This is a genomic window from Deinococcus sp. (genome assembly GCF_025362455.1).
In the GTDB taxonomy this organism is placed as follows: domain Bacteria; phylum Deinococcota; class Deinococci; order Deinococcales; family Deinococcaceae; genus Deinococcus.
The window spans coordinates 1-54,128 of sequence record NZ_JANYGJ010000091.1 but is presented as its reverse complement, the minus strand read 5'-3'; the positions used below and the strand labels follow the sequence as shown (position 1 = coordinate 54,128).

General features: G+C 65.1%; 55 protein-coding genes and 2 tRNA genes. 35 read left to right on the top strand and 22 right to left on the bottom strand.

All coding sequences use genetic code 11. The features are described 5' to 3' along the window. The first annotated feature begins 225 nt into the window (after positions 1–225). The 3 genes from Q0R23_RS06745 (at position 226) to Q0R23_RS06735 (ending at position 2,294) form a co-directional block, all read left to right on the top strand. Positions 226–447, top strand: a complete 222-nt coding sequence (locus tag Q0R23_RS06745) for a hypothetical protein (protein ID WP_293911648.1) — start codon at positions 226–228, stop codon at positions 445–447. A 317-nt stretch (positions 448–764) separates the two neighbouring features. Then, positions 765–1,898, top strand: a complete 1,134-nt coding sequence (locus Q0R23_RS06740; RefSeq protein WP_293911647.1) for a Gfo/Idh/MocA family oxidoreductase — start codon at positions 765–767, stop codon at positions 1,896–1,898. A 180-nt stretch (positions 1,899–2,078) separates the two neighbouring features. After that, positions 2,079–2,294 (top strand): hypothetical protein, encoded by a 216-nt coding sequence (locus Q0R23_RS06735; protein WP_293911646.1) that lies wholly within the window; start codon positions 2,079–2,081, stop codon positions 2,292–2,294. Positions 2,295–2,500: 206 nt separating this feature from the next. On the opposite strand, the gene Q0R23_RS06730 is transcribed toward Q0R23_RS06735, so the two are convergent. From Q0R23_RS06730 to Q0R23_RS06720, 3 genes are read right to left on the bottom strand one after another with little or no spacing between them, the layout of a single operon-like run. After that, positions 2,501–2,857: a DUF2089 family protein gene (locus tag Q0R23_RS06730; RefSeq protein ID WP_293911645.1), complete on the bottom strand. Its 357-nt coding sequence runs from the start codon at positions 2,855–2,857 to the stop codon at positions 2,501–2,503. 36 nt (positions 2,858–2,893) lie between these two features. After that, entirely contained in the window at positions 2,894–3,526 is a 633-nt protein-coding gene (locus tag Q0R23_RS06725; RefSeq protein WP_293911644.1) for a hypothetical protein, read from the bottom strand. Then, on the bottom strand, positions 3,519–4,610 hold the full coding sequence (locus tag Q0R23_RS06720) for a hypothetical protein (RefSeq protein WP_293911643.1): 1,092 nt from the start codon (positions 4,608–4,610) through the stop codon (positions 3,519–3,521). The genes Q0R23_RS06725 and Q0R23_RS06720 overlap by 8 nt, the downstream gene beginning before the upstream one ends. Before the next feature lie 251 nt (positions 4,611–4,861). Here Q0R23_RS06720 and Q0R23_RS06715 point away from each other — a divergent pair, with 251 nt between their 5' ends. After that, a complete protein-coding gene (locus Q0R23_RS06715; RefSeq protein WP_293911642.1) occupies positions 4,862–6,364 on the top strand; it encodes an RNB domain-containing ribonuclease in 1,503 nt (500 codons plus the stop codon). A 67-nt stretch (positions 6,365–6,431) separates the two neighbouring features. Here Q0R23_RS06715 and Q0R23_RS06710 read toward each other — a convergent pair whose 3' ends face one another. The 4 genes from Q0R23_RS06710 to Q0R23_RS06695 all read right to left on the bottom strand — a co-directional run bounded on the left by Q0R23_RS06710 (position 6,432) and on the right by Q0R23_RS06695 (position 8,516). Continuing rightward, positions 6,432–7,412 carry a fasciclin domain-containing protein gene (locus Q0R23_RS06710; RefSeq protein WP_293911640.1) on the bottom strand — a complete coding sequence of 327 codons (981 nt, stop codon included), beginning with the start codon at positions 7,410–7,412 and terminating at the stop codon, positions 6,432–6,434. A 165-nt stretch (positions 7,413–7,577) separates the two neighbouring features. After that, the gene (locus Q0R23_RS06705; RefSeq protein WP_293911638.1) at positions 7,578–8,159 is read right to left on the bottom strand and encodes a fasciclin domain-containing protein; all 582 of its coding nucleotides are present in this window, start codon (positions 8,157–8,159) and stop codon (positions 7,578–7,580) included. 202 nt (positions 8,160–8,361) lie between these two features. Then, positions 8,362–8,437 (bottom strand) — tRNA-Phe (locus Q0R23_RS06700). 3 nt (positions 8,438–8,440) lie between these two features. Then, positions 8,441–8,516, bottom strand: a tRNA-Asp gene (locus Q0R23_RS06695). 601 nt (positions 8,517–9,117) lie between these two features. Here Q0R23_RS06695 and rplS point away from each other — a divergent pair. The 3 genes from rplS to Q0R23_RS06680 all read left to right on the top strand — a co-directional run bounded on the left by rplS (position 9,118) and on the right by Q0R23_RS06680 (position 12,267). Beyond that, complete coding sequence (rplS, locus tag Q0R23_RS06690) at positions 9,118–9,684, top strand: 50S ribosomal protein L19 (RefSeq protein ID WP_293911637.1); 567 nt, start codon at positions 9,118–9,120, stop codon at positions 9,682–9,684. 117 nt (positions 9,685–9,801) lie between these two features. Continuing rightward, on the top strand, positions 9,802–11,061 hold the full coding sequence (locus Q0R23_RS06685; protein WP_293911636.1) for an esterase-like activity of phytase family protein: 1,260 nt from the start codon (positions 9,802–9,804) through the stop codon (positions 11,059–11,061). A 219-nt stretch (positions 11,062–11,280) separates the two neighbouring features. After that, positions 11,281–12,267: a malate dehydrogenase gene (locus Q0R23_RS06680; RefSeq protein WP_366520396.1), complete on the top strand. Its 987-nt coding sequence runs from the start codon at positions 11,281–11,283 to the stop codon at positions 12,265–12,267. Between the two features lie 72 nt (positions 12,268–12,339). Here Q0R23_RS06680 and Q0R23_RS06675 read toward each other — a convergent pair whose 3' ends face one another. Then, on the bottom strand, positions 12,340–12,852 hold the full coding sequence (locus tag Q0R23_RS06675) for a hypothetical protein (protein WP_293911635.1): 513 nt from the start codon (positions 12,850–12,852) through the stop codon (positions 12,340–12,342). 123 nt (positions 12,853–12,975) lie between these two features. On the opposite strand from Q0R23_RS06675, the gene Q0R23_RS06670 reads away from it, so the two are divergent. Then, a complete protein-coding gene (locus Q0R23_RS06670) occupies positions 12,976–14,544 on the top strand; it encodes a serine hydrolase (RefSeq protein ID WP_293911634.1) in 1,569 nt (522 codons plus the stop codon). A gap of 443 nt (positions 14,545–14,987) precedes the next feature. Here Q0R23_RS06670 and Q0R23_RS06665 read toward each other — a convergent pair whose 3' ends face one another. Continuing rightward, complete coding sequence (locus tag Q0R23_RS06665) at positions 14,988–16,154, bottom strand: A24 family peptidase (RefSeq protein ID WP_293911633.1); 1,167 nt, start codon at positions 16,152–16,154, stop codon at positions 14,988–14,990. A 59-nt stretch (positions 16,155–16,213) separates the two neighbouring features. Here Q0R23_RS06665 and Q0R23_RS06660 point away from each other — a divergent pair, with 59 nt between their 5' ends. From Q0R23_RS06660 to Q0R23_RS06645, 4 genes are all read left to right on the top strand, one after another. Then, complete coding sequence (locus tag Q0R23_RS06660) at positions 16,214–16,873, top strand: PIG-L deacetylase family protein (protein ID WP_293911632.1); 660 nt, start codon at positions 16,214–16,216, stop codon at positions 16,871–16,873. A gap of 582 nt (positions 16,874–17,455) precedes the next feature. Then, positions 17,456–18,415, top strand: a complete 960-nt coding sequence (locus Q0R23_RS06655; protein ID WP_293911631.1) for an ABC transporter ATP-binding protein — start codon at positions 17,456–17,458, stop codon at positions 18,413–18,415. Positions 18,416–18,551: 136 nt separating this feature from the next. Beyond that, positions 18,552–19,325, top strand: coding sequence for an ABC transporter permease (locus tag Q0R23_RS06650; protein WP_293911630.1), 774 nt, complete (start codon positions 18,552–18,554; stop codon positions 19,323–19,325). Between the two features lie 65 nt (positions 19,326–19,390). Then, a complete protein-coding gene (locus Q0R23_RS06645) occupies positions 19,391–19,876 on the top strand; it encodes a hypothetical protein (protein ID WP_293911629.1) in 486 nt (161 codons plus the stop codon). Here the strand turns inward: Q0R23_RS06645 and era are convergent. Beyond that, positions 19,867–20,784, bottom strand: a complete 918-nt coding sequence (gene era, locus Q0R23_RS06640; RefSeq protein ID WP_293911628.1) for a GTPase Era — start codon at positions 20,782–20,784, stop codon at positions 19,867–19,869. The genes Q0R23_RS06645 and era overlap by 10 nt on opposite strands. A 141-nt stretch (positions 20,785–20,925) precedes the next feature. Then, positions 20,926–22,224: a DUF2330 domain-containing protein gene (locus tag Q0R23_RS06635; protein ID WP_293911627.1), complete on the bottom strand. Its 1,299-nt coding sequence runs from the start codon at positions 22,222–22,224 to the stop codon at positions 20,926–20,928. Between the two features lie 130 nt (positions 22,225–22,354). Between Q0R23_RS06635 and Q0R23_RS06630 the strand changes: the two genes are divergently transcribed. The 5 genes from Q0R23_RS06630 to Q0R23_RS06610 all read left to right on the top strand — a co-directional run bounded on the left by Q0R23_RS06630 (position 22,355) and on the right by Q0R23_RS06610 (position 26,930). Next, positions 22,355–22,891, top strand: coding sequence for a hypothetical protein (locus Q0R23_RS06630; protein WP_293911625.1), 537 nt, complete (start codon positions 22,355–22,357; stop codon positions 22,889–22,891). 53 nt (positions 22,892–22,944) lie between these two features. Beyond that, positions 22,945–23,679 carry a YebC/PmpR family DNA-binding transcriptional regulator gene (locus Q0R23_RS06625; protein ID WP_293911624.1) on the top strand — a complete coding sequence of 245 codons (735 nt, stop codon included), beginning with the start codon at positions 22,945–22,947 and terminating at the stop codon, positions 23,677–23,679. 266 nt (positions 23,680–23,945) lie between these two features. Next, positions 23,946–24,731, top strand: coding sequence for a stage 0 sporulation family protein (locus tag Q0R23_RS06620; protein WP_293911622.1), 786 nt, complete (start codon positions 23,946–23,948; stop codon positions 24,729–24,731). Between the two features lie 241 nt (positions 24,732–24,972). Further along, on the top strand, positions 24,973–25,425 hold the full coding sequence (locus tag Q0R23_RS06615) for a hypothetical protein (RefSeq protein ID WP_293911621.1): 453 nt from the start codon (positions 24,973–24,975) through the stop codon (positions 25,423–25,425). Positions 25,426–25,784: 359 nt separating this feature from the next. Next, entirely contained in the window at positions 25,785–26,930 is a 1,146-nt protein-coding gene (locus Q0R23_RS06610) for a CAP domain-containing protein (protein ID WP_293911619.1), read from the top strand. A gap of 91 nt (positions 26,931–27,021) precedes the next feature. On the opposite strand, the gene Q0R23_RS06605 is transcribed toward Q0R23_RS06610, so the two are convergent. Both Q0R23_RS06605 and Q0R23_RS06600 read right to left on the bottom strand, forming a co-directional pair. Further along, the gene (locus Q0R23_RS06605; protein WP_293911618.1) at positions 27,022–28,155 is read right to left on the bottom strand and encodes a citrate/2-methylcitrate synthase; all 1,134 of its coding nucleotides are present in this window, start codon (positions 28,153–28,155) and stop codon (positions 27,022–27,024) included. Between the two features lie 115 nt (positions 28,156–28,270). Continuing rightward, positions 28,271–29,737 carry an aminotransferase class III-fold pyridoxal phosphate-dependent enzyme gene (locus Q0R23_RS06600; RefSeq protein WP_293911617.1) on the bottom strand — a complete coding sequence of 489 codons (1,467 nt, stop codon included), beginning with the start codon at positions 29,735–29,737 and terminating at the stop codon, positions 28,271–28,273. Positions 29,738–30,132: 395 nt separating this feature from the next. On the opposite strand from Q0R23_RS06600, the gene Q0R23_RS06595 reads away from it, so the two are divergent. From Q0R23_RS06595 to Q0R23_RS06565, 7 genes are all read left to right on the top strand, one after another. Then, positions 30,133–30,894 (top strand): fumarylacetoacetate hydrolase family protein, encoded by a 762-nt coding sequence (locus Q0R23_RS06595; RefSeq protein ID WP_293911616.1) that lies wholly within the window; start codon positions 30,133–30,135, stop codon positions 30,892–30,894. After that, positions 30,891–32,159, top strand: a complete 1,269-nt coding sequence (locus tag Q0R23_RS06590) for a 23S rRNA (cytosine(2499)-C(5))-methyltransferase (RefSeq protein WP_293911615.1) — start codon at positions 30,891–30,893, stop codon at positions 32,157–32,159. Before Q0R23_RS06595 ends, Q0R23_RS06590 begins: the two co-directional genes overlap by 4 nt. Before the next feature lie 306 nt (positions 32,160–32,465). Further along, positions 32,466–33,263, top strand: coding sequence for a hypothetical protein (locus Q0R23_RS06585; protein WP_293911614.1), 798 nt, complete (start codon positions 32,466–32,468; stop codon positions 33,261–33,263). A gap of 17 nt (positions 33,264–33,280) precedes the next feature. Next, entirely contained in the window at positions 33,281–34,105 is an 825-nt protein-coding gene (locus Q0R23_RS06580) for a bacteriorhodopsin (protein ID WP_293911613.1), read from the top strand. Between the two features lie 138 nt (positions 34,106–34,243). Then, positions 34,244–35,548, top strand: a complete 1,305-nt coding sequence (locus tag Q0R23_RS06575) for a S41 family peptidase (RefSeq protein WP_293911611.1) — start codon at positions 34,244–34,246, stop codon at positions 35,546–35,548. 115 nt (positions 35,549–35,663) lie between these two features. After that, the gene (locus Q0R23_RS06570; RefSeq protein WP_293911609.1) at positions 35,664–36,413 is read left to right on the top strand and encodes a sulfite exporter TauE/SafE family protein; all 750 of its coding nucleotides are present in this window, start codon (positions 35,664–35,666) and stop codon (positions 36,411–36,413) included. Beyond that, positions 36,410–36,682, top strand: coding sequence for a hypothetical protein (locus tag Q0R23_RS06565; RefSeq protein WP_293911608.1), 273 nt, complete (start codon positions 36,410–36,412; stop codon positions 36,680–36,682). Before Q0R23_RS06570 ends, Q0R23_RS06565 begins: the two co-directional genes overlap by 4 nt. Before the next feature lie 3 nt (positions 36,683–36,685). Here the strand turns inward: Q0R23_RS06565 and Q0R23_RS06560 are convergent, their stop codons facing one another. The 3 genes from Q0R23_RS06560 to Q0R23_RS06550 all read right to left on the bottom strand — a co-directional run bounded on the left by Q0R23_RS06560 (position 36,686) and on the right by Q0R23_RS06550 (position 38,207). After that, positions 36,686–36,979, bottom strand: coding sequence for a helix-turn-helix domain-containing protein (locus Q0R23_RS06560; RefSeq protein ID WP_293911607.1), 294 nt, complete (start codon positions 36,977–36,979; stop codon positions 36,686–36,688). A 64-nt stretch (positions 36,980–37,043) separates the two neighbouring features. Next, on the bottom strand, positions 37,044–37,325 hold the full coding sequence (locus tag Q0R23_RS06555) for a hypothetical protein (RefSeq protein ID WP_293911605.1): 282 nt from the start codon (positions 37,323–37,325) through the stop codon (positions 37,044–37,046). 12 nt (positions 37,326–37,337) lie between these two features. Beyond that, a complete protein-coding gene (locus tag Q0R23_RS06550; protein WP_293911603.1) occupies positions 37,338–38,207 on the bottom strand; it encodes an acyltransferase in 870 nt (289 codons plus the stop codon). Between the two features lie 283 nt (positions 38,208–38,490). On the opposite strand from Q0R23_RS06550, the gene Q0R23_RS06545 reads away from it, so the two are divergent. The 7 genes from Q0R23_RS06545 to Q0R23_RS06515 all read left to right on the top strand — a co-directional run bounded on the left by Q0R23_RS06545 (position 38,491) and on the right by Q0R23_RS06515 (position 44,466). Beyond that, entirely contained in the window at positions 38,491–38,694 is a 204-nt protein-coding gene (locus tag Q0R23_RS06545) for a hypothetical protein (RefSeq protein WP_293911602.1), read from the top strand. Positions 38,695–38,721: 27 nt separating this feature from the next. Continuing rightward, positions 38,722–39,213 carry a GNAT family N-acetyltransferase gene (locus Q0R23_RS06540; RefSeq protein WP_293911601.1) on the top strand — a complete coding sequence of 164 codons (492 nt, stop codon included), beginning with the start codon at positions 38,722–38,724 and terminating at the stop codon, positions 39,211–39,213. A gap of 150 nt (positions 39,214–39,363) precedes the next feature. Then, the gene (locus Q0R23_RS06535) at positions 39,364–41,055 is read left to right on the top strand and encodes a DNA polymerase/3'-5' exonuclease PolX (RefSeq protein WP_293911600.1); all 1,692 of its coding nucleotides are present in this window, start codon (positions 39,364–39,366) and stop codon (positions 41,053–41,055) included. A 199-nt stretch (positions 41,056–41,254) separates the two neighbouring features. Beyond that, a complete protein-coding gene (locus Q0R23_RS06530) occupies positions 41,255–41,854 on the top strand; it encodes a hypothetical protein (protein ID WP_293911599.1) in 600 nt (199 codons plus the stop codon). 74 nt (positions 41,855–41,928) lie between these two features. After that, the gene (locus tag Q0R23_RS06525) at positions 41,929–42,816 is read left to right on the top strand and encodes an LptA/OstA family protein (RefSeq protein ID WP_293911598.1); all 888 of its coding nucleotides are present in this window, start codon (positions 41,929–41,931) and stop codon (positions 42,814–42,816) included. Positions 42,817–42,834: 18 nt separating this feature from the next. Beyond that, positions 42,835–43,896, top strand: coding sequence for an LptA/OstA family protein (locus Q0R23_RS06520; protein WP_293911597.1), 1,062 nt, complete (start codon positions 42,835–42,837; stop codon positions 43,894–43,896). Between the two features lie 108 nt (positions 43,897–44,004). Further along, positions 44,005–44,466, top strand: coding sequence for a single-stranded DNA-binding protein (locus Q0R23_RS06515; protein ID WP_293911595.1), 462 nt, complete (start codon positions 44,005–44,007; stop codon positions 44,464–44,466). Between the two features lie 550 nt (positions 44,467–45,016). Here the strand turns inward: Q0R23_RS06515 and fumC are convergent. The 3 genes from fumC to Q0R23_RS06500 all read right to left on the bottom strand — a co-directional run bounded on the left by fumC (position 45,017) and on the right by Q0R23_RS06500 (position 48,429). Further along, positions 45,017–46,411 (bottom strand): class II fumarate hydratase, encoded by a 1,395-nt coding sequence (gene fumC / locus Q0R23_RS06510; RefSeq protein ID WP_293911593.1) that lies wholly within the window; start codon positions 46,409–46,411, stop codon positions 45,017–45,019. 146 nt (positions 46,412–46,557) lie between these two features. Further along, positions 46,558–47,007, bottom strand: coding sequence for a CHRD domain-containing protein (locus tag Q0R23_RS06505; RefSeq protein WP_293911591.1), 450 nt, complete (start codon positions 47,005–47,007; stop codon positions 46,558–46,560). A 150-nt stretch (positions 47,008–47,157) separates the two neighbouring features. Next, the gene (locus tag Q0R23_RS06500; protein ID WP_293911589.1) at positions 47,158–48,429 is read right to left on the bottom strand and encodes an MFS transporter; all 1,272 of its coding nucleotides are present in this window, start codon (positions 48,427–48,429) and stop codon (positions 47,158–47,160) included. Positions 48,430–48,502: 73 nt separating this feature from the next. On the opposite strand from Q0R23_RS06500, the gene Q0R23_RS06495 reads away from it, so the two are divergent. Further along, positions 48,503–49,132, top strand: coding sequence for a winged helix-turn-helix domain-containing protein (locus Q0R23_RS06495; protein ID WP_293911588.1), 630 nt, complete (start codon positions 48,503–48,505; stop codon positions 49,130–49,132). 17 nt (positions 49,133–49,149) lie between these two features. Continuing rightward, on the top strand, positions 49,150–49,722 hold the full coding sequence (locus tag Q0R23_RS06490) for a hypothetical protein (RefSeq protein ID WP_293911587.1): 573 nt from the start codon (positions 49,150–49,152) through the stop codon (positions 49,720–49,722). Positions 49,723–49,728: 6 nt separating this feature from the next. Here the strand turns inward: Q0R23_RS06490 and Q0R23_RS06485 are convergent, their stop codons facing one another. Then, a complete protein-coding gene (locus Q0R23_RS06485; protein WP_293911585.1) occupies positions 49,729–50,379 on the bottom strand; it encodes a hypothetical protein in 651 nt (216 codons plus the stop codon). Next, entirely contained in the window at positions 50,376–50,996 is a 621-nt protein-coding gene (locus Q0R23_RS06480) for a TetR/AcrR family transcriptional regulator (protein ID WP_293911584.1), read from the bottom strand. Before Q0R23_RS06480 ends, Q0R23_RS06485 begins: the two co-directional genes overlap by 4 nt. Before the next feature lie 171 nt (positions 50,997–51,167). Between Q0R23_RS06480 and Q0R23_RS06475 the strand changes: the two genes are divergently transcribed. Then, on the top strand, positions 51,168–52,163 hold the full coding sequence (locus Q0R23_RS06475; RefSeq protein WP_293911583.1) for a 2-dehydropantoate 2-reductase N-terminal domain-containing protein: 996 nt from the start codon (positions 51,168–51,170) through the stop codon (positions 52,161–52,163). A gap of 94 nt (positions 52,164–52,257) precedes the next feature. Further along, on the top strand, positions 52,258–53,451 hold the full coding sequence (locus Q0R23_RS06470; RefSeq protein ID WP_293911581.1) for a CofH family radical SAM protein: 1,194 nt from the start codon (positions 52,258–52,260) through the stop codon (positions 53,449–53,451). A gap of 275 nt (positions 53,452–53,726) precedes the next feature. Here the strand turns inward: Q0R23_RS06470 and Q0R23_RS06465 are convergent. Beyond that, on the bottom strand, positions 53,727–54,128 hold a 402-nt coding region (locus Q0R23_RS06465), incomplete at its 5' end, for a TRIC cation channel family protein (protein ID WP_293911579.1).

Sequence of the window (54,128 nt, the reverse complement as noted above, 5' to 3'; positions counted from 1 at the left end):
TATTATGTCTTCACCGGAACGGGAGCGCCGTGAGTGTGCTCAGAGTCAACTTTCGGATGGGTCGTGATGGACCCGGCATCAACCATAAAAGCGCCCTCCCGATACCGGAGGGCGTTTGTTTTGGGCGGTGTTCACCTCAAATGCTGGCTCATCCAACGCTTTCTTAAAGCTGAGCTTAAGGCCGACTGCGGGAACGTTCGGGGGCAGACTGCGGTATTCCTGGGCATGAGTGTCGCTTCGGTCATCGTCGGCTGCCTGGCCGCCCTGGGTCTGCTGCTGGGCCTGATTCCCTTCTTCGGCTGGACCAACTGGTTCATCACGCTGCCGCTGGGCATCGTGGGCCTAGTTGTCGCCGCCATCGGCAACAGTCGCCCCGGCCTGATCCTGTGCGGCGTGGTGCTGCTGCTGGCCGGGCTGCGGCTGATGTTGGGCGGCGGCATTATCTGAAGTCGTAAATCTGAAATCGTGTGCGCGAAGGGCGCAGGCTGTACGTGTGGGATGTCGTGACCTTGATCCGGCCAGCCGCCCCTCGACATTTGCAACTCGAACAGTGTTCAGCCTGAGCGCCGCAGAGGGCTGCGCCGTCAGAGACCTTTCACTGCACTCAGGACGACAGCGTATTGTCGCGCCTCAACTTTACGCGCCTCCTTGAAGAACTGCGCCTCTCTAAAGGACTTCCCAGGGGCGGCGTATCCAGCTCAGGGCGGCGCAACCTAACCTTGTGGCGTCGTCCGGCCTCTACCTGGCGGCGCTCAAGGAGAACCATGCCCAACCCTCCACTTTCCAGCGCCCCGCCCTCCGTTCCCAACCCCGAACCCCAGCGGGAGCGCGTCGGTTACGCCGTCGTCGGCCTGGGTGAACTGACCTCCGAGGCGCTGATTCCGGCGCTGCGAACCAGCCAACACGCCTACCTGGCCGCCGTGGTCACCAGCGATATCGACAAGGGCCGGGCCGTCGCCGGGGCCGCCGGGCTCACCGACGCCGACGCCTACGTCTACGACGACTTCGAACAGCTCTCGACGCGAAGCGACGTGCAGGCGGTGTATATCGTGCTGCCCAACAATCTGCACCGCGATTTCGTCGAGCGGGCCGCCAGAATGGGCAAGCACGTCCTGTGCGAAAAGCCGCTGGCCTCCAAGACCCAGGACGCTGAGGCGATGGTGGCCGCCTGCAAAGCCGCCGGGGTCAGGCTGATGGCGGCGTACCGCATCCAGTACACGCCGGAACACTGGGCCGCCAAGAGGGCGATTGCCGAGGGCAAATTGGGCGCGGTCAAGCTGCTGAGCAGCGCCCATACCCAGGTCGAACCCACCGCCGACACCTGGCGCCTGAAACTGAAGCACTCAGGCGGCGGCCCGCTGATGGACGTGGGCATCTACTGCCTGAACACCCTGCGCTTTCTGACGGGTCGGGAGCCCGAATGGGTGTTCGCCGCACAGCACCAGCCCACGGACGACCCGCGCTTCACGGAGGTCGAGGAATCGCTGAGCTTCATGCTGGGTTTTCCCGGCGGCGTCATCGCGAGTGCCCTGTGCAGCTACGGCGCCGACAAAACCACCAGCCTGCGCGTGCTGGGCGACGGCGGCGCGGCGCTGCTGGACCCGGCGTTCGTGTACAGCGGCCTGAAACTCACGCTCTCAGGCGAGGGCGGCGACACGCTGGTGCGCTTCCCCAATTACGACCAGTTCCAGCTTGAGGTCGATCACTTCGCGCAGTGCATCCGATTGGGCCACGAGCCGTACACCCCCGGCGAGGAAGGCGTGCAGGACCACCGCCTGATGGACGCCATCTACGAAAGTGTGCGCAGCGGCCTGCGCGTCGTGTTGCCGAAGCTGAGCGGCACTGACCTGTTCAGGACGGTGAGCAACCAGCCAGCCCAGATTCAGCCGGGCCGCTGACGGCAGGTGTGTCTACAAGTGCATCAAGATGAGACGAACCGCCAGATGAGATGAACGTCATCCGGCCTACACTTGGTCGGTAAAGCTGCAAAGTCATCCGCTTGCTCCATTCAGACTAAAATACGAGGGCCAGGCAGGCAACGGGCACCGCGCCCAACGCCACGCCGCAAGGAGATCACTATGGATAACCGCACCACTTCCAATGTCCTGACCGTCGCCGGATTCGTGTCCATTCTCGCGTCGATCATCATCTGGTTTACCAACGGCGGCAGGGACGGCACCGTCGAGGAGCGTGCCCACGGCGAGCGCTTCGGCATTTTCGTCGGTCTGTGGGCACCAACCTTCTTCGTGCTGTCGAACAAGTACAACGAACAGGCCGTCGCCGAAGAAGAGTAAGCCCTGAGCTGGAGACAAAGAAGCAGGCCGAGCGACATAACGTCTGCCCGGCCTTCCGCTTTGGCCTTTGAGTGTGATGGACGCATCCGTCCGGTAAGAGTTGTCGTCCTGAACGCCGTGAAGGATCTCGTCGTTAAACAGCGAGATCCTTCACGGCGTTCAGGATGACAGCAACAAGACGGTGGGCATCGTCATTCCGTTCACTCTCAGCGCCGCAGCTTCTTGGCGGCCTCCTCCGGCGTGATCGCGCCGCGCTCCAACTGGCTGAGCACCTCGTCGCGGGGGTCGGCGGGCTCAGGCTCGTAGCCGATGGAGCGCAGCAGGTTGTCGAAACGGGCGCGGACGGTCGGGTAACTCAGGCCCAGGATGCGCTCGACTTCCTTGAGGTTGCCGCGCACCTTGATGTACAGCCGCAGAAAATCGAGGCTGTCGGGGGCCAGGGTGGCGAATTCGTTGAGTTCGAACTCGCCCTGCACGCTGATGCCCGCATTGGGAAATCTCAGGCCGGTCACCAGCGGGGCCTCGGTCACGTCGGGGAAAGGCAGGGGCAGCGCTCTGGGCATGGCGCAGTCTACTTGACGCCGACTACTTGACGCCGACTACTTGACGCTGAGCTGCACCGAGTTGCCGTTCTGGTCCTCGGCGCTCAGCAGCGGCCCCACCGGGGGGTTATTTTCCAGAATGAGTTGCAGCGACTCGGCGCTCATTCCGGCGTGCTCCAGGCTTTTGAGGGCGTGGGCAGGCAGCATCTTGGGGATATGGGCGGCCAGGCTCAGCGGCAGATTGGCGTTGTAGTTGCCGCCGTTTTCGTCCTCGATCTCGATGCGCAGGACGGTTCCGGCACGCGGCGCCCCCCGGTCATCAGTAGAGCGGCTGGCGGCGGGCGAGCCGTCGAAGGCCCGTTCCACCGTGTCGGTGATGCGCTCGACCATACCGTCAAAGTTGCCGAGGTTGCCGAGGTTGCCCAGCCAGCCGCCTTTCATGCCGGGTGGTGGGCTGGTCGGGCCACCGCGAGCCGCCGCCGCCTTGGGCGGATCGGTGCGGGCGAACAGAATATCGCTGACGCGCTCCGGGCCAAACCCCTCGGCGACGAGCAAGGCGAACAGCGGCGCCAGGGCGTCTTCGGACAGGTTCAGCTTGGGGTGCAGGGCGGCCAGCAGCGGCGCGGCGTCGGTGCTGCTCAACCTCCCGGCGTGGACCAGCTCCAGAATCCGGCGAATCTGTTCACGCATGATTGACCTCCGAGGGCACATCTGCCGCGTTCAGGCGCACCTGGCCCGCCGCGACCTGGCACGACAGCCCCGCCGCCCCGCTGCCGAGCCTGCCGCTGTAGGTGGCGTTGAGCAGGCCGCCGCGCTTGTCTACCGCGAAGTTGCTGACCAGTTGCCCCACCGTCACCTCGGCGCTGAGCTGCACGCTGCTGCCCGCCTCCAGGTTGAGGGTCGCCGCCCCGCCGTTGATCTCCAGGCGGTGCTGGCCGGAGCTGAGCAGCCCGCTCCAGCTCAGCAGCCCGCCGTTGACCGAGGCGATCAGGGTGGTGCTGTGGGCGACGGTGCCGTTGCCGCCGTTGATCTCCAGGTGCAGGTTGCCCGCCACCGACCCGGCGTTGAGGTTGCCGCCCGACACCTCGGCCTTGAGGTGCCCCACGTCGCCGACGCGCAGATTGCCGCCGGACACCTCGGCCTCCAGGGCGCCGCCGATGTCGGGCAGCACCAGTTGGCCGCCGCTGACCTCGGCCTTGACGTATCTGGGCACGAACGGCACCGACAAAGTAGCCCGGTGAACGCTGCCGAGGCGGATGCTGACGCCGCCCTCGCGCTCCACCGTCCAGCCTTTGGGACCTGAGCGCAGGTGCAGCCCCTCGGTTTCGCCGCCCAGTTGCGGCACCTTCAGGCCCGGCACGGTGCTGACGATCAGCGAATAGCCGCTGACCTCCAGTCGCAGATCGTCGGGGGTGTCGCTCTCAGCGTGCGGCGCGACTTCCTTGACGAAGCGGTCCACCAGTTTGTTGATGACGCTGCCGACGCCGGGCAGGCCGGGGATGGCCGGAATGCTGGGGACGGCTGGCGCTTCGGGGGACGCTGGCGGGGTCGGTGCAGTGGCTGCTGGTGTGAACGGAGCAGCCTCTGGCGCAGCGTTGAGCGCCACCTTCTCCATATCGACAGCGCTCACACCAGCGTTGCCGCCCTCACCGAGCAGATCGGCGGCCTCTTCGGGGGTGAGTTTGCCCTGGGCCACCAGGGTTTCGACCTGCTGCCGGAACGCGCCTTGCCCTGAAAGCGCCGCGTTCTGGCGCTGCTCATTCTTCTCGTCCATAGATCCTCCGTGAGCGCGTAGGTTGAAAGCGCCTACCCACTGGTTGTAAACCTAAAACCACCAGAATGTCAAGTTTAACTTTCCATTTAGAATCTCATGGGCGATTCATGGCCGGATATTCGGACATTTTTCGGGCGGTCCGGGCTGAATGGCAAACTCAGGTTTCCATAGCGGTGATGGGCGCTGACCGGGCGTCCCGCCTACGACCACCGCAGCGTTGTTCGGACCCCGCGCCCGCTATTCTGGGCGACATGACTGCTCCACACGACCCATCCACCGAACTACCCGTTGCTGAACTGTCCGTTGCTGAACTGTCCGTTACTGAGCTGCCCGTCATTGAACTGCCCGTCATTGAGCTGAGCGCCGCCCAGCGCACCGAGGTGGAGTTGCTGGCACGCGGTAAAGGCGAGCGGGCCAGGGCCATCCGCGACGCCAAACTCAGCGAGACGCCCGAAGCCGCCCACGAATTTTTGCTCAGGCACGGCCTCTGGAACGGCTTCCGGGTGCCCTATGCCGACCGGGCGGGCATCGATTTGAGCCCGATTACCCTGGCCGTGCCCGAACTCCCCATCGAGAGTCGCCTGGACCTGACCCACCTGGACGCCTTCGCCATCGACGACGAGGGCAGCCTCGACCCCGACGACGCCATCAGCATCGAGACCGTAAATACACAGACGGGGGGCGGCTACCGGCTGTGGGTGCATGTCGCCGACGTGGCCGCGCTGATCGAACCGAACAGCCCACTCGACCTCGAAGCCCGCTCGCGGGGCGCCACCCTGTATCTGCCCGACCAGATCTACAGCATGGTGCCCGAAAGCGTGGTGCAGTCGCTGGGCCTGGGCCTGCACGAGACGTCCCCGGCGCTGAGCATCAGCATCGACTTCGACGCCGAGTGGAACGCCGACACGGTGGAGGTCCAGCTCACCCGCATCCGGGCCACCCGGCTGAGCTACAGCGCCGCGCAAGTGAAACTGGACGCGGGCGAGGAACCCTTCGTGACCCTGCAACGCCTATCGCGCGCCAGCCGCAAGCAGCGCGAGGCCGAAGGGGCGCTGAGCATCGACTTGCCGGAAGTGCGGGTCAAACTCTTGCAGCGCGAGAACGACGTGCCCGAAGTCCAAATTCGCTCGCTGCCGCGCCCGGAGACGCGCTTCATCGTGCAGGAGTGCATGACGCTGGCCGGTTGGGCCGCCGCCATCTACGCCGACGATCTGGAGATCGCGCTGCCCTACGCCACCCAGGACGCCCCCACCCGCGAGGTGCGCGGCGACGACCTTCCAGCCCACTGGGCGCGGCGCAAAACCCTGGCCCGCACGAGGTTCAGGCCCGCGCCCGGCCCGCATCACGGCATGGGCCTCGACGCCTACGCCCAGGCCACCTCGCCGATGCGCCGCTACCTCGACCTGGTGGTGCATCAGCAGCTCCGGGCCGCCCTGAAAGACCAGCCGGGCCTCACGGGCGGCGAGATCGCCACACGGGTCGCCCAGGCCGAGATGAACGCGGGCGGCACCCGCACCGCCGAACGCCTGACGCGGCGCCACTACACCCTGGTGATGCTGATGCAGCAGCCCGGCGCCGTCTGGAACGCGCAGGTGGTCGAGCGGCGCGGCCCGCAGGCGACGGTGGTGATTCCCGAACTGGCGCTCGATACGCTGATGAGCACGGCGGCGAATGTGGGCGAGCTGCTACGGGTGGAAGTGGCCGAGATCAACCTGCCAAATCTGAGTGTGCGGCTGCGTGAAGTGCGGCGCTAAGGAGCAGACCACATGAAAGCAGCGCCCGGAAGTCGTCCAGGCGCTACTTGATTGACGGGAGTTTAGATTAGTCGGCGGGCATCAACACGGTGTCGATGAGGTGAACCACGCCGTTGCTGGTCGCCACGTCGGTTTTGGTCACGTTGGACTTGCCGCCCTTGGCGTCGGTCAGGCTGACAGCGACGGGGGTAGTGGCGGTGGCGGGCGTGATATTCACGGTGATTTCGCCAGTCTGCACAGTCTTGACTTTCTGCCCGTTCAGCTTGAGCACGTCCGCCGCTTCCGCCTTGATAGGCAGCACGTGATACTTCAGAATCTTGGCCAGCTTGTCTTTGTTTTCAGGCTTGAGCAGATCGGTCAACGTCGCTGCCGGGAGCTTGGCGAAGGCCGCGTCGGTGGGCGCGAACACCGTGTATGGCCCGGTGCCCTTGAGTGTATCGACCAGGCCAGCCGCCGTCAGCGCCTTCACCAGCGTACTCAGCTCAGGAGTGCCCGCCGCCACATCCACAATCGTGCCGGGCACCGGCTTGGGCATCAGCACCGTGTCGATGACGTGAATGACGCCGTTGCTGGCGGCCACATCGGTAGAGGTGACGTTGGAGGTGCCACCTGCGGCGTCGGTCAGGCTGACCTTGGTGCCCGCGATGTTGACAGTGATGTCCTCGCCTTGCACCGTCTTGACCGTCTTACCGTTCAGGGTCAGGACCGTCGCGGCTTTGGCCTCGATAGGCAGCACATGATAGGTCAGAATCTTGACCAACTTGTCTTTGTTTTCGGGCTTGAGCAGATCGGTCAACGTCGCTGCCGGGAGCTTGGCGAACGCCGCGTTGGTGGGCGCGAAGACCGTGAACGGTCCCTTGCCGCTCAGGGTATCGACCAGACCTGCCGCCTTGAGGGCCTTCACCAGTGTGGTGAACTCCGGGTCACTGGCGATGGCCACTTCGACGATGGTGCCGGGCTTGACGGGCTCTGGCTTGGTCGTGGTCATATCGCAGGCGGCGAGTGAAAGGGCCAGGAAAACAGCACCAATGGCATGGATTCGTTTCATATTGTGCCTCCAATCGTAACTCTAAATACTTTGCATGAGGAACAGTGTCTGTCTTCACTCAGACTTTAACTGACCTGGTAGCAGGTTACAATTGCCAGTGAGAATTCGTAAAAACCGGCGCCGGAACGAAGCCCTGGCACCGGAAGTTGAGCTTGAGATGTGAACCTATTCCGGCATCAACACGGTGTCGATCACGTGAATCACGCCGTTGCTGGCCGCGATATCGGTGGCGGTCACATTGGAAACGCCGCCCTTGGCATCGGTCAGGCTGACCTTGCCGCCGCTGACGTTGATGGTGATTTCCGTGCCCTCCAGGGTCTTGACCTTCTTCCCGGCCAGGCTCACCACCGTGGCGGCCTTGGCTTCGAGGGGCAGCACGTGGTAGGTCAGAATTTTGACCAGCGTGGCCTTGTTTTCAGGCTTGAGCAGGGTCTCCACCGTGCCTGCCGGGAGCTTGGCAAAGGCCGCGTTGGTGGGCGCCAGGACGGTCAGCGGGCCTTTGCCGTTCAGGGCATCGACCAGTCCGGCAGCTTTGACGGCGGCGACCAGCGTGCTGAAATCGGGGTTGCCCGCCGCGACGGCGACGATGGTGCCGGGGGCCTTGGCCATTGCCGCGTCGGCCATAACGGCGTCTTTTTTCATGGCGCCGTCGGCCATCATGCCGTCTTTGCCCGTGGTGGCCGCTGGAACGCAGGCGGCGAGAAGAACAGTCAGGCTGACAGCACCGAATGCTTGAACTAATTTCATATTGTGCCTCCACCTACGACTTTAATAATTCCGTCTAGACAACACTGTCCGTCTTCATGCAGACTTTAACTGATATTGCACCAGATTACAATTCGGGGGTTCAGATGTGAGCTGCAACACAGAGTAGGGGCTGCGCAAGGTCGGGGTTACACAATCAGGCGCCGCACAGCAAAAAACCCCGCCCGAAGACGAGGTTTAGTGGTGGTGGCAAAAGCCGGACTTGAACCGGCGACCCAACGATTTTCAGTCGTTTGCTCTACCAACTGAGCTATTTTGCCGCTTGGCGGTCCGGACGGGATTTGAACCCGCGACCTTCTGCGTGACAGGCAGATATGCTAACCGCTACACTACCAGACCCCACCAACAGCCCACACCAACGGCCTTCTTACGGGCGGGTTAAAGGATAGCCGCGCCCCCCGGCATTGTCAACATGGCGGCGGCGAGCACCAGGAGCGGGTCACGTCGGTCTGCACTTTTCGGGCAAGCTGAACGTCAACGCCCTCTCCTGCGGCGTTTTTCAAGTCTCACGCGGCACCTGTCCGGACCCGGCACGGTTGTCCGCCGTGGGAGTGAGCGGCCTGGACGCCCTTGGACACAACAACCCTGGTCATCATGAGCCTGGACACGACAATTCTGGTGACAACAACGCGGCGGCTCACTCTGGCTTCACCGGGACGGCCTTCGCCCTTTCCCACCCCGGTTTTCCCCGTAAGTGGCAAGGCGCTGGACGCCCGACGTGCGTTGCGCCCACCTCACCCTCTTTACCCTCTACCCTCTCACCCTCTTTTCCGGGCTTTACCTGGCGGCGCCTGAGCCTGTATACTTCACAAGTTGCCCCGGCGCAGGCCGGAGGCGGAGTGGTGGCTGTGCGGCGTGATCGGCGCATGGCGTGTTCTGTGAACGCATCTGCTGGCCCCAGGTCAGGCGTGGTGCGGTCCGCCAGCACAAAGGAGAACGTATGACTCAGAGCCGTATTCCCAGAATCAACCGTGGCGCCATCTTGCGCGCCGTCGAGCAGCCGCACCTCAAGGCCGACGTGCCGGAGTTCCAGGCGGGCGACACCGTGCGCGTGGAAACCAAGGTCGTGGAGGGCACCCGCACCCGCCTCCAGGCGTTCGAGGGCGTGGTCATCGCCATCAACGGCGGCGGCACCCGCAAGAGCTTTACCGTGCGCAAGATCTCGTTTGGCGAGGGCGTGGAGCGCGTGTTCCCCTACAACACCCCGCTGATTAGCAAGATCACCATTCTGGAGCGCGGTAAAGTCAGGCGTGCCAAACTGTACTACCTGCGCGAGCTGCGTGGCAAGGCCGCCCGCATCAAGAACGACCGTGGCCGCGTGATGAAAGACGCCGCCCGCAACCAGCGCGTCAAGGAAGAAGCGGCCCAGACGGCAGCAACTGCTTTTGCTGCCCAGGCAGCGGCGGCCACCGCTGCGGCTGAAGTTGCTGCGGCTGAAGCTGCTGCGGCTGCTCCGGTAGCGGCGCCCGCGCCCGCCGAGCAGGCCCCCGAAACCCAGGGCGAGTAAGTCCCGAAGGTTCACATGCCCCGCCCTCCGGTGTGAGCGGCGGGGTTTTGCTGTGCCCCAGGGTTTGCGCCGCAGTCGCCTGACCCGCCCCTGACGGCCTGCCGGAATGCTGAGTGCATGCTGAACTCCCGTGTGTCGGTGGCCGCCCTGAGTCTGAGTTTTTCGCTGGGCCTTGCCCTGAGTGGACCCGGCCAGGCGGCGGAGCTGGTCGGCTACGCGGTACTGAGCGCCGACACCTTTGCCGAGGGTCCGGCCAGCGGGCAGTTTTCGGGTGACGGCAGCAAGGCCGCCCAGCCCCGGTTTCCCAGCCAGCCGGTGCAGGGCTTTTCCGCCGTGCAGTTCGGCGCGGCGGCGCTCAGCTACGCCGTCATGCCCGACAACGGTTACGGCAGCAAATACAACAGCCCAGACTTTCTGCTGCGCCTGTACACCGTGACGCCGAGCTTCAAGACGGCGCCGGGCAGGGCGGGCAGCGTCAAGGTGGGCGCGTTCATTCAGCTCCGCGACCCTGACAAGAAAGTGCCGTTTTTGATCGTCAACGAAAACACCACAGATCGCCTGCTGACCGGCGCCGATTTCGACATCGAGTCGTTTGTGCAGATGCCCGACGGCAGCTTCTGGATCGGTGAGGAGTTCGGGCCGTTCCTGCTGCATGTGGCAAATGACGGCAAGCTGCTGAGCGCCCCGGTGCCGACCCCCGACCTGGCGGCGGGCAAAGACCCGACCAGGGACCTGGTGCGTTCGCCGAACAACCCCAGCATCCTGGCCGCCAGCCCGGCACCTGGCGCGACCAGCCTCGCCAACCTGGGCAGCTCGAAAGGCTTCGAGGGACTGGCCAGCAACCCGGCCCGCACCAAACTTTATCCGCTGCTGGAAGGCTCGGTGCTCGGCGACGCGCCCAGCACGCTGCGCCTGTACGACTTCGACCCGGCCACCGGCACCTTCGGCAAGATCATTGGCCGCTACAAACTCGAAGACCCGGCCAACTCGATTGGCGACCTGACGGTGGTGAGTGACAACGAATACCTGGTGATCGAGCGCGACCAGGCGTCGGGCGAGGCGGCCAAGCTCAAGAAGATCTACAGCATCGACCTGACCAAACAGGGCGCCGATGGAAATTTCGTCAAAACCGAAGTGGCCGACTTGCTGAACATCAGCGACCCGCAGAACCTGGCGGGCCTGGGCACCACCTTCCGCTTTCCGTTTATCACCATCGAGGACGTGCTGGTGCTGGACGCCAATACCATTCTGGTCATCAACGACAACAACTACCCCGGCACAGGCGGGCGCGGCGCCGACGTCAAAGACCCCAGCGAGTTCCTGACCCTCAAGCTCGACACGCCGCTGAAGCTGGGCGCCGGAGTCGGGCGCAAGTAGAGCTTGCTGAGGGTCGGGGGCCGGAGTCCGGGGGCGGGATTTCGGCCCCCGACCGTTCGCCCTGCCGTCACCAGGCGAGTAACCGCCGGGCGGCTCAGGCGGGTGTGGGGTAGCATGGGCCGGAGAATCCAAAAACCGGAATTCAGAGCGCACCAGCTTCCATGCGCACCGATTCCCCCAGGAGAACCACCCATGAGTGAACCCATGAGTAAAATAGTCATGAAAGAACCTGTACGTGTCGCCGTGACCGGAGCGGCGGGCCAGATCGGCTACAGCCTGCTGTTTCGCATCGCGGCGGGCGACATGCTCGGCGCCGACCAGCCGGTCATCTTGCAACTGCTGGAAGTCACTCCGGCCCTCAAAGCGCTCAGCGGTGTGGTCATGGAACTGAGCGACGGCGCCTACCCTCTGCTGCACGGCACCGTGATGAGCGACGACCCGAACGTGGCCTTTGCAGGCGCCGACTACGCCCTGCTGGTGGGCGCCATGCCCCGCAAGGCCGGAATGGAGCGCGGCGACCTGCTGAGCGCCAACGGCGGCATCTTCAAGCCGCAGGGCGAGGCGCTGAGCAAGGTCGCCAGCAAGGGCGTGAAGGTATTGGTGGTCGGCAACCCGGCCAACACCAACGCCCTGATCGCCCAGCAAAACGCGCCGGACCTGGGCGCGCGGCAGTTCACGGCGATGGTCCGGCTCGACCACAACCGCGCCATCTCACAGCTCGCCGCCAAGACGGGCCAGCCGGTGAGCAGCATCAAGAACATCACCATCTGGGGTAACCACTCCTCGACCCAGTACCCGGATCTGTCGCAGGCCACGGTAGACGGTCAGCAGGCGCTGGACCTGGTGGATCAGGCCTGGTACGAGGGCGAGTACATCCCCACCGTCGCCAAGCGCGGCGCGGCCATCATCGAGGCGCGGGGCAGCAGCAGCGCGGCCAGTGCCGCCAGCGCGGCCATCGACCACATGCGCGACTGGGCGCACGGCACCCGTGAGGGCGAGTGGGTCAGCATGGGCATTCCCTCGGACGGCAGCTACGGCATCCCGCAGGGCCTGATCTACGGCTTTCCGGTGACGGTGACAGGCGGCGTTTACAGCATCGTGCAGGGTCTGCCCATCAGCGATTTCAGCCGGGGCCGCATGGACGCCACCGCCCAGGAGCTGACCGAGGAGCGAGACGCGGTGCGCGAACTGGGTCTGGTGAAGTAAGCCGGAAAGCACATAAGAATGGTGGCCGGGACGCGAAATCCCGGCCATTTTCATTCACCCTGCCAGGCGCCTCTACTTACCAAGCGAGCGGTAATCGGTGGTGAACTGCGCCAGGCTCTTGCCCAGGGTGTCGGTCATGCGCTTGGTGTAGGTCGCCCGGTCCCAGACGTCTTTGTCGCCGCCCCAGTAGCCGTCGCTCCAGATGGTGGCGCTGCCGATCTCGGTAGCACCCACGCGGGCCGTGAAGCTTCGCAGACTCAACTCCACGTTGTAGAGGCTGGGCGCCCCCGCCACGTCCAGGCCGAAGGTGAAGTCCAGGTTCAGGTCGCAGTTGATGGCGTCGTCGTACTGCACGGCTCCGAGCTTCAGGACGCGCAGGGTCTCCAGCATGATGGCCCTGGCCTGATCGCCCAGCGCCTCGTCGGGCTCGTCGTCGACCTCGACTTCCGCGCTGTAGCACAGCACCGCGTCCTTCAGGGTCGCCAGGGAGGCGGCGTCGCTGCTCGGCTGGGCGGCCAGCCCAGTGCTAGCCAGCGAGCCAGACAGTAGGGTGCCGAACATCACAGCCAGCTTCATCTTCTTCATGAAAGCAGCATAGGGAGGAGGCGGCTGGAAGTAAAGCCTGAGTGCCGGTAGGGGCACCGTATCCGGTGAGCGGACAACACCAGCTCTGGCAACTTGCTTCCCACTTCCGGCATAGTCAACGGCATGAACCGACCTCTTCGACTGGCCGCGCTCCTGCCTGCGCTCCTGAGCGCTTCACTGAGTTTGCCCACGCTGGCCCGAACCATTCAGGCGACCCCGGCCCCAGCAGCACTCACGCCCCAGGCGGCACTGACCCGGCTGGCCCAGGCGCCCATACTCGACCCCAGATGGTTCGTACCCGCGTTTGCCAGCAAGCTGCGGCAGGTGCAGCGCGGCTTTCAGGGCTTCGCGGGGCAGTACGGCGCCTTTCAGGGAGTGGACGTGCTGGGCCAGGACACCTACCGGCTGCGCTACGCGGGCGGCACGGTCACCGTTTCGGCCCAGCTCAATGCGGCGGGGCAGTTTACCGGGCTGTTTCTAAAGGGTCAGGAAGCGAAGACGGCGGCTCCGACTACGCCAACCAGCACCACACCAGCAACCAGCAGCCCAGCAACCAGCAGCCCAGCAACCAGTACCCCGGCCAGCGCCGCCCTGGACCGACTCTTCCGCGCCGCCGCGCCGCAGGCCGAATGGTTCACACCGGAATTTCTGAACATGGCGCCGATAGCCTCGCTGACCCGCACGCTCAATCTGCTGCGCCAGGGCCTGGGCCTGGGCGCCTTCCAGGGCGTGAGTAAGGACGGCAAAACGCTCAACTTCGCCCAGGGCACCATTCCGGTCAACCGGGTGAGCGTGGACGCCCAGGGCCGTTTTACCGGTCTGTTCGTCGGGGCGCCCAGTCTCAACTCTTCCGCGCCGCGTCCCAGCCTGCAAAGCGCCGTGGACGCCTTCAAGGTTCTGCCCGGCCAGGTCAGCGTGGCCGTGACTGAGAACGGCAAGCTGCTGGGCGGCCTGAATCCGGAAGCCAAACTGGCGGTGGCCTCGGCCTTCAAACTGGGCATCCTGGCCGAGCCACAAGACCAGATCAAAGCCGGAAAGCACGCCTGGGCCGAGGTCGTCACGCTTCAGGACGCCGACAAGTCCCTGCCCAGCGGTTTTTTGCAGACCTGGCCCGACAGCTCAATGCTGACCTTGCAGAGCCTGGCGACCCTGATGATCTCCCAGAGCGACAACACCGCCACCGATCTGCTGCTGCGGGTGGTGGGGGGCAGCGGTGTGGGCCAGAAGCTGGGCCTGGGCGCCGTGCCGAGCACCCGCGAGCTATTCGCGCTGAAAAATCCGGCCAATAAAGCGCTGCTCAGTACCTACCTGGCGGGCGACGATGCTGGAAAAAACGCCGTGCTGGCACAACTTGCCGCCGCCCCACTGCCCGCCGCCGAACTGTTCGGCAACGGCGCGGTGGTCGCGCCCGGCGTCGAGTGGTTCGTGAGTACCACGCGCCTGTGCAGCCTGATGAACGAGGTCGCCGCCCTGCCGCTGATGCAGGTCAATCCTGGCGCCGCCGACCCGGCGCAGTTTGGGGCGGTCAGCTTCAAAGGCGGCAGCGAGGGCGGCGTGCTGAACCTGACCAGCCAGATCATCACCCAGGGCGGGCGCAGCGTCTGCCTGAGCGCCACCTGGAACAACGCGGCCCCGCTCGACGAAAGGCGCTTCGGGCTGCTGTACACCGGGCTGTTGCAAACGCTGAAATAGGACGGCTGAGCTGATCGGGCTGAGCGGGCTGAGCGGAACGCCGCGAAGGGTCTGATACGGAATTGAAAAGACTCCCGAACATGAAGCGTTGGGGCTGCCCGGTGGCCCCCTCTCCCGCAGGGGGTGAGGGGTCAGTCGCGTATACACCGAAGTCAAGTTAATCCCGTATGACGTGGCTGGGAGCCTGGCCAGTCAAAAACCTGGCCAGTCAAAAAAGTCCCTGTCGTGCTCGCTGCGTCCGCTGGGGCCGGGAGATGCTTCGGCAAGCTCAGCATGACGGCCTTCCCTGGTTGGCATCCTGGGTGCTTCCAGGCGTGCCCTAGAGCAGATGTCATAAAAAGACCCTTTTATGACCGAGCGGAGCGAGTAGTGTTGACTGAGCAGGACGCAGAATGGAGGCGCGGGGAGGCTGTTTTCCCCGTGGCGTAATTCGGAGTACTGCCCTAAAACCCGGTCGCCGACTTGTAGGCCGCGATCAACGATCCGCCCCACAGCAGCGCCACCACCGCCCCAATCGCCAGAAACGGGCCGAACTTGACCCGGTTGTCGCTTCTCAGGGCCTTTTGCACGATGCCGAACACCGCGCCCGCGACCACCGCGACGGCCAGCGTCAGCACCAGCTTGTCAAAGCCCAGGAAGGCGCCGATGACGGCGGCCAGCTTCACGTCACCGAAGCCCATCGCCCGTGGGTCGGCGGGGGCGTCCTGGTCGATGGCCTTCTCGTTGACCCACCAGTAGGTGCCCGCCAGCAGACTGACCGCGCCCGCTGCGGCCAGGCCACCGTTCAGACCACCCAGGAAGGCCGGGCCGCCCAGCGTGCTCAGCAGCGGCAGGCCCACCAATGAGCCGCCCACCGTCAGCAGTTCGGGAACGCGCACGGTACGTTTGCTGGCTGCGTTGAGCAGGGTCGAGGCCGCGCCCAGCGCCAGGCCGCCGAGTGTCGCCGCCCACAGGTTGCCGGACAGGCCGCCGATGAGGAGCCCGCCAAAGAGTCCAAGTGCGATCTGCTGGTAGCCCAGCGGCTGCTCCGGGTACTGCATTTCACGGAGGCGCCGCATGATCCACGAGCCGAGCAAATCGATGGTGACCAGCAGCCCCGCGCCCATCAGGCCGCCGCGCAGGGCCTCGCTGAAGACGGGCAGGCCGACGCTGGCCGCGCCGCTGGAAGTGTGCACCAGCCCAAACAGCACGCCGATGACGGCGCCGGGAATGGTCAGCGCGTCGGGCAGGGTGTAGGTTTCGGCGTCGATGACCGACGAGGCGAGCAAGATGGTGAACAGCAGGCACAGCCCGAACACGCCCGCGCCCACCGCGCTGAAGGGAAACAGCAGTCCCAGCCCCAGGTACGCCAGCCCCGAAATCAGCTCGATGATGGGGTAGCGCGGGGTGATCGGCGCCTGGCAGTAGCGGCACTTGCCGCCCAGCGCCACCCAGGACGCCACCGGGACCAGATCGAGGACGGCCAGCGGGTGCTCGCACCTGGGGCAGTGGCTGGGCGGAAAGGCGATATTTTCGCCACGGGGCAGCCGCCAGATCAGCACGTTGGAAAACGAGCCGATCAGCAGGCCCAGCACGCCCAGCGTCACTGCGACGAACACGTCGATATTCACGCCGGGCAGTGTACCCGCCGTCCTCTTGGCCGAGTCTTACAGCGCGTATCCTGACCGGCATGACTGCTCCGAAATCGCCCATGAAACTCCTGCTGATCGTGCCCCACCCCGACGACGAGGTGTACGGCGCGGCGGGCACCCTGATGGACCATGTACACGCCGGGCACACCGTCGGTCTCCTCACCCTGACCAGGGGCGAGGCGGGGCGCACCCTGGGCCTGGCCGACAGTCCACAGGCGCTGGGAGACCTGCGCGAAACCGAGCTGCGAGCGTGCCTGGACGTGATCGGCGTGCAGGTCCACGAGCACCTGAGCTTTCCCGACAAGTACCTTCAGGACCAGCCGCTGACGGCGCTGATCGAGGTCGCCCGCAGCGCCATGCAGCGCTGGCGTCCCGAAACGGTGCTGACCTTTCCGCCCAACGGCAGCAACGGCCACCCGGACCATGTCACCACCCACCGCGCCGTGAAAGCCGCCTGGGACAGCTTGCCGCAGGCCGAGCGCCCGGCGCTGTGGTACTACGCCTCGGACGTGGCGCCCGAAAACGAGGAGTGGCGTGCCCTGTGGCTACCGCCCACCATCCGCCGCGACGTGAGCAGATTTATTACGCGCAAGCTCCAGGCCATCGCCTGCCACCGCACCCAGGCGCTGAGCACGGTGGATTTTATTCGCAAGTACCCGGAGCGCGTCACCGAGGAGACGTTCTACCAGGTGGAATAGGCAGGTGGAGTGAGGCTGGGTGCCTGCGACTACACATCCTGAGTGCAGCGGGCTTGTTGGTCAGGGCCGCGTTTCGTCGCCAGCGGACGCGCCGTGAGCCTCACTCCTGCGGGGCACGCCAGGCTGTCACGGCTCGTGGGGGCGCAAGCACAAGCTTGAGCGGGGTGTGACGGCCTAGATTTGGTTGCCCAGGTTTGGGGGCGGCGTCTTGAACAGAACGGCACCTTCCGGGCCTTCTTGGGCAGAACGGACGCGCCTGGGCACGCCTGCCCGCCTCTTGGCCTGAACAGCGCCGCTGGCGACGCTAGGCCGCTTCTTGGGCACAGCGGACTGTCGTCGTGAACGGACTGTCCTCGTGAACGGACGCCCATGAGGACGCCACTCGTCCCCATGAGGATGCCACTCCTCTCCTGCGGAGCTTTGCAAGTCCGCCTGGGCACGCCTGCCCGCTTCTTGGCCTGAACAGCGCCGCTGGCGACGCTAGGCCGCTGTCCGCCCCTCACTCAAGCCTGGACGACAGCCTGGGATTATCAGCTCTTTGGTGTAAGAACCCCGTCCCAATCCCCCCTTTATTCTGAAAATGTGACGACATCTTCCTCTCCGGCCTCATCCTCGAAAGCTCCGGCGCTGCCCGCAGTCGATGTGCGCGGGCTCAAAAAGAAGTACCGCGACCAGGTGATCCTCGAAGAGGTCTCGCTTCAGGTCAAGCCGGGCGAGGTCTACGCCCTGACCGGCCCCAACGGCGCGGGTAAAACCACGCTGATTCGCTGCATGACCGGCCTGGCCTTTCCCAGCGGCGGCGAGATCAAGCTGATGGGGCTCGACATTCACCACGACGGCCCCCGTGCGCGGGCCAACCTGGGCGCGGTGGTGGAGGCGCCCGCCAAGTTCTACCCGCAGTTCTCCGGCTCGCAAAACCTCCAGATGCACGCCCAGCTCGCCGCGATGGCGCCCGGCTCCAAAAAAATCAGCAGAGACCGGGTGCGCGAGGTGCTGGCGCTGCTCGAACTCACCCGCATGGCCGACCGCCCGGTGGGCGAATACTCGCTGGGCCAGCGGCAACGGCTGGGCGTGGCCGCCGCCATTCTGGCCGAACCCCGCGTGCTGATTCTGGATGAGCCGACCTCCGGACTCGACCCGCTGGGCATCGGGCTGATTCACCGCATCGTGACCGACCTGGCGACGGGCGGCTGCGCGGTGATTCTGAGCACCCACCACCTGCGCGAAATCGCCACCTACGCCCACACCGTCGGCATTCTGACCGGCGGGCGTATGGCCGACACGGTAGACCTGCGTGCCCGCCAGGCCAATTACCGCTTCCGGGTCGACGACGAGGTGGGGGCCGCCGCCGTGCTGAGCGCCCTGCCGTTCGTGCGCAAGGCGACCAGCCGCAAACCCTACGCCATCGCCCACATCGGCGGCGAAACCCGCGTGCCCGACGCCCTGGCCGCACTCTCGCAGGGCGGCATCCGGGTCTTCGAGGCCAGCCCCGATCACTTTGACCTCTACGAGTACTACCGCGAACGGGTGGAGCAACACTGATGCTGCGGACTTCGGCCCTGCCTGGCACCTTGCGCAAAGGGCGCTCCATGCGCTTCACTCCGCGAAATCCGCATCTCGCTCCTCCTTCCGTTGGTCGGATTTCAGGCGTTTTCGGCGCCTCTCAATCGGAGTTCTTATGCTGACTTTAATTAGCCTCGAATTCCGCAAACTGCTCGGTTCGCGCAGCGTGCGACTGGCCGCTGTGCTGTGCCTGCTGCTGCCCTGGATCTGGCCGCTGGCGCCGCGCTTAAAAGAGATCTACAAGCTGATTATCGTCAGCGGCTGGCAGGTGCCGACCCTGGCCCTGGAAACCGTGGCGCCGTTTTTGCTGCCGCTGCTCGTCGCCCTGACCTGCGCCGAGATGATCGGCACCGAGATCGCCCAGGGCACGCTGGCGCCGCTGATTTTGCGCCCGGTCAACCGCAGCCGGGTCATTCTGGCCAAGCTGATAACGGCGCTGCTGTACCCGGCCATCTTGCTGACCATCCTGTTTTTCGGCAGCCTGATCGCGGGCGCCCGCTTCGGCTTCGGCGATTTTACCGGCGGCACCGGCATCGGCCCCGGCCTGTTCGTGGGTGTGGGCGAGCTGAGCAGCGGCGCGGCCTTCGCCGAGGTGGCCCGCGCCTACCTGCTGGCGGCGCTGTCACTGATGCCGATTGCGGCGCTGGCGGTACTGTTCGCCGTCATCTACCTCAGCACGGCGGCGGCGGCGCTGGCGACCCTGGCGACCATCAACATCATGACCCTGCTGGTGGTCTTCCCAGAGGCGCTCCAGAAAATCCTGATTACCACTTACCTCGACCTGTATACGCGCCAGGGCGACATCGGCCAGCCGATCATCCTGATGATTATCTACACCATCGGCTTTTCGGTGATGGCCGTCTTCGCCTTCGAGAAACGCGATCTGTAAACAGAAGTGAGATGAGTGCGGGCAAGACATACGGATGGCCTTGCCCGTAATGCTATTGTTTGATAGTGAAAAAAGTTGGCGTTGGGCTCGCGGTCATAATACTAACCGGTTGTAGCACTGTTCCTCTGCCCTCACGTACTGTCGATCAGGTTTCGGCAGCGCCACACTTTATTACTCTGGGCAGTTCGGTGGTCACGTTAAGTGTAGTGGTGGTCAATAGCGGGAACAAACCTGGCAAGACCAGCCTCGTCGTGCTGTTGAATGGCAGTCCTCACCTGGCCTCCAACGTCAGTATTCAGAGTTTTTATGTTGTTTCTGGCGGTCAGGTATTCAAGACAGCCCCAAACTGGAATGAGACCTTCCTCGACGGCAATCAGCGTTACACCGCGATCCTCCCGACGACGTTAACTACCGGCACCAGCGTTTCTGTCGCCGCTCTGGTGACTGATGGGCCAAACACAGAGCTGCTTCAGACGCCCGATCCTGTTGAAGTCACGGTCGTCTACGTCAGTTTGGCACCCAACCGTCATGAGCGCTTACCTCACTCGTAGCCCAGTTCGCGCAGCGCCTCCACATCCTCGCGCCAGCCGTTGATGACGATGACCTGAAGGCCCAAATAAACCTTGTGATTCAGGAACACTTCGAGCTGTTTACGCGCGGCCTGGCCGATCTCGCGCAGTTGCTTGCCGCCCGCGCCGATGACCATGCCCTTGTGGGCGTTCTTCTCGACCACGATCTCGCCCTCGATGCGTTGCAGGCCGTCGTCGCGCTCGGTCCATGAATTGACTCGCGTGGCGACGGCATACGGCAGCTCGTCGCGCAGCTTTTTCATGGCCTCCTCGCGGATGATCTCGGCGGCCCACTGCTCGCGGCTCTGGTCACTGCTGGCGCCGCGCGGAAAGAAGAAGGGATTTTCCGGCAGGCTGGCCAGGAGCTGATCGCGCAGTTCCAGCACGCGGGTCGGGTTGTTCTGGGCGCTCAGCATCACCTCGCTCAGTTCGGCGCGGCCTTCGAGCAGGGCGCGGTAGAGCTTCATGGCCTCGTCGGGGTACTTGGCGATGTCGGTTTTATTGCCCACCAGGGTCAGCGGTTTGGGCAACTCGCGGATCTGGCGGGCGACCATCTTGTCCTCGTCGGTGGGCGGGTGGCGCAGGTCCACGACCCAGATCACCGCGTCCACGTCGGCCAGCGCGGTGTTGACCTCGCCCTGCATGTACTTGCCCATGGCGTCTTTGGGCTTGTGGACGCCGGGCGTGTCCACGAACACGAGCTGCGCCTCGTCGGTGGTGTAGATGCCGCGCACGCCCTTGCGGGTGGTCTGCGGGCGCGGGCTGGTCGGCGCGACTTTGACGCCCAGGAAGGCATTCAGGAGGGTACTTTTGCCCACGTTGGGCTTGCCGATGATCGCCACGAACCCGGAGCGGGTGGGCGAATCGGTGTTGGATGAAAACTCGGTCATAACGGTTATTGTCTCACGCCGGAGCAGATGAGAAAGAGAAGCCGAGAGGCGGGTGAATAAACGGCTCCCATCTCCCCCACTCCCCACTTCCCACTCCCCATCTGTTCCCACAAGCCACAAGCCACGCGCCACAAGCCTTACTTATTCTCCCATTCGCTGCCGGATGTGGTTCACGTCCCAGCCGGTCAGGTTGGCCAGCGTCTGCGCCTGCTGCTCGCTGCGGCGTTTCAGGTCGGCCTGGTAGCCCCGCGTGGCCTCGCACTTGTCACTTCCCTTGTAGGGGCGGCGCAGCACGTAGCGGCCCTGAAAGTTGTCCTGGTTGTCCGTCACCTTGAATTTGAGGTCTTCGGGAAACGTCGCCTTGGTGTAGCGCACGTGCAGGCGGGTCAGGAACACGGGCCTGCCATCTTCCCCGTTGCCCTGCTGGGGGTTGCCCTGCTGAGGCCAGAATACCCCGGCTTCCTTCAGCTCGGCGGCGTTGGGCGGCTCCCCGGCGCAGGGATCGCAGTTGTTGCTGTTCCAGGCGTATTCGAGCAGGGCCACGTTCTTGCCCTCGCGCTCGTAAGCTTTCTTGAAGACGTGACGGTAAAAGGCGGCGAACTGCGGCTCGACTATCTCCGGAACGTCCTTGTCGGTGGGGACCGGGGCCGTGCGGTAGTTGCTGGTTTCGACCCGGCCCTGCGGCGAGAGCAGATACACCGTCAGGTCCTGTTCGCCGGGCGAATTCAGCGTGCCCAGGCGCATCGGCAACGTGAACTTTTCGGAGGTGTAGCTCAGCACAATCGGGTTCAGGAAACCGCCGCCGCTTTTATCGAAGCGCTGCATGTTCACCCGCACGACAAAAAACTTCATGCCGCCTTTGATGTAGCCGCCCAGCATCTCGTCGGCTCCGGGCGGAAGCTGATAGCCCTCGCCGCGCAGGTAGGTGGCGAGCCCGGTCTGCTGTTTGGCGCTGAGAATCACGATGTCGTACTCGCCGACCTGGTAGCTGGCCTCGACCTTGACGCCGAGGGCGCCAGCGCGGGCCGAGGTGGCTGAGGTGGGCGCCGCTGCACCTGGCGCGGCGTCTTGCAGTTTCTCGTACTTTACCTGCGGCGCACAGGGATTCTCGTCGAAATACTCCACCAGCCGGGGGGCGCTGTAGGCGTCGAGCTTTTTGATGACGCTGGGGTCGCCGATACGGATGTCCTGGCGCCGGGGCACCACCGGTACCGGCACGATGCGGGCAAAGTCCTTCACGTCACCCTGGTAGTCGTTCATCATGGTGAATACGCTGCGGTTGCCGTCGCGGGCGATGACGACCTGAGAGCTGCGGTTGAACAGTTGGCCGCCGCCCTTGGAGACGAAAAACCCGCAAAAGGCCGCCGCCTGTGAAATCAAAACAGTGGACGCCAGCGCCAGGCCGAGCAGGGAGATGGTGCGCCGCTTGAATCTGGACATAGTGTGGCCTCCGGGTGGGACGAATTGACTCAGCATAGCGGAGCAGTGTGAAAAAATGTACTTTTTGAGTTGTTGACTGCCTGATCTGTTGATGGCTTGGCCACACCACCAGCCGCGTTATGCTGAACCCATGCGCCTGAGTGTGCCCAGCCTGCTGACCCTTGCCGCAACCCTAACCGCCTCAGCGCTGGCCGGAGGTGTGGGAGGCGCGGTACTGCCTGCCGACTCGCTGTTTCAGCCGGGGCAGACCTGGCGGGTGACGGGGAGGGGCAGCGCAGGCCAGCCGGTAAGCTACAGCCTGAGCCTGGGCCGGGCGGCGGCCTCTTCCAGAGACCACTGGAGTTTCGCTGCCGGTCAGGGAACATTGAGTTATCAGCCCGCGCTGGGCATGGCGCTGGCCGTCAATGTCGACCCAGCCCTGTTTTTCGTGGCGGCCAGGCCCTACGACTACACCGTGCCAGTCCTGCTGTGTCTGGGCCTGCCGGACGGCAAGGGCCTGCGCGGCATTCTGATTTCCGCGCGGAGCAACGCCGAGCTTCAGGCGCAAAACAGCCTGATTCCCGCCTCTGCCGTCCAGCACCCCCCGAAAACGCCGGATGAACTGCTCAGCGCCGCCCGAACGTGGGGCCTGAAGAGCGGAAGCTGCACCATCAAGCGCCTGAAGTGAGCCGCGCCCGCGCTACCCAGCCGCCGACTTCATGAGCTACACTCCGGAACACTATGGCCGGACACAGTAAATGGTCTCAGATCAAGCGCAAAAAAGGCGCCAACGACAAGAAGCGCTCAGCCGTCATCAGCAAGCACCTGCGGGCCATCACGGCGGCGGTCAGGTCGGGCGGCAGCGGTGATCCGTCGGGCAATCTCAGCCTGAAAAACGTCATCGCGGCGGCCAAGACCGACACGGTGCCGGTGGACAATATCGACAGCGCCATCAAGCGCGCCTTGGGCGGTGAGGCCGGGGCCGCCGACTACAAGGAAGCCGTCTACGAGGGCTACGGGCCGGGCGGCACGGCGATTTATATCGAAACCCTGACCGATAACGTGACCCGCACGGTGGCCGAGGTCCGCAACGTGTTCAACAAGCGCGGCGGCAGCCTGGGCAACAGCGGCTCGGTGGCCTGGCAGTTTGAAAACAAGGGCGTGATCTACCTGCCCGTAAACTCGGAGGCCGCCCAGGAAGCCGCCATCGAACTCGGCGCCGAGGACATGCAAGACGGCGAGGACGGCCTGGAAATCAGCACCGCGCCAACTGAGCTGTATGCCGTCTCGGAGGGCCTGGGCGCCCAGGGCTTCAAGGTCGAGAGTGCCCAACTCAGCCGCGTGCCCAGCAACACGGTGAGCGTGAACACCGATGACGCCCGCAAGCTGATGGTGCTGATCGAGGCCCTCGAAGACCTGGACGACGTGCAGAACGTGTATTCCAACGCCGACTTTCCGGAAGACTACGAGGGCTGATACGGGAAGAAATGCCATGTCTGTGGCAGGAACGCTGCCCGTTGGCCCATCCCCCTGCTGTCATCCTGAGCGCCGCGAAGGATCTCCGGACGGCCCAGCCCGCTCCAGTCCACCTCACGCCCTGCACTTCCCGCGCACCGCCTCCCGCGCCCCCATCTCCCCCCTTCGTGACCGCCTCACTCACACCAGCCCGCCGCGCCGTGCCATCTTAGGGCACCATGCTGATGCAGCCGATTCGATTTGAACGCAGCCCCAAGCTGCACTACATGCTCACCGAACAAGCTCACGCAGTGGGCAGCGTGGTGGTGGTGCAGGGCAAACGCGGCCCGGAGGTCGCCACCATTCGCGCCGAGGCCGAGCCGGAAGGCAGCGGGCGCTACGGCATGATTCTGCGTGCCGCCAGCCCCGACGACCTGAGCGCCTGGGCCAAGCTGGAAGCCGAGGGCGAGGATCTCAAATGGCTGCTGCGCGTCCGCGCCCGTGACCGCAAATTGCCGGTCAAGATCGTGGCGATGGAATTTACCCTCGACGGCGCCCTGCTGACCGTCAGCTACAGCGCCGAGGAGCGCCTGGAACTCGGTGCGCTGATTCAGGACGTGCGTGAGCAGACCCGTGCCAGGGTCAACTTCGTGGCCATCGGGCCGCGTGAGCAGGCGCAGATCATCGGGGCGCTGGGCGCCTGCGGGCGGGAAAACTGCTCGTCGCACCACCTTCAGGACTTCGCGCCGGTCAGCATCCGGATGGCCCGCGACCAGCAGCTCCCGCTGAATCCCGAAAAACTCAGCGGGCCGTGTGGGCGCCTGTTGTGCTGCCTGCAATTCGAGCACACCCAGTACACCGAGCTGCTGCGCGAGATGCCGCGCAAGAACGCCCGCGTGTGCCATACCGAGTCCGGCGCCTGCGGCAAGGTGGTCAAGCTGCACCCGCTGACCAACACCGTGGACGTGCTGGGCGAGGCCGGGGCCGGGTACATGCAGGGCGTGCCGGTCTCGGCCCTGGGACCGGCGCCGGGCGGGGCTAGCGCCAGCAAGCCAGCGGGCAAGAAAGACTGAGTAGCGAGCGTCGTCGAGGGGAGGAGTGGCGTCCTCAAGGGCGCACGACAAAGAGCCGTGCTGGCCAGGAAGCCGTCGCCCTCAAATCGGTACCGTTTTGGACGGAGCAAACCCACCGGGCGCTGCCGACTGACGGCCTGGAATCAGGACCGTTCGGTATGACTTTCGGACTCAGAAAAAGCCGTTTTCAACAGCGTTTCCGCTGCCAATCCAGGGCCACGCAGGCGCTATACTTCGCCGCATGACCAGCATTTCAAGCGAGCTGCACCGCATCGTGGCGTCCCTGAAGGGCAGCGGGCTGAGCGTGGAGCTGCTCGAAGACGGAGCGATGGTCCACGACGGCGAATCACGGGTGGCGCTGTTTGCCGAATCCGACGAACAGGGCGGCGTGCTGGTGCGGCTGCACCTCGATCTCGATCTGTATGTCGAGGAAGACGCCGTGGCCGATGTGCTGGTGGGCATGAACCTGATGAATCAGGGTCTGGATTACGGCACCTTGATGCTCGACCCGGTGGAAGACGAGGAAGACGAGGAACGGGTCGCCTTCGCCGTGCTGGGCCGCAGCGTGTTGTGGCTGCCCGACCTCGACGGCGTGGAACTCCGGCGGCTGCGCGAGCATCTGCGCCGCTTTGAGACCGAGATTACCGAGGCCGTGGAGCGCACCTTGCAGGGCAGCGGGGGCATGAAAGCCTGAACGTCTGGCCAGGGCACCCGACCCGCGTATCCGGCACTCGCGGACCGCCGCAATTCTTGACCCGACTCCCTGCCTGGGCCTGCCTGACCGCCTGGCAAGGTTTTTTCGTGTCCCAGCACCTCGACGATCTGGCCGCTGCACCATACCAATATCCGATTATTCCGGATTGCCATACAACGTTAATGTCGAACGGTAGTATCAGGTTACTCGGAAAAACGGGGTGCGGTCAGAACGTTACCGTGAAATTGACAAAATTGTCATAAACCTGTCAGGAATTTTTGAAAAGTTTCACGAAAATCGGCGTTTTCGGAGGTTTCCATGACTGGATTCTGTAAGTTGAGTTTCTTTACCATACGGTCATGACGAACCCGAAACGTGCCCTGCTTCTGGTGATGGTCTCGCTGGCACTGACCGCCTGCGGACAACAATCCACTCTGCTGCCCGGCACGTCGAAGGCGGCGGCCCCCGAAAGCGCTGCCCCGGCCAGCGCGGCACCGATCAACACGGTCCCGGCCAACACGGCCCCGACCAACACGGTTCCGGCAGATACTGCGCCCGCATCCCACCTCGACACCAGCAAGCTGCCCGCCAACCTGGTCATGACGGTGGGCGACAGCCAGCAACTGCTGCTGAGCCTGGGCGGCCAGACCGTGGCCCCCGCCCCCGACGCGCTGACCTGGACCGTGGGCGACCCCAACGTGGTCTCGGTGACGTCCGGCGGTTTGGTAACGGCCAAGCAGGCGGGCCAGACCAGCGTGAAGATCGTCGAGGTCGCCCATCCGGAGAAAACCTATACCTTCCAGGTGACGGTGCAGTCCGCGCCTGTCGCCGTAGCGCCCAAGCCAGTACCAGCGCCCGCACCGGCTCCGGCACCCGTGCCCGCTCCTGTACCAGCGCCCACACCAGCTCCCGTTCCTGTACCGGCTCCCGTTCCTGTACCAGCTCCCGTTCCTGTACCAGCTCCCGCCCCAGCTCCTGCGCCCACCCCGGCACCTGCACCAGCGCCCGCGCCTGCCCCAGTGCCCACTCCTGCGCCTGCCCCAGCACCGAGTCCCGCACCTGTCCCGACGCCAGCACCGGCTCCGTCCGATTTCGCGGCGCAGGTGTTGCAGCTCACCAACGAGGCCCGCGCCCGTGGCGGCGTGTGCGGCAGCGAAACCTTCGGGCCTTCGGCGCCGGTCACCTGGAACGCCAAGCTGGCCACCTCGGCCCAGGGGCACGCCAGCGACATGGCCGCCCACAATTACTTCAGCCACACCAGCCAGGACGGGCGCACTTTCGACGTCCGCATCAGCAACGCGGGTTACCTCTGGCGGGCCATCAGCGAGAACATCGCCGCCGGGCAGCAGACCCCACAGCAGGTCATCACGAGCTGGATCAACAGCCCCGGCCACTGCCGCGACATGCTCGACCCGACCTACACCGAACTGGGCGTCGGCTTCGATGCGGGCGGCACCTCGACCCTCAACCACTACTGGGTGCAGGACTTCGGCAAGCCGCGCTGAGCGACGCCAGCACAGGGCCGGAAGCGTAGACGTCGCCTCCGGCCTTTGTCATGTTTGAGCTGGACCAGGCGGTAGCGTTCGCCTTCGCCGCCTACTGGCGGTCTTTCAACTCCACGTAATGCTGATCGGTGGCGCCGCTGTATACCGCGTCGGGGCGCAGCAGCCGGTTATCGCGGGTGTACTCGATGACGGAAGCGCACCAGCCGCTGATGCGGGCCAGCGCGAAGATCGGCGTGAACAGTTCCCTTTTGATGCCCAGGTCGGAGTACACCGTGCCGCTGTAGAAATCCACGTTCGGATAGATGCCCTTGGAGCCGATGCGGTCCACGACGGTCTTCTCGATGGTTTCCAGAATCTGGTAATAGGTGCTCTTGCCCTGCTTGTTGGCGACGTGCTCGGCGTAGTCGCGCAGCACCCGGCTACGGGGATCGAAATACTTGTAGACGCGGTGACCCACGCCCATGATCTTTTCCTTGCGGTCGAGCTTACCGCTGATGTACTCGGCGGCCTTGTCGGGCGTGCCCACCTCGTCGAGCATGTCCATGACCGCCTCGTTGGCGCCGCCGTGCAGCGGCCCCTTGAGCGCCCCGATGGCCGACACCACGCAGGAGTACAGGTCGCTCAGCGTGCTGGCCGTGGCAATCGCCGTGAAGGTGCTGGCGTTCATGCCGTGGTCGGCGTGCAGCACCAGCGCGATGTCGAAGAGCCGGGCCTGCTCGGTGGTCGGCTCCTTGCCGGTCAGCATGTACAGGAAGTTGGCGGCGTGCGTCAGGTCCAGGCGGGGCGCCACGACAGCATAGCCGTCACGGGCGCGGGCAATCGCGGCAATAATGGTCGAGAACTGGGCGATCATCCGCAGGCTGATGGCGTATCTAACCTCCTCGCTCACCTCCTCGGCCTGGGCGTCGAATAAGCCCAGGTAGCTGACCGCCGTGCGCAGCGCCTGCATCGGGTGGACACCTCTGGGGAAGCTGGCGATCTCGGCGAGCAGCTTGGCCGGGGCCTCTCTGTTGGCCCGGAGCTGGGCGTCGAATCTGGCCAACTCGGCGGCGCTGGGCAGCCTGGCGTGCAGCAGCGCAAAGCTGAGTTCCTCGAAGGTGCTCTTCTCGGCCCACTCCTGAATCGGAATGCCCAGGTGCGTGAGAATGCCCTCGGTGCCGTTGATGAAGGTCAGCTTGGACTCGGTAAACAGGACGCCTTCAAGCCCTTTGGCGATGTCAGTCATAGTGCAAAGAGTCTATCACCCGGCCTGAGCGCCCCACAGGAGCCTGTCTGTCACGGTGAGGGGAACGGAGCGAGGCTCACCTGTCCATCCCACCTCTCCAGACTCTTTCTCCAGATTATTTCTCTAAAAACGCCGCTTTGAGCAGCGTGGCCAGGTCGCCGCCCCCGTAGTTCTGGACCATCTTGAAGCTGGCCTTGTTCTCCTCGGCGGCGGTATTCACGCGGGCGAACATCTCGTGAAACAGCTCTTCGGGCATGTTCATGGCGGGCGTCAGGCGCATGGTGCGCGCGGCGTTGAGCGAGAAGTTGAGCAGCACGCCGCCCCGGTAAAAGGTCCGCAGCGCCAGCATGCCGGTGGCCTCCGAGATCAGGTTGGCCTGGAGGCCGCCGGGCAGTTTGGCCAGCGGGTGAAAATTCATGGCGAACAGCATCCCCGCGCCGCGCACCTCCTCGATCAGATGGGGCGTGCGGCGCTGGGTGGCCCTGAGCCTCTCCAGGCCGATCTCGCCCAGCCTCAGCGAACGGGCCGGGTAGTCATTGTCGAGCAGCATCTCCAGACTTTTGAGGCCCACCGCCATCGCCAGCAAATTGCCGCCGAAGGTGCTGGAGTGCCGCTTGACCGTTTCGATGCTGCCCAGCAGTGATTTATAGATCTCGTGCCGGACGATGGTGGCGCCCACCGGCACCATGCCGCCGCCCAGCGGTTTGGCCAGCGTGATGATGTCGGGCATCAGCCCCTGCGAGACACTCTCGAACCAGTGCCCGGCGCGGCCCAGCCCGGTCTGAATCTCGTCGGCGATCACCAGGATGCCCTTGGGGCGGCACAGTTCACCGACCCGCTTGAGAAATCCAGGCGGCGGCAACCGGACTCCGGCCTCGCCCAGAATCGGCTCCAGCACCACGGCGATGACCTCGTGGCCGACCCGTTTGATGGCCCGTTCCAGATCGGCCTCGTCGCCGTAGGGCAGGGTAATCACCGCCGGATTCAGGATGTTCTTGAACGGCCCCTGGAGGCTGGGATTGGGCGTCAGGGCCAGCGAGCCGAGCGTTTTACCGTGGTAGGCGCGGGTGAAGTTGATCAGGTATTTGGCACCGGGCCGCGCCGCCGCCGCGAACTTGATGGCCGCCTCGATGGCCTCGGCGCCGGAGTTCGAGAAAAACACCCGCGAGTCGTGGTGCTCACCGCTCTCACGGGCCAGCAGCCGCACCAGATTGGCTTCCAGCGCCGCCCGCCAGGGGCTGACCGACTGCTGGGCGAACATCACCTGGTCGGTCTGCTCCAGCATCTGCCGGACGAAGGCGTTGAGTTCGGATGGATTGTCGCCGAAGGGCAGCGCCGCGTAGCCCGAAGCGTTGATGATCTGGCGACCTTCGGGGTCTTCGAGCGTCCAGGGGCTGAGCACCTTGAAGGGGCCGCCAGCGCCGACCACCTCCAGCAGCCGGATCAGTTTACCGTTGCCGTACTGCTTTTCCAGCTCGGTGGCCTGCGAGGCCGACAATTTGCCCGACAGCACGTCGTCGGCGCGGATGAAGCCGCCAGCAGTGGGCACAGCGGTGAGGCGGGGGGTAGGGGCAGAGATCATGCAAATTATTGTAATGCGGTTACGGAATGCGGCTTGTGTGCTGGGAGGCGAAAGTGGGCGGTTGGCTTTCTGGGCTGGATGGGCGGGTGGGCGGTTGGGTTGCGTTGTTGGGCATCGGCTCGTTGCGAATGCGTCGGCTCCCCCACCCCCCAGCGGGCAGGCGTCCTCATGGGGAGGAGTGGCGTGCCCAGGCGCGTTCTTGTCCAGAACGGCACCTATCGGGCCTGGCCGCTCCGTTCATGACGACAGTCCGTTCACGACGAGTGCTGGCAGGGGGGTAAGTGAGCAACCCTCATGCCCTCATCTGTTCCCACTCCCCACTCCCCACTCCCCACTCCCCACCTCCCCACATGCCACGGGCCACACGCCGCGCCAAGCGCGTTACACTCTTCCCCATGAAACTGATTCGCTTTGAAAGTCTCGTTCTGGGCAATCAGGGCGCACGCTGGGGCCGCCTGGAGGGCGAGCGCATTCACGTCACAGCGGGCATGGGCGGCGAACTCAGCAGCGAAACGGTAGCGCTAGGCAGCGTGCGCCTACTGGCTCCGGCGACGCATGGCAAGATTGTGTGTGTGGGCCGCAATTACTTGGGGCACATCAGGGAGATGGGCCACGGCGAGGCGCTGCCGCGCGAGCCTGGCCTGTTCCTGAAAGGCGCCAATACCCTGAGCCCCAGCGGCGGCAGCGTGGCCTACCCCGACTGGACCGACAACCTCCATTTCGAGGGTGAGCTCGCGCTGGTCATCGCCCAGACGGCCCGTAACCTGAGCCCGGTGGAGGTGAGCGCCGCCGTACTGGGGTATACCTGCGCCATCGACCTGAGCGCCCGCGACAAGCAGCAAAGTGATCTGCAATGGTTCCGGGCCAAGTCGGCGGACGGCTTTTGCCCGCTGGGGCCGAGTCTGGTGACGCAGTTCGACCCGACGGACGTGCGGCTGCAAACCCGCGTGGGCGGTGAAACTCGGCAGGACGCCCGCACCAGCTCGATGATCTTCGACGTGACCCAGATTCTGACCTACGTGACCCGCTATGTGACCCTGGAGCGCGGCGACGTGGTGCTGACCGGCACGCCGTCGGGCGTGGGGCCACTCCAGAGGGGCGACCGCATAGAAGTCGAAATCGATGGGCTGGATATCCTGAGCACCACCATCGTATGACCGGCCCTGATGACAACAGCAGCGCACCAGTCGCTTCCGCACCCAAACTGCCGCGCCTGAGACTACGCCTGTCCCCCGCCGCCGAGGGCCATATCCGGCGCGGGCACCCCTGGGTCTACGAGTCGAGCGTGCGCGAACAGAACCGCGAGGGCGAACCGGGCGAGCTGGCCGTCGTCTATGACCGCCAGGACCGCTTTCTGGCCGCCGGGCTCTACGATCCGCAGTCCGTGATCCGGCTGCGGGTGCTGCACGCCGGGGCGCCGCTGAACCTCGACCTGGTGTGGTGGGGCCGCCACCTGGAGAGCGCCTTGCAGCGCCGGGCCGCCCTGTTCGGCGAGAACACCGACGGCTACCGGTTAATCAACGGCGAGAGCGACGGCTGGCCGGGCCTGATTCTGGACCGCTACGCCAGCACGCTGGTCCTCAAGGTGTATTCGGCGGCCTGGTTCGCTCATCTGGAACTGGTGCTGGGGCTGCTGGTCGCCCGCTTTCCCGCCTTCCGGGTGGTGCTGCGCCTGAGTCGCAACATTCAGGAGTGGGCCGCCCAGCGGGGCTTTACCGACGGTCAGACCCTGGTGGGCGACGAGCCGGACGGCCCGGTCATCTTTCAGGAGTACGGCCTGAGCTTCGAGGCGGACGTAGTTCGCGGCCAGAAGACCGGTTTTTTCTTGGACCAGCGCGAGAACCGCCGGATCGTGGGCAGCATGGTCGAGAAGCTGGTCTCGCAGGGCGACGGGCGGCGGGTGCTGAATGCCTTTTCATTCTCTGGGGGCTTCTCGGTGGCCTCGGCCCGCTCCGGCGCGGCGGAGGTCATCAGCGTGGACATCAGCAGGCACGCGCTGGACAGCAGTGAGCGCAACTTCGCGCTGAACCACGCGCTGGTCGGTGTGGCCCGCTGCTTTCACCGCCCGGTCCAGGCCGACGTGTTCGACTGGCTCTCGGAGGCGGGCGGCGAACCCTTTGATTTCATCGTGCTCGACCCGCCCTCGCTGGCCCGCCGCGAGACCGAGCGCGAGGGTGCGCTCCGGGCCTACAGCCGCCTGAGCGAGCAGGCCATCCGCAAGCTGCGCCCCGGCGGCGTGCTGATGGCCGCCTCGTGCTCGGCCCACGTCAGCGCCGAGGACTTCTTCGAGGCCGTGCGAATGGTGGCCCGCCGCAGCAAGCGGAGCTGGAAGGAGCTGCGCACCACCCGCCACGCGCCGGATCACCACGCGACGTTCACCGAGGCCGAGTACCTGAAGGCGATCTATCTGATGGTGGAGTGAGTAGGCTGGCGCCTGGCTTGTGGCGCGTGGCTTGTGGCGCGTGGGAAAGGCGAAAGGCTGTGATGTCGCAGGGATTGCTGGGGACGCCGGGTACAACCCCCCCACCCGCTGATCGGGCCGGTCCACCATACTCCCCATAATTCTGGACGCGCTGTATCTGTTGGCCGTGTGACATAAAGCATACTCGCCGCTGAGCCGGTGGTCTGAGGGGAAATCTGATGGTGTAAGGCCAGAGAAAGCCCTCTTTCCCTACGCTCTGTCAACGAGGCCAGCGTGCAGTGCTGGCCTGCCGTCAACGGAGGTCTTATGGTTTCGCGTCCAGGCTCGCCGCCTGACGTTCGCTCGACGCTGGTGTCCTACGTCCTGTACCTTCTCAGCCTCGGCCACGAGCACACCAGGCCGCTGTCGACCGTCGAGATCAGTTGGTCCCTGACGGAGAGACAGGACGTGCTGGTGCAGCTCACCCTGCCCGGAGGCGACGTCGGCCAGATCGTGCTCCAGGGCGGAATGGCGGTCTACGCCTCCTACGGCGAGGCCGAGCCTGAAGCGGCCCTGACGACCCTGGTCAGGCTGGCGCCGCAGTGCACGGCTTCGCTCAGATTGCTGCCGCCCGACGAGGCGGAGCTGCTCTTCGCCGCTCTGAGCGGAACGGTGCGCCGCTTCGTCTTGCCCGTATCCGCCCTGTCGGAGCTGCTCTCCTTGCAGCGCGCCTTGGTCGCCTCAAGGTTCAGCGGCGTCGTCTTGATCGAGGACCGTCCCCGGATCGACATTCATCTGGTGCAGGGCGGCCTGCTCCAAGCGGCGCTGGCCAGCACCGGGCGGGTCACCATCCTGTCACGGCCAGACAACGCCCTGGAGCCGCTGCGCAGCCTCGACCCCCAGGTTTTGCGGCGCACGCTGATGGGCTTCGGGGTGGCGAGCGCCCGGCAGACCAGCCACGCCGAGGTGTGGAAGCGCTTCGAGCGTGAGGTGAGCGCCGAACTGGGAGAGCGCTCCGAGCGCTTTTTGCTGCGGATGCATGAACTGTACGGACCCGAACAAGACCCTGAGCGCCTGCGCCTCTTCCTGAACACCGAACTGCGCCGAGTGCGCGGTTCGGGCTAAGCACAAAGGAGTTTTATATGACTGAGTACCTCGTGCCCGATCTCGCCCAGTACCACCTCGGCCTGGTGGCCCTGAGCTTCACGGCGGGGGCGATGCTGCTGGTGGGGGCGCTGCTGTGGCTGCTGCGCCCCACCATCGACGCCGCCTACCGCTGGCCGATGACCCTGATGAACCTGGTGGTGCTGATCGCAGGCGCCTACTACATACTGCTGCACGGCGTCTGGGAGCGGGCTTTCGCCTTTGTCAACGGGCAGTTTGCGCCCAGCGGTGCGCCGTTTAGCGAGTCGCTGCGCTATTCCGACTGGCTGCTGACGGTGCCGTTGATGCTCAGCGCCACGCTGCTCACGCTCGACGTGGGCAAAAGCAAACTGACCAGCCTCGTCGCCCGCGTCGCCGGGGCGTCGGTCCTGATGCTGATGCTGGGATTTACCGGCGAGATGCAGAGCGATTCGGGGCTCCGGCTGGCCTGGGGCCTGCTCTCCCTGGCGCCCCTGGCGTACATGATCGCGGTGATGTGGCTGGAAGTCGGCAGCGTCCTGCGCCTGGAGTCGACGCGGGTCCGCACCCTGTTCGTGCGCACCCGCCTGGTGCTGTTTTCGTCGTGGAGCTTTTACCCGGTCATGTTCTTCGTCCCTCTGCTGGGCGTTCAGCTCGGCAACCTCGCGGGCTTCGTGCAGGTCGCCTACAGCCTGGCGGACGTCGTGGCCAAGGGCCTGTTTGCCTTCATGCTGTACTTCGTGGTGCAGCAGAAGACCAACGAACTCCAGGCTCACCGCGCCAAGGTCACCGAGGCGAAACAAGGAGCAGAGCAAAGCGGCGCCTCGGCCTACGCCCAATACTGATTTCCGGTCGCCTCACAGCAGGGTGAGCTTCACATTGGGGGGCCGTTTCGTCCGCTTCGGCCAGGACGAAACACCCCCTTTTTCCTGCGTCGCCAGGCCCTCACACTTGCCTGCAACTGCCCCGCGCTAGGCTGAGGCATGTCCACTTCGCGGCCCCGTCGCCTGATTTGTCGCCTGACTCGTCGCCTGATTTGTCGCCTGATGATCCTCACCGGCCTGAGCCTGCTCGGCGCGGCCCACGCCAGCCCGGCCAGCGACCTCTTCGGCCTGGTCGGCAGCGACCTGAAACGCGACTACTACGGCTGGTCGCAAACCGACCGGAGTGCCCTGGTCGAGAAATACACAGCCGTGCTGACGACCAGATGTGAGGGCGCGGGTGAGGCGTGCAGCTTCGACACGGGCCGGGCGGTGGCGAGCGAGATGCTGCTTGAGCTGCACGACGCCCATACCAGCGTGCGCGACGCCGAGGCCGCCACCCGCCTGAACGAAGTCCAGAACGACCTGAGTGTGCCGCGCAGTGGCCTACGGGTCATCAAGCAGCCCGGCGGCCTGCTGGTGGTCGGGGTGCAGCCGGACAGCCCCGCCGAACGGGTGGGCCTCAGGGTCTATGACCTGATCGTGACGGTGAACGGCAAGCCTGCCGGTAAAGACAAGTCTATTGATTCGCTGGCCTTCGTGCGATTGGAACGCGCCAGCACGCCGCTGAGCTTGCTGTTGCAGCGGGCCGGGCAAACCACCGTGCTGAGTTTCCAGCTCACGCCGGAGCTGGCCAAGGCCCGCGACGTGCCCACCCTGAGCTACCCGCGCCCCGGCACGGCGCTGATTACCCTACCGACCTTCCTGCCCGGCGACAGCGCCCGGCTGTTTCTGGGCAAGGTGGCCGAGGCGCAACAGGGCGGCGCCCGCGAACTGGTCATCGACCTGCGCTTCAACGGCGGTGGGCGGCTCGATCAGTGCGTGGCGGCGGCCAGCATCTTTCGCCCGGTGATCTATCAGGCGCGGTTTCAGGGCGGGAGCTGGACTTACGGCGGCCTGAGCGGTGAACAGGTTCCGGCCCTGAGCGCCCGGATCGACCGCAACAGCGCTGTCTGGAACGGCCCGGCGGCGGTGCTGGTCGGCGAGAACACCGCCTCGTGCGCCGAGGTCTTCGCTTTTTTTGCGCACAAGACCGGCGTCAAGGTGGTGGGCAGCCCCACCAAGGGCGTGGGCAACAGCGGCGTGAGCTTCTTTCCGCTGCCCGACCAGGGCGTGCTCAGCCTGACCATGCTGCGGGCCTTCGACGAGAACGGCGACGCCCTACCGGACCACATCGAGCCGGACCTGAGTGCCCCCACCGACCTGGCCGCCCTGAGCACCACCAGCACCGACAACACCCTGGACGCCGCGCTGAAGCTGCTGAGCGCACCCGCCGCCAACTCCGGCCAGAGCGGGACGGAAAAGTGAGCCGAGCTGAAGTGAACCGGGCTGAAGTGAGCCGATTTGGAGTGGGCCGGACCGACCTGCACCGAACTAAACTGCACCGAACTGACCTGCACCGAACTAAACTGAGCCCTCGGCCTTGATCTTCGCCGTCATCGGCATCGGACTCCTGGCGGGCGTCCTGGGGGCAATTCTGGGCCTGGGCGGGGGCGTGGTGGTGGTGCCCGCGCTGCAAGCCGTGCTGCCGCTGTTCGGGCATCCCATCAGCATCACGCAGGCCGTCGCTATCAGCCAGATCGGGGTGCTGGCGGTGGGGCTGGCGGGGACGGCGGGGTATCTGCGGCGCGGCCTGGTGCGGGCGCGGACCGGCTACCTGCTCTCGCCGTACACCATCATCGGCGGGGCGCTGGGCAGTTATCTGGGCCTGATTCTGCCCGCCAGAGTGGTGGCCACCGTGTTCGCGGCGCTGCTGCTCTACAGCGCCTACAACCTGCTGCGCGGCCTGCGCCGGGCCGAACAGGAGCGCGAGCCGAGTAGATTGGTGCCGCCCGCGATGGGCTTTGCGGGTGTCATGAGCGGGCTGCTGGGCATCGGCGGCGGCACGATCCAGGTGCCGGTCATGAACCTGCTGGCGGGCGTGCCGATCCGCGAGGCGATTGCCACCAGCACCTTCATCATGGGCCTGACGGCGGTAGGCAACGCCCTGATCTACAGCGCGGGCGGTCTGCTCGATTTCCGGCTGGCGGCGGCGGTGGGCCTCGGCATTCTGGTCGGGGCGCGGGCGGGCACCAGTCTGGCGGCCCGCATCAGCGCCGGAAACCTGAAGCTGTTGTTCAGCTTATTGCTGATTCTGACCGCCGGGCAGATGCTCTGGAAGTATTGGGCATGAGCGATAACAACCCGGCGGGCGAGGGCGCCGGGCTGCCGAACTGGCTGTTTGGCGGCGGCTACTTTGTGGCACTGGCCGCGCTGGCGGTGGGCCTGGTCTGGCCGCAACTGGACCGCTACGCCGTGTACTGGATGATGCTGGTGCCGGTGCTGGGGGCGCTGTACGTGGCCGCTGCCAACTGGAAGTCGGACCGCCGCCTGAGCGTGGCCGCGCTGCTGGCGCTCGCCGGGCTGGCGCTGGTGCTGGGGGGAAGGGAACTGGTGAAGTGAGGTTCAGACCAGTTCGAGTCTGAGGCGCTTGCCGAGCACCTGGGCGGCCCGTTCCAGGGTGCGGAGGGTCACGGCGTGATTTTCCGGGTCGAGCAGACGGTCCACCGCCGAGCGGCTGGTGTCCATCCGGGCGGCCAGTTCAGTCTTCGAGAGGCCGGAGCGCGTCAGTTCCTCCGCGATCTGGAAAGCGATGACCCGCTTGAGGGCCACCGCCTCCGTTTCGGCCAGCCTGCCCTCTTCGGCCAGGAAATCGTCGAAGCTGCTGTCGACACGCTTGCGGGTGGATGTTGTGTTCATTCGTTCTCCAGTTGCTTTAGTCTGGTGAGAAGACCGCAGGATTCACATTCTATACCACACCTTCTCAATCGTTTATTTCAAGCATCAAAAATGGCAGCCATTCCATATCGTCAACGTCGTCTTTGGTTGCCCACTCCGATTTCTCGCCTGCTATGGATGCTTCCGTATTAGGAATGAGCCAGCCATTCTTAAAAGACGGAAATATGGCCTCTTCTCTGACAACTTTACTTGGGTCTAAAAATACACTGCCGCATTCGTCGCAAAGGAGAAAAATAAGCCCATTCGATTTACGAAATCCTAATAACCCATCATCACAAATAAGACATGATCCAGCGACAAAATGCATATCGGCTACTCCCTACTCCCCACTCTTCTTCGTCTGATTCGGCGTCGGCTCTGGGAAGTGCGGGTTGGCTTTGCGGCCCGCGTCGTGCTCGGCGGTGCGGGCGTCCACGCCGTAGTGCCACTCGCCGTCCCGGAGCTTAATCCGGGTGGTGCGGGCGGGCAGGCCCATCGCGATGCCGTGCGGCTCGATGTCGCCCCTGAGCAGGGCGTGGGTCGCCAGCAGGGCGTCGTCGCTGACGATGCTGCCCGCCAGAACCGTGGAGTGGTAGGTGAGCCGGGCGCCGCGTCCGATGATGGTTTTGCGCAGCGTCACGTCGGGGCCATCCAAGACGGAGTGGGTGTGGCTGTAGATGTTGACATAATCCGAGACGCTGGCGCCGTCATGCAGTTCTATGCCGCCAATATCGTCGAGCAGCACGCCCCTGTGGACCACCACATCGTCGCCGACCTCCATGTTGTAGCCCACCGAGAACTCGACGTTCTGCCAGCACTTGAAATTGTGCCCCACCCGCTTGAAGATGTGACGCGCCAGCACGCGCCGCAGCGGGATGCCGAATTCCGGATTCTGGCCCAGCGGCGTCAGGTCGATGCTCTTCCACAGCCACAGCAGCGGCTTGACCCGCTGAAACTGCGCGTCGTCGGTCGCCATGTAGTACTCGGCCTCGAAGGTGATGTTGCGCGAATCGAGGTTGAGGGCCGCCATCGGCGCCTCAGCGTTCAGAGCGCTGTAGCTGCGGCCATACATCGCCTGGGCCAGCAACTCGCGCACCAGCTCCGGGCGGGGCGTTGCCAGGTCGCTGAGTCTGGCGTCGAGGTCGGCAAAATACGCCGCGTAAGCGGATTGCGCTTCGGGCGCCAGAACGAGAGGTTTGAGCCAGGTCATCTGGTCGCCGTCCAGTTACGCACCGCCGGGAACAGCACCCGGCAGCGCTCCACTTCCCGAAGACCAGATGCTTTTCCTGCTCGCGTCCGCTCGAAAAAATTCCGAAGCGGCACGGAATTTTTGGGAATCCGTCTCACATGCGCGAGTGTAGCAGCGCGGCGTCAGGCTGACACGAAGTCCTGTTTACAATGGTTATCAACTATTGAACACGCACTGATGTTTTCGCCGTCCTGCTGAGCGGTTTGGCGGATGTACTCCCCCCATCAGGCGGATACACTCAGGCATGAGAATCAGCATTCCGGGGCTGGACGCTGCGCCGATCAACGACAGTGACACCGAGCATCACCGCCAGTTCGAGCAGATGCACCGCGACCTGCCCGGCGCCCCTGGCGAGGAGCGCGAAGCCGCCCAGGCCGCCGCGCTGGGCCTGAGCCTGGAGCAGTTTCGCAGGCTGCGGGCGTCGCTGGAGGCGCTCCGAGGTGGATAGTGACCCCCTCCCCGCTATCATTCCCCCATGCCCGACGCCGCCCTGATTCTCCGGCCCGCCACCAGGGACGACCTGGGGTTCTTGCAGTCGCTGCTGCCCCGCTTCGTCGGCTTCGGGCTCCCCACCGGGCAGGATGAGGGCGCCGTGCTGGCGGGCGCCGCCCAGAACCTGATGGCCGCGCTGGCCGCGCCGCAGTCTGACAGCGCCCTGCTGATCGCCTGGGTCGAGGAGGAGGGAGGGCCTGTGCGCCGCGCCGGATTCCTGCGGCTCGACACCGAGCGGCCCCTCTTTGGCAAGCCGTATGCCTACCTGGCTGACCTGGCGCTGGACACCTGGGCGGAGGGCTACGGGCTGGGCCAGCTCCTGCTTGCCGAAGCCGAGCGCTGGGCGCGGGAACAGGGGCTGGGGCAGATGCAACTGCATGTGTTTGCGACCAACGCCCGTGCGCGGAAACTATACGCCCAGGCCGGGTACACCGAGGTCGCCCTCTCGATGAGCAAGGCGCTGCGCCGGGGGTGAGCTGTGGGCGGTGAGGTTGCGTTGTCTGGTTTGAACGGGCCTGGGGCGGTGACGTTGCTTTTTTGGGCTTCAGCGCTGTGCCAAGGCGTCTGCGCCCCGCGAACCATCCGCCCCTCCCACTCTCCACCCCGCCCCTGCTAGCCTGACTCCATGTCCCCTTTCTCGCTCAAAGACGCCGCCGCCGCGCTGGAAACCACCGCCGATCTGCTGGAGGTGCTGGGCGCCGAAACCTTCCGGGCACAGGCGTACCGCTCGGCGGCGCGCAGCCTGGAGGCGCTGACCGACTGGGACGCGGCGGTGGCGACCAACTTCAGGGGCGTGCCCAGAGTCGGCGCCGCGCTGGCCGGGGCACTCAGCGAGGCCGCGCAGACCGGGCGCTTCGGGCCGCTCGACGAAGCCGCCGCCCAGGTGCCGCCGGGCGTCGTGGACCTGCTGCGGGTGCGTGGGCTGGGGCCGAAGAAGGTGAAGCTGCTGTGGGAGGCGGGCTTCGACTCGCTGGAAGCGCTGCGGGAAGGTTTTGCGGATGGCCGGGTCGCCGCCATGAAGGGCTTCGGGGCCAAAACGGTCCTCACGCTGGGCGCCGCCGTCGACTTCGCGCTCGAAGCCCAGACCCGCCAGCGCCTCGACATCGCTATGAACGTGGCCGGGACGCTGCTCGAAAGGCTGAGTGCCCTCGCGCCGCGCCTGAGCGGGGAAGTGCGCCGGGGCCTGGAGACGACCCGCAGCGTGCGGGTCAGCGTCACAGCCACGCCGGAGCAGCTCCGGGCCGCGCTGCCGGAGCTGAGCCTGAGCCAGCCCGAACACCGCCCGCTGCTGACCGGCGAGTATGAGGGCGTGCCGATCGAGTTGCCGTTCGCCGCCGCGCAGGCGCGTGGGGCGCTCGATCTGATGATGGGCGGCGCAGGCCCTTACCGCGAGTCGCTCAGAGCGCGGGCCACCGATCTCGGCCTGGACCTGACCGGGCACGGCCTGAAGCGCGGCGGTAAGGTGCTGAACACCCCCGAAGAAGCCGACGTGCTGCGCGTATTGGAATTGCCCCACCGCCCCGCCGAGTACCGCGAAATCGAACACGAGGAGGTCTGGACCAGCCTGCCGCCGCCCGCCGAACTGGTCAGCGCCGAGGATATCGTGGGTCTGATCCACACCCATTCCACCTGGAGCGACGGCAGCGCCAGTTTGAAGGCGATGGCCGAGGCGGCCCGCGCCCTGGGCGGCTACCTGGGCAGCGCCGACCACTCCCGCAGCGCCTTTTATGCGGGTGGCCTGAGCCCAGAGCGGTTGCGCGAACAGATCCGGGAGGTGCGCGAGTTGCAGCGGGCGGGCGTGGCGATCATCGCGGGCAGCGAGGTGGACATTCTCGAAGACGGTTCGCTCGACTTTGAAGATGATGTGCTCTGCGAACTCGATTACGTGGTGGCCTCGGTCCACAGCCAGTTCACGCTGAGCGAAGGAGCGCAGACCCAGCGCCTGATCCGCGCCGCCAGCCACCCGCTGATTACCATTCTGGGCCACCCCACCGGCAGGCTGCTGCTGCGCCGCCCCGCTTACGCCGTGGACATGAACGCCGTACTGGGCGCCTGCGCGGCCAACAACACGGTGGTGGAGATCAACGCCAGCCCCTACCGCCTGGACCTCGATTGGCGGCTGGCGCTGGCCTGGCGTGGCCGAGTGAAATTTGCCGTCAACACCGACGCCCACTCCACCCAGGGCCTGGGCCAGACGCGCTACGGCGTGATGATGGCCCGCAAAGCCGGACTGCGGCCCGGCGATGTGGTCAACAGCCTGAGCCAGAGCGGGTTTCTGGAGTTCGTATCGGCGCAGCGAGAGGGCCGGAGACACTGAATGAGCGCCAGGCGCCCTAAAACGAGACCGGCTTCCTGACGCACCCCCCTCATCTGCACGGCAGTGCGTCAGCCAACCCTAAGCACTCTCATGAGGGCAGGTGGCTATCATGCCTGCGTGCCTGAACCTTCCGCCCACCGAGAGCCACGTTGCCAAAAGCCGTGGTCGCCAAGAGCCGTGCCGAGTACCCGGAGCGCCCATGCTGCGCCTTAGCGTGCTCGCGCTGCTGGGGATGCTGGTCTTCGGGCTGGTCTTCGCGCTGCTGCCCGCTGCGCCCAGTGTGCGAAGCTCCGGCGTGACCTTGCAGAACGTCAGGCTCCAGCTTTATCCAGCTCAGGACGCCGACGCCGAGTGGCGCTTTTCGGCAGCCAAAATCGACGTGGACCCCGAAAAAGGTGAAACGGCCCTCGATCAGCTCGGTCAGGGTGCGCGCTGGGTGCAGACCAGGGGCAAGGACGGCAGCGCCGGTCCCCTGCACGAAGACATGCGCATCAAAGCCAGCAACCTGGTTATCGACGGGCAGGACAACCTGCGTGCCCAGCAGGCCGAGCTATACACCATTGCCGATTGCAGCACCTTCACCCTCTCGGCGCTGGGCGACCAGCAGGTGTTCATCAACCAGCAGGGCGGGTACACGGCGCCGCGCGGCAGCATCAGCACACCGAGCAAAAAGGGTGATTTCCGCGATATCAGTGCCAACTTCGATTTCACCAAGTTTCAGGCCGTGCAGGTAAAGAACTACGAGCAACACACCGTCTCACCCCTCATCTGCGTGGGCGGCACTATTCGACCGCGCTGATCGACCATGCTGAGCCACCTTTCGCCGAGCACCTCGGTTCACCAAATAAAGCCCACCAAACGAGAAGGAGTTTTATGAAACGTTCCCTGATCTTACTGCCCATGCTGGCCCTCGCCACCGCCCTCGCTGCTGCGCCGGTAGACCGCGTGCTCAAGTTCGCCACCGACGCCAACGTGCAGGGTAACTTACGGAATGGTCCGGTCGATTACACTGGCCTGAACGGCGCGGCCATTAAAGCCAGCGTCAACAACGTCAACATTACGGCGCCCAAAGCGGTACTGAGTGCCCCAGCGGGCGGCACCCTCGACGGTTCTATCGGCAAGCGCACGGCTATATTCAGCGGCGGCATCAGCGTGGTGCGCGGCAGGTTGCAGGCCAAGGGCGACCAACTGGCCTACAGCGAGGTCACCGGCCAGGGCGTCATGACCGGCACGCCCAGCGCCGTGTTCGTGCCCGACAAGGACAAGGGCGACCCGGTGAACATCAGGGCCGCGCAGATGAGCCTGGACATCGACAACAACCAGAGCACCTCCACCGGCAGCGTGCAGCTCGCCAGCGGCACCCAGACCGGCAAGGCCGACAAGCTGGTCTTCGACGAGGACAGGGAAGTCGGCGTGATGACAGGCAACCCCAGCATGAGCCGCGCCGCCAGCGCCAAGCAAAAAGAGCTGGTGATTACCGGCACCGAAGCCCGCGTGGTGACCAAGGGCAAGCTGCTGTACGTCAGTGGCAAGGTCAGGTTGACCCAGGGCACCATCGTCACGACCGGCGACGCGGTGTACTACGACGACATCAAAAACACCGCCTACGTGGTCGGCAACGCCAAAAGCGTCGATTCCAAAGGTGGCCAGCAGGTCAGCGCCCGCGTGCTACTGCAACGCACCGACCTGGCGCGGGTCAGTCAATTTTCCGGCACCTACCAGATCCCCACTCAGAATTTCAAATTGACCGGCGAGAAGTAGGACCCGGCGAGGCGAGAGATGAAACGCGCGCTGCTCTGGCTCAGCCTCCTGCTGACGACCTCCGCCGTCTACGGTCAGGGGGCGGTGGCCACGCCCGCACCTCCGGCGGCGCCACCAGCGACGAGTGCGCCTGCGGTGCCCGCCGTGTCCCCCGCACCAGCGCCCGCCGAGAGCGCCCCGGCTTCAGACGATCAGCCTAAAATTCAGCTTGAACGAAAGGGCGACGACGGTAAGGTCCGCACCATTCGCATTCTGAAAACCGGCAGTGACGAGGCCGGGATCGCCGTGACCTGTACGCCCCAGGACGATGAGCCCGCAGGATCGCCCAGTGTGGTGGTCTACAGCGATTCCTCTGTCGGTGGCGTGCAGGTCACGGTGGACAAAAACGTGATCCGGGCGCCGCTGGCGATCATCACCAAGCAGGGGCAAAAGGAGGACCAGAAAGAAGGCGAAGGCGGCGGTGACGGTCACATCGAGGTCAGCGCCGGAACCGCCCGCTTTCTCGACGCCGCGCCGGAAGGCAAAACGGACCGCCTCAGCCGCTGCGCCGTCGAGGCCACGCCCACCACCTCGCCCAACACCGTCTTCGTGACCCAGGGCAAGACCAACCTGAGGGGCCAGAAGCTGATTTATGACGAGAAGGACGGCATCGCCCGCATCGACGGCCCGATCACTTTCGAGCGCCCCGCCCCGGAAGGCGAGACCGACGCGGACCGTCTGAGCGGCACCAGCCAGCGCATCGAGGTCAACGTTGACAATGAAACGACCACGCTGGCAGGCGAAGTGGTGCTGACCAGCGGGGAGCGCACCAGCAAAGCCGAGCGGGTGGACTACGACGACGCCAAGAACGTGGCGATCCTGCGCGGCAGCCCTGGCAAACCGGCCCAGTCGGTCAAGGGGAAAGATATTTTGTGCGCTGCCGTCATCCGGTATTACCTCGACACCAATAACGTTGACGTAATCGCGTCGAAAGACGAATCCGGAGCCATCACAGGCACCATCACAGGCTCCTTCAGTGACGGCGACGAAGCCACGTCCAGCTCAAGTAGCGGCAGTTCGTCTAACTCGTCCGGCTGCTGACAGTCCCATCTGGCTGCTAACCCCACCGGGGGATAGGCAGCGTGGCGCAAATCTGTTATGTTATTTGCGTAAGGGCGAGTCGCTGAGCGGCCCTGAAGGAGTTACAGCATGAGCATTCAGATTCACCTGGTCGGGCCGCTGGGGACGAGCATCACGGTAGACGTGCAGGAAGAGCGCGAGATTTTTCCGGCGTTGCGCAAGTACGGCAAGTCCGGCTGGAGCAGCGGCGAGTTGCCTGCGGGCGGCGTGTCGTTGCCGCTGGCGATGGCCGACATCTTCGACTGGAACCTGATCGGTGCCCGGCCTTACACCAACGCCGAGGGCGAAGCTTGCGTGATGTACCGGGGCCAGAGCTACAAGCGCCGCGAACTCGACGAGGTGGACACCAAGAAGATCAAGCTGCCCAAGATCGTCAAGTACTCGCGGGGTGCGCGGCCCACCGATCTGCCCCACCTCAAGGAAGGCGAGGAAGGCGGCGTCCAGTACGTCACCCTGATCGCCTTCCGGGGCGGCGGCAAGGTGCTCGACGCCTACGTGGACCCGGCGAAGATGGCCGGTCAGTCGGGGTAGGCGAAGTCGCTCTGAATTTTTTATAGTTGATCGACGTTATTCAATTTAAAACAGTTGTCATCCTGAGTGAAGCGAAGGATCTCGTAGTTTGACGGCAAGATTCTTCACTACGTTCAGGATGACAGTCCTGCTTTGGCGAAAGCTTCAGATAAAAGCCCAGAGTGTGACTTGAGGGCTCGAATACGGGATTAAAAAGAGTCCAATTTATTGGGCGGGAACGCTGCCCGGACGCCCCCTCACCCCGCTGCTGCGCAGCTCCCCTCTGCAAGCACTCGTCGTGAACGGACTGTCGTCATGAGCCGACACCCATGAGGGTGCCATTCCTCCCCATGAGGGCGCCACTCCTCAGGTCTTCGACTCTCCCGCAAGGGGCGACTGGTACAGCTCCGCAGGAGAGGGGTCAACACGGTCACTTTTGAATATTCACGAGTCGTCTTAATGCCGTACGAAAAGCAGAAGCCACCTTTCGGCGGCCTCGCGCTCCGCTACCGAAATGAGGGAGGGGATGTCTCTAAAGTTTACCTGATTTCGTATGATCGGTCAAAGCCCCTCAGCTCCGCGTCATCTCCAGCGGCACGACCCAGGCGGCGAATTCGTCCTCGGTCACAAAGCCTAGACCGAGCGCCGCTTCCTTCAAACTCAGCCCTTCCCTATGCGCCTTCTTGGCAATCGCGGCGGCTTTGTCGTAGCCGATGTGCTTGTTGAGTGCCGTGACCTGCATCAGATTCACGCTCAGATTGTGCTCGATACGCTCCAGGTTAGGCTCGATGCCCACGGCGCAGTGGTCGTTGAAGGCCAGGCAAGCGTCAGAAATGAGCCGGATGCTCTCCAGCACGGCGTGGACCATCACCGGCTTGAAGACGTTGAGCTGGAAGTTGCCCTGCGACCCGGCGTAAGCCACCGTGGCGTCGTTGCCGAAGACGCGGGTGGCCACCATCGTCAGCGCCTCGGATTGGGTCGGGTTGACCTTGCCGGGCATGATGCTGCTGCCCGGCTCGTTTTCCGGAATCACGATCTCGCCGATGCCGTTGCGCGGCCCGGAGGCCAGCCAGCGCACGTCGTTGGCCATCTTCATCAGGGCGCCCGACAGCGTGCGCAGCGCGGCGGAGACCTGCACCAGCGCGTCGTGGGCGCTCAGGGCGGCGAACTTGTTCTCGGCGCTGCGAAAGGGGTAGCCGGTTTCCAGCGCGTATTTCTGCGCGGCCAGGTCACCGAATTTCGGATGCGCATTCAGGCCGGTGCCGACGGCGGTGCCGCCAATCGCCAGGTCGTACAGACCTTTCTCGGTGTGCCGGACTTCCCCCAGGGCAAAATCGAGCTGCGCGACCCAACCGCCGATTTCCTGTCCGAGCGTGATCGGCGTGGCGTCCTGCAAGTGGGTGCGGCCCACCTTGACGATGCCGGAGAAGGCTTCGGCCTTGGCGTGCAGCGTGTTACGCAGCTTGCCGACGCTGCCGTAGAGCCGTTCACTGAGCTCCAGCACCACGGCGATGTGCATGGCGGTGGGAAAGGTGTCGTTGCTGCTCTGGCCCCGGTTGACGTGATCGTTGGGGTGAACCGGCTGTTTGGACCCCATCGCGCCGCCCGCGAGTTCTATGGCGCGGTTACTGATCACTTCGTTGGCATTCATGTTGCTCTGGGTGCCGGAGCCGGTCTGGAACACCACCAGCGGAAAATGATCGTCGAGCGTACCGGCAATGACTTCATCGGCGGCCCGCACGATCAGGTCGGCAATATCACGGGGCAGTTCGCCGAGTTCGGCGTTGGCCTGGGCGGCGCCTTTTTTCAAAATGCCGAGTGCCCGGACAATCGGGCGGCCCATCACGAAGGTGTCGCGGCCAATCGGGAAGTTGTGAATGCTGCGCTCGGTCTGGGCGCCCCAGTAGCGGCTGGCGTCCACTTCGAGCGTGCCCATGCTGTCGGATTCGGTGCGGGTGATGGTCATGGGTCAAGTTTAGGGGAGCGGGGGGGGGTCGCGGGGCGGAGAAACGGGGCAGCGCAAACCCCCTCGATGGTCTGAGGGGGTTTCGGCGCTGGCCGGACTCGCTGCTGGCCGGACTTGCTGGTGGCCGGACCTGCTGGTGTTGGGGCCTACTTGAGCAGGAGTTGCCCGCGTGCCTCGCCGCCAGCGTTCGCCGCCGTATGCACGTTGACGTAGTATTTTCCGGCTTTCAGATCGGTGATCTGGGCGTCGGTCAGGGTGATGATGGCGTCCTTGTTCTTGATGGTGGCGGTCTTGGCGGCGCTGGTATTGGTGAGGTCGAGCATGAAGAGAACACCGGCATTGCTGCCCACAGCGGCTGGGCCGTGAATATGGGCCATCATCAGATCACCGCTGAGGCCCGACACCGAGCCGCTCAGGGTGGCCGTTTTGGTGTCCTCGTTGAGGGTCAGCGTGGCGTCGCCGGTGGCGGTGGCCGTGACAGCAGGCACCTCGCTGGCCGGGCTGAGGGTGGCGGCGTAGGTGCTGGTCTTGGGGCCGGGGTTGCAGGCTGTCAGGGTCAGGGCGAGGATCAGGGCGGACAGGGCGAGTGTCTTCATATGAGTCTCCTTTACGGTATTTATAAATATATGTGGTGTTCATAAAGATCATCGCATCACATATCGCTGGCTACTGTTCGTTGGCGTACAGGTCATTCAGGTACAGGTCATTCAGGTACAGGTCGCCGGGAAAGCGGCCCCCCAGTTACTTCAGTCGGCGGCCAGGGTCACCGCAGCGCCGGACAGATCCGGCAAGGCCCGCTCCGAGCGCACGATCAGCACCCAACCCAGGCAGCCCAGCAGCATGGCCAGGCCCGCCGCGCCGTAGAACACGCTCGCCGGAAAGCGGTCGAGCAGCGGTGAGACGCACAACAGCGTGACCGGCATTCCCAGGCTGGAGGCGGTGCCCAGCACGGCGAAGACCCGGCCCCGGAAGGCGGCGGGTACCAGGCGCTGCACCAGCGTGACCAGCGGCGCGTTGAGCACCATGAAGCTCAGTCCCAGCCCCAGCGAGCAGGCCAGGAGCGCCGGATACGTCGTGAAGCGGGCCATCACCAGATACAGCGAGCCGCACAGGACCAGGCCCACCGCCGTTGTCCGGCGCGGGGAAACCCGGCTGCCCAGCCCGGCCAGCACCGCTCCACCGATGAGCGCCCCGACGCCTTCCAGTGCCGTGAACAGGCCGTAGCCGCCCGGCCCGGCGCCGAGCTCGTCCATCAGCTTGGGGGTGAGCACCGTGACCGTCACCAGGGCGCCGTTGAGCAGCAGACTCAGCGGCGGCGCGAAGCTCAGCAACTTCGATTTGCCCATCAACCGCAGCCCGGCGCCGAGGTCGGCAACCAGGCTGGGGCGCGGGCCACTGAGGGGTGGGTCACTGAGGGGTAGGTCACTGAGGGGTGGGCGGCCCGGCAATCTCACCAGCGGCAGCAGCCCGGCCATCACGAGAAAGCTCAGGCCGTCGATCAGCAGCGCGGTGGGCGGTCCCAGGCGGGCGACCAGTAGGCCGCCGAGCAGGGTGCCCAGGAGTCCGGCGCCCTGCTGCACACTGCTCTGAAGGGCGTTGGCGCGGGCCAGCTCGGATTCCGGCACCAGCGCTGGGAAGGCCGCGCCGCTGGCGGGGGACGCGAAGATGCCCGCCATACCGCCCAGGAAGGCCGACCCGTTGATGACCCACAGCGGCACGTTGCCCAGCCGCAGGGCGATCAGGGCCACCGTCAGCACCAGTGCGCCGCGCAGCAGATCAGCGGCGATCAGCGGCACCTTCAGGGGCACCCGGTCTACCCAGGCCCCGGCCAGCGGCATCAGCAGGTTTGGACCCAGCGCAAAAGCCAGCGTCAGGGCCATCGCCCCGGCCTGTCCGGTCTGGTGCAGCACCAGGAAACTGAGCGCCAGCCCGCCCATCGCCGAGCCGAACTGCGACTGCCCGGAGGCGATCAGCCAGATGATGAAACTGCGGTTGCAAAGTCGGGTGGGCGGGGTCATGTGCTCAGCCTGCGCCCCCTTCAACTCCAACGGCCAGGCGTTTTTTCAAGTAGACAGCCGCTAAGCTCTACTCATGTCCGACGCGCCGCGCACCGCCACCGCCGAGCAGGCCGAACTGCTGCTCGATGTGGAACTGAGGATGCTGTTTTCGGAACTGATGAAAGCGCCGCGCAGCGCCACCGAACTGGGCCACCACCTCAAACTCAGCCCGCAGCGGGTGCATTACCTCCTGAGAAAGCTGCTGGCCGCCGATGTAGCGCAGCTCGATTCGGTGACGCCCCGCGCCGGGCGAGCAGTCAAGCGCTACCGGGTGTCACCCAGATGGTTCATTCCCTTCGAGGTGACCGGCAACGACACGCTCGACGACTTTCTGAGCGCCCAGATTCTGCCGAGAATGGATCAACTCGTCCGGCTGAGCGTGCGGCAACTGGAAGCCGCGTTCGGCACCTGGGGCTACTGGCTGGAGCAGGAAGGCGAGAGCGGCAGCTTGCGAATGGGCGACCCGGACGGCGCAGCGCAGGAGCTGTATGCCAGCGACGAGCCGTTCTTGCTCAATCTCGGCACCCTACGTCTGAGCCGCGAGCAAGCCGCCGCCCTCAAGCACAAACTGATCGCCGTTCTGGATGAATTCGCAGCCCTGGAGGAGCGCGGCGAGCAGCCGTATACCCTCGGCATTCAACTGGTGCGCGGCGAGATCGGGTGAGCGCGTAGACTGCACCCATGAAACCACTCCTCGCCCCCGGACTGGCCCTGCTCCTCGCCGCGCAGGCCGAGGCGGCGGGCAATGATTACCTGAAACTGGTCTACGAGGGCGGGGTGTTTCAGGGCGTCAAGGACTTGCCCGCCGACCGGCTGATGAAGGGCGAGCGCGGCTACCTGCTGACTCCGAATGCCTACGGCGGCGAGTGGAGCGTGGTGCTGGGCAGCGCGGCGGCGAATACCCTCACCAGCAAGGTTCACCTCAGTTTTGCAGGCAATGTCAAGGCGCTCGATACCGGCGCTCCCACTATCGGGAAACTGATGGCCCGGCTGAGCGTCACGGCGGCGCGGAGCTGCTTTTCTATGGGCACCGAGCGGCTGAGCGCCCTGAAAAGCTGGGTCGAGGAGAGCGTGAAAACCGGCGCGGGCAGCGACCTCAACACCGAACGCAGCTTCGGGCCGCTACGGCTGCAACTGCTGACCAAACGCACGGTTGAGCTGGCCGCAAATGGGCTGGCCGAGGTGGACGTGCTGCTCTCGCGCAGCGGGACGCCGGGGGCGGGAGGGTGGACGCAGGTGTGTGGACGCGGCTGACCCACCTCAATCGGCGCCCGGTGGACCCCGCTGCTCTTCATACGCAGGAGTTGGCGGTGACGGGAGCTGAATGGAATGCAGCTCAAGCAAGGCTGGTAACGCTTCTGCCCACCGCCCGGCCCGCAGTTGCTCACGCCAGCCCGTAATCTGCTCAGCCGCCCTGGCCTCGCTGCCGCCGTAGCCAAAACCCGCCGTCTGGGTCTGGAGGTAGGCCGTCACCGTTTCGTCTGGATCATCGGGTGAGAGAAACTGCACCTTGACCGCTGGACAAGGCACCGCCCTGAACTCATCCGGCGTGACTAGCATGATCTCCTGCGGCTCGCCCTCGGAGTAAAATCCGGCGCGTTCGAGGCGTTCACTCAGGCCGGGCCAGCAGTCGGCCAGAAATTCGAGGCGGGGCGTGCGGGCGTAGGCGGCGAAGGCATCCAGCAGAGCCTTTGTCTCCACTTCGTTCGGCTCGGCGTTCAGCGGCGTGGCCCAGTTGACGCCGCCGAAGTCGTCTTGCGGATCGAGCAGCAGCCGGAAAGCGGGCGTGTCCACCACGCGCCGGGTGCGGGCGGTGGCGGCCACATCGGCGGCGCTGACCTTTGCCAGCCAGTCCAGATCAGCATGGTTTAAATCAGCACGGTCCAGATCAACGCGGTCCAGATCGGTCATGGCCGGGCGACGCCGAGGCGCAGGCCGTCGAGCAGCAGGGCCACCACGGCGTGCGCCTGGGCTTTCCAGCCGGGATCATCGTTGACCCGGCACAAGCTAGTGATCACGGTCAGCACGGTGCCCGGCTCGACATCGGCCCGCAGGCGCCGCTCAGCCACCGCCAGGCGCATCAGCCGCGAGACGGCCTCCATCAGCAGGCGGGGGCCAGCCGTGAACGCCGGGGCGTCCGGAATGCTGCACAGGGCGGCGGCCAGCCCCCGGTTATTGGCCGCGTAGTCGATCATCTGGCCCAGAAAGGCGGCCAGGGCGTCATCGGCGCTCAGGCGACCCAGCAGCTCGTCGGCGCAGGCGCAAAGCGTCCCAATTTCCTGCTGATACACCGCTTCGATCAGCGCCTCGCGGGTTTCAAAATGTCGGTAGATCGTCCCGACACCCACGCCTGAGCGCCGGGCGATGTCCTCCAGGGGAAAGTCGAGCTTACCGCCCAGAAACAGTTCCCGCGCCGTGGCGAGCAGCCGCTCACGGTTGCGCCTCGCGTCGGCCCGTAGCGGTTTGCCTGGAGATGATTTGGTTGGCGACGGTTTCGTTGGCGACGGGTCCACCGGAAGGATCTTCATCTCGCACCGCCGAGCCCTGATTGACAAACGGAATAATTCTCCGTATCTTTATCTGGAGCCATTTTCCGGTTATAGCACGATGACACAACAGGTGAACGAAGACGCCAGCAGCGCCGTGCGTCCGGCCCTGACACCTGTACTCATCCACCCCTCTGAGCACACCGGAGCAGCATGAAAATCTTGATGATCGGACGCGGCGCCATCAGCACGCTGTACGGCTGGGCGCTGGCGAAAGCAGGTCACACCGTCCATTACTATGTCCGGCCAGGCCGGGCCGCCCAGTACAGCCCCACCGTTCAGCTCGATCTGCTGGACGCCCGGACCAGGCTTCAGGGTGTGCGGGTCATGGGAACCCTGAGCACCCCACTGGTCGAGGACCTGAATGCCGACCACGCCTACGACCTGATCGTGGTGAGCGTCCAGCATTACCGCTTTGCGGAAGTGATGAGCTTCCTGGCAGAACGGGTAGGCAGCGCCACCGTGCTGATGTTCAACAACCTGTGGGTGGGTCCGGAGTCGGCGGCGTCTGCCCTGAACGCCGACCAACTGGTGTGGGGCTTTCCCAGGGCGGGCGGCGGCTTCGGGCCGGGGGGCGTGCTGCGCGGCAGTCTGCTGAAAAACGTGATATTCGGTGATCTCGGTGCCGGGGCGGACAGCTCACGGGGACGGACGGTGCGCGAGCTGTTTCGCGGCAGCGGCTTCGGCATTCAGGAACAGCGCGACTTCCGGGGCTGGCTGTCGGTGCATTTCCTGATCAATGCCGGGCTGCTGCCGCAAGCACTCAAGGCGGGGTCGTTCGCCAAGCTGATGAGTTCGGACGCGCATCTGCGCCAGGCGGTGCTGAACGTTCGGGAACTGCTGCCCATCCTGAGCGCGCGTGGCATCGATCTGAAGCTACATGCCGCCGATGTGGCGCCGTTCAGGTTGCCGCCGGGGCTGGTGTCGCTACTGCTCAGGCTGGCCTTCCGCTTCTCCCAGCCAGTTGGGCGGGTGACTGCGGCCCTGCCCGGCGAGGCTCTCCGGCAGGAAGTCAGGCCCATGACCCTTGACGTGCTCAGCGAGGCGCGGCGACTCGGTGTGGCCGTGCCCCGCCTGGAAGCCTTCAGCGCCTCGCTTGAGGAAACGCCGACTCCCCCGACTTCAGCCCAGGTCCTGACCAGTGTTTAATCAGACCAGTCCCCCCAATCAGAACAATGCCTGAGCCCTTTTTGCGTCGTTCACCGGGGACTTTTCGCCGCCTGGGCGGTGCTAGACTTCCCCAATGATGCGCCTGACCCCAGACGACGCCGCCCTGCTCGCCCCTGGCTTGTTAGCGAAGGCCGAGCGCGGGGAGCGCCTGAACCACGCCGAAGTGACCGCCCTCTATCATCTGCCCCTGCCCGACGTGGCGGCGGTGGCCCACAGCCTGCGCCTGAAGCGCTCCGATCCCGACACGGTGACGTTCCTGATCGACCGCAATATCAACTACACCAACGTCTGCAACGTGGGCTGCAACTTCTGCGCCTTCTACCGCACCAAGAGACAGAAAGACAGCTACACCCTCGATTACGAGCAGGTCTCGGCCAAAATTATTGAGCTGGAAGCGGTGGGCGGCTCGCGCATTCTGATGCAGGGCGGCGTGAACCCCGAACTGCCGCTGGAGTATTACACCGGGCTGCTGCGGCACGTCAAGGCGCACCACAAGGGCATCCGCATTGAGGCGTTCAGCCCCGAAGAAGTGCTGTTCATGGAAAAGCAGTTCGGGCTCGATCTGGACACCTTGCTCGACACGCTGATCGCGGCGGGGCTGGACGGCCTGCCCGGCGCGGGCGGCGAGATTCTGGAAGACGACGTGCGGGCCAAGGCGGCGCCCGCCCGCATCCGCAGCGCCGACTGGTTCCGGATTCTCGACGCCGCGCAGCGCAAGGGCCTGTATACCATCAGCACCATGGTCATCGGCTTCGGCGAGACGTATGCCCAGCGGGCCAGCCACCTGCTCAAAATCCGCGACCAGCAGGACAAGGCCCTGCGCGACTACGGGCACGGTTTCGCAGGCTTCGCCATGTGGAGCCTTCAGACCGAGCACACCCGTCTGGCGGGCAAGGCCCCCGGTGCCAGCGCCCACGAGTACCTGCAACAGCTCAGTATTGCCCGTATCGCGCTCGATAACCAGCCGAACATCCAGGCGTCGTGGCCCGCGCAGGGCTTCAAGGTGGCGCAGGCGGCCCTCTATTACGGCGCGTCCGACCTGGGCAGCACCATGCTGGAGGAGAACGTGGTCTCGGCGGCGGGCGGCGGCGGGCGCCACAGCGCCACCATCCGCGAGCTGGTCCGCATCGCTCACGACGCCGGATACAAACCCGCCATCCGCAACAGCTACTTTCACATCCTGCGCTACCCCGACGTAAATGAAGTCCTGGGCCTGGGCCTGGGCGCCGAGCTGGAAGAGGAGCGGGCGGTGGGCGCCGGAGCGTAGGGGTCAGTTCAGTCATAACCATAAAGGCGCTCTGGGAGAACCAGACGCCTGATTTTTGCAGGTGGAATGGGCGGGTGAGCAACCATCTCCTCATGTCACCCTGAGCATAGCGAAGGGTCTAATTCGGTAGCCCACCAGACGACCCCTCACCCTTCCGCCGCTCTGCGGCTCCCTCTGCTGGGCAGGTCTACGACTCCCTCTCCCCAGGGAAGAGGGCTGGGGCGAGGGGCGTATCAGCGGCCATGAGCATGTCTTAAACCCATTTCAATCCCACATCACTCCGTTCCTGGCAGCCTTCTCACCGGCAACTTCACCCAGCCGCGCCGTGAGACCCAGCGGACCAGCACGACCACCGCCGCACCGAGCAGTTGCGTTTCCAGCTCACCGAAATAGGGGTGAATCAGGTACACGGCGACGGCGCCCAGCGCGGCGGCGGTGGCGTAGAGCTGGTCGTTGCGGTACATCACCTCCGGCACCTGGGCGGCCAGCAGATCGCGCACGATGCCGCCGCCCACGCCGCTGAGCATGCCCACGAAGGTCACGCCCAGGAAGCCGAAGCCCAGGCCCACGCCCAGTAGTGCTCCACTGGCGGCAAAGAGGGCCAGGCCGATGGTGTCGAAGAAACTCAGCGCTCTCTCGAAGCGGGCCAGGCGCTCCCCGAAGGCGAAGGCCAGCAC

Coding starts and splice junctions, on each gene's coding strand:
- Q0R23_RS06745 (WP_293911648.1), top strand. CDS start 226: ATGAGTGTCGCTTCGGTCATCGTCGGCTGCCTGGCCGCCCTGGGTCTG.
- Q0R23_RS06740 (WP_293911647.1), top strand. CDS start 765: ATGCCCAACCCTCCACTTTCCAGCGCCCCGCCCTCCGTTCCCAACCCC.
- Q0R23_RS06735 (WP_293911646.1), top strand. CDS start 2,079: ATGGATAACCGCACCACTTCCAATGTCCTGACCGTCGCCGGATTCGTG.
- Q0R23_RS06730 (WP_293911645.1), bottom strand. CDS start 2,857: ATGCCCAGAGCGCTGCCCCTGCCTTTCCCCGACGTGACCGAGGCCCCG.
- Q0R23_RS06725 (WP_293911644.1), bottom strand. CDS start 3,526: ATGCGTGAACAGATTCGCCGGATTCTGGAGCTGGTCCACGCCGGGAGG.
- Q0R23_RS06720 (WP_293911643.1), bottom strand. CDS start 4,610: ATGGACGAGAAGAATGAGCAGCGCCAGAACGCGGCGCTTTCAGGGCAA.
- Q0R23_RS06715 (WP_293911642.1), top strand. CDS start 4,862: ATGACTGCTCCACACGACCCATCCACCGAACTACCCGTTGCTGAACTG.
- Q0R23_RS06710 (WP_293911640.1), bottom strand. CDS start 7,412: ATGAAACGAATCCATGCCATTGGTGCTGTTTTCCTGGCCCTTTCACTC.
- Q0R23_RS06705 (WP_293911638.1), bottom strand. CDS start 8,159: ATGAAATTAGTTCAAGCATTCGGTGCTGTCAGCCTGACTGTTCTTCTC.
- rplS (WP_293911637.1), top strand. CDS start 9,118: ATGACTCAGAGCCGTATTCCCAGAATCAACCGTGGCGCCATCTTGCGC.
- Q0R23_RS06685 (WP_293911636.1), top strand. CDS start 9,802: ATGCTGAACTCCCGTGTGTCGGTGGCCGCCCTGAGTCTGAGTTTTTCG.
- Q0R23_RS06680 (WP_366520396.1), top strand. CDS start 11,281: ATGAAAGAACCTGTACGTGTCGCCGTGACCGGAGCGGCGGGCCAGATC.
- Q0R23_RS06675 (WP_293911635.1), bottom strand. CDS start 12,852: ATGAAGAAGATGAAGCTGGCTGTGATGTTCGGCACCCTACTGTCTGGC.
- Q0R23_RS06670 (WP_293911634.1), top strand. CDS start 12,976: ATGAACCGACCTCTTCGACTGGCCGCGCTCCTGCCTGCGCTCCTGAGC.
- Q0R23_RS06660 (WP_293911632.1), top strand. CDS start 16,214: ATGACTGCTCCGAAATCGCCCATGAAACTCCTGCTGATCGTGCCCCAC.
- Q0R23_RS06650 (WP_293911630.1), top strand. CDS start 18,552: ATGCTGACTTTAATTAGCCTCGAATTCCGCAAACTGCTCGGTTCGCGC.
- era (WP_293911628.1), bottom strand. CDS start 20,784: ATGACCGAGTTTTCATCCAACACCGATTCGCCCACCCGCTCCGGGTTC.
- Q0R23_RS06635 (WP_293911627.1), bottom strand. CDS start 22,224: ATGTCCAGATTCAAGCGGCGCACCATCTCCCTGCTCGGCCTGGCGCTG.
- Q0R23_RS06630 (WP_293911625.1), top strand. CDS start 22,355: ATGCGCCTGAGTGTGCCCAGCCTGCTGACCCTTGCCGCAACCCTAACC.
- Q0R23_RS06625 (WP_293911624.1), top strand. CDS start 22,945: ATGGCCGGACACAGTAAATGGTCTCAGATCAAGCGCAAAAAAGGCGCC.
- Q0R23_RS06620 (WP_293911622.1), top strand. CDS start 23,946: ATGCTCACCGAACAAGCTCACGCAGTGGGCAGCGTGGTGGTGGTGCAG.
- Q0R23_RS06615 (WP_293911621.1), top strand. CDS start 24,973: ATGACCAGCATTTCAAGCGAGCTGCACCGCATCGTGGCGTCCCTGAAG.
- Q0R23_RS06610 (WP_293911619.1), top strand. CDS start 25,785: ATGACGAACCCGAAACGTGCCCTGCTTCTGGTGATGGTCTCGCTGGCA.
- Q0R23_RS06605 (WP_293911618.1), bottom strand. CDS start 28,155: ATGACTGACATCGCCAAAGGGCTTGAAGGCGTCCTGTTTACCGAGTCC.
- Q0R23_RS06600 (WP_293911617.1), bottom strand. CDS start 29,737: ATGATCTCTGCCCCTACCCCCCGCCTCACCGCTGTGCCCACTGCTGGC.
- Q0R23_RS06595 (WP_293911616.1), top strand. CDS start 30,133: ATGAAACTGATTCGCTTTGAAAGTCTCGTTCTGGGCAATCAGGGCGCA.
- Q0R23_RS06590 (WP_293911615.1), top strand. CDS start 30,891: ATGACCGGCCCTGATGACAACAGCAGCGCACCAGTCGCTTCCGCACCC.
- Q0R23_RS06585 (WP_293911614.1), top strand. CDS start 32,466: ATGGTTTCGCGTCCAGGCTCGCCGCCTGACGTTCGCTCGACGCTGGTG.
- Q0R23_RS06580 (WP_293911613.1), top strand. CDS start 33,281: ATGACTGAGTACCTCGTGCCCGATCTCGCCCAGTACCACCTCGGCCTG.
- Q0R23_RS06575 (WP_293911611.1), top strand. CDS start 34,244: ATGTCCACTTCGCGGCCCCGTCGCCTGATTTGTCGCCTGACTCGTCGC.
- Q0R23_RS06565 (WP_293911608.1), top strand. CDS start 36,410: ATGAGCGATAACAACCCGGCGGGCGAGGGCGCCGGGCTGCCGAACTGG.
- Q0R23_RS06560 (WP_293911607.1), bottom strand. CDS start 36,979: ATGAACACAACATCCACCCGCAAGCGTGTCGACAGCAGCTTCGACGAT.
- Q0R23_RS06555 (WP_293911605.1), bottom strand. CDS start 37,325: ATGCATTTTGTCGCTGGATCATGTCTTATTTGTGATGATGGGTTATTA.
- Q0R23_RS06550 (WP_293911603.1), bottom strand. CDS start 38,207: ATGACCTGGCTCAAACCTCTCGTTCTGGCGCCCGAAGCGCAATCCGCT.
- Q0R23_RS06545 (WP_293911602.1), top strand. CDS start 38,491: ATGAGAATCAGCATTCCGGGGCTGGACGCTGCGCCGATCAACGACAGT.
- Q0R23_RS06540 (WP_293911601.1), top strand. CDS start 38,722: ATGCCCGACGCCGCCCTGATTCTCCGGCCCGCCACCAGGGACGACCTG.
- Q0R23_RS06535 (WP_293911600.1), top strand. CDS start 39,364: ATGTCCCCTTTCTCGCTCAAAGACGCCGCCGCCGCGCTGGAAACCACC.
- Q0R23_RS06530 (WP_293911599.1), top strand. CDS start 41,255: ATGCTGCGCCTTAGCGTGCTCGCGCTGCTGGGGATGCTGGTCTTCGGG.
- Q0R23_RS06525 (WP_293911598.1), top strand. CDS start 41,929: ATGAAACGTTCCCTGATCTTACTGCCCATGCTGGCCCTCGCCACCGCC.
- Q0R23_RS06520 (WP_293911597.1), top strand. CDS start 42,835: ATGAAACGCGCGCTGCTCTGGCTCAGCCTCCTGCTGACGACCTCCGCC.
- Q0R23_RS06515 (WP_293911595.1), top strand. CDS start 44,005: ATGAGCATTCAGATTCACCTGGTCGGGCCGCTGGGGACGAGCATCACG.
- fumC (WP_293911593.1), bottom strand. CDS start 46,411: ATGACCATCACCCGCACCGAATCCGACAGCATGGGCACGCTCGAAGTG.
- Q0R23_RS06505 (WP_293911591.1), bottom strand. CDS start 47,007: ATGAAGACACTCGCCCTGTCCGCCCTGATCCTCGCCCTGACCCTGACA.
- Q0R23_RS06500 (WP_293911589.1), bottom strand. CDS start 48,429: ATGACCCCGCCCACCCGACTTTGCAACCGCAGTTTCATCATCTGGCTG.
- Q0R23_RS06495 (WP_293911588.1), top strand. CDS start 48,503: ATGTCCGACGCGCCGCGCACCGCCACCGCCGAGCAGGCCGAACTGCTG.
- Q0R23_RS06490 (WP_293911587.1), top strand. CDS start 49,150: ATGAAACCACTCCTCGCCCCCGGACTGGCCCTGCTCCTCGCCGCGCAG.
- Q0R23_RS06485 (WP_293911585.1), bottom strand. CDS start 50,379: ATGACCGATCTGGACCGCGTTGATCTGGACCGTGCTGATTTAAACCAT.
- Q0R23_RS06480 (WP_293911584.1), bottom strand. CDS start 50,996: ATGAAGATCCTTCCGGTGGACCCGTCGCCAACGAAACCGTCGCCAACC.
- Q0R23_RS06475 (WP_293911583.1), top strand. CDS start 51,168: ATGAAAATCTTGATGATCGGACGCGGCGCCATCAGCACGCTGTACGGC.
- Q0R23_RS06470 (WP_293911581.1), top strand. CDS start 52,258: ATGATGCGCCTGACCCCAGACGACGCCGCCCTGCTCGCCCCTGGCTTG.